The organism is Hydrogenophaga sp. LT287, from assembly GCF_055702805.1.
On sequence record NZ_JBVPZC010000008.1, the window covers coordinates 1 to 55,922 of the forward strand.

52 protein-coding genes (1 of these 52 running past the window's edge) are annotated in these 55,922 nt (G+C 65.2%); 17 read left to right on the forward strand and 35 right to left on the reverse strand.

What is annotated here, in order from left to right; translation table 11 throughout:
* Positions 1–148: 148 nt before the first annotated feature.
* The gene (locus tag AC0GNR_RS08440; RefSeq protein WP_472900628.1) at positions 149–1,111 is read right to left on the reverse strand and encodes an IS5 family transposase; all 963 of its coding nucleotides are present in this window, start codon (positions 1,109–1,111) and stop codon (positions 149–151) included.
* Between the two features lie 313 nt (positions 1,112–1,424).
* On the opposite strand from AC0GNR_RS08440, the gene AC0GNR_RS08445 reads away from it, so the two are divergent.
* Positions 1,425–1,727 (forward strand): hypothetical protein, encoded by a 303-nt coding sequence (locus AC0GNR_RS08445; RefSeq protein ID WP_472900518.1) that lies wholly within the window; start codon positions 1,425–1,427, stop codon positions 1,725–1,727.
* A 126-nt stretch (positions 1,728–1,853) separates the two neighbouring features.
* Here AC0GNR_RS08445 and AC0GNR_RS08450 read toward each other — a convergent pair whose 3' ends face one another.
* Positions 1,854–2,669: a UPF0149 family protein gene (locus AC0GNR_RS08450; protein WP_472900519.1), complete on the reverse strand. Its 816-nt coding sequence runs from the start codon at positions 2,667–2,669 to the stop codon at positions 1,854–1,856.
* A 71-nt stretch (positions 2,670–2,740) separates the two neighbouring features.
* Here AC0GNR_RS08450 and AC0GNR_RS08455 point away from each other — a divergent pair, with 71 nt between their 5' ends.
* Positions 2,741–4,360: an FMN-binding glutamate synthase family protein gene (locus AC0GNR_RS08455; protein ID WP_472900520.1), complete on the forward strand. Its 1,620-nt coding sequence runs from the start codon at positions 2,741–2,743 to the stop codon at positions 4,358–4,360.
* A 45-nt stretch (positions 4,361–4,405) separates the two neighbouring features.
* Positions 4,406–4,657, forward strand: a complete 252-nt coding sequence (locus AC0GNR_RS08460) for a hypothetical protein (protein ID WP_472900521.1) — start codon at positions 4,406–4,408, stop codon at positions 4,655–4,657.
* A 35-nt stretch (positions 4,658–4,692) separates the two neighbouring features.
* Here the strand turns inward: AC0GNR_RS08460 and AC0GNR_RS08465 are convergent, their stop codons facing one another.
* The 11 genes from AC0GNR_RS08465 to AC0GNR_RS08515 all read right to left on the reverse strand — a co-directional run bounded on the left by AC0GNR_RS08465 (position 4,693) and on the right by AC0GNR_RS08515 (position 15,874).
* On the reverse strand, positions 4,693–5,085 hold the full coding sequence (locus tag AC0GNR_RS08465) for a glutaredoxin family protein (RefSeq protein WP_472900522.1): 393 nt from the start codon (positions 5,083–5,085) through the stop codon (positions 4,693–4,695).
* Positions 5,086–5,158: 73 nt separating this feature from the next.
* The gene (locus AC0GNR_RS08470) at positions 5,159–6,313 is read right to left on the reverse strand and encodes a toxin-antitoxin system YwqK family antitoxin (RefSeq protein WP_472900523.1); all 1,155 of its coding nucleotides are present in this window, start codon (positions 6,311–6,313) and stop codon (positions 5,159–5,161) included.
* Positions 6,297–6,803 (reverse strand): putative toxin-antitoxin system toxin component, PIN family, encoded by a 507-nt coding sequence (locus tag AC0GNR_RS08475; protein WP_472900524.1) that lies wholly within the window; start codon positions 6,801–6,803, stop codon positions 6,297–6,299. Before AC0GNR_RS08475 ends, AC0GNR_RS08470 begins: the two co-directional genes overlap by 17 nt.
* A 12-nt stretch (positions 6,804–6,815) precedes the next feature.
* A complete protein-coding gene (locus tag AC0GNR_RS08480; RefSeq protein ID WP_472900525.1) occupies positions 6,816–8,174 on the reverse strand; it encodes a THUMP domain-containing class I SAM-dependent RNA methyltransferase in 1,359 nt (452 codons plus the stop codon).
* A gap of 131 nt (positions 8,175–8,305) precedes the next feature.
* Positions 8,306–9,982, reverse strand: a complete 1,677-nt coding sequence (gene rpoN, locus AC0GNR_RS08485; RefSeq protein ID WP_472900526.1) for an RNA polymerase factor sigma-54 — start codon at positions 9,980–9,982, stop codon at positions 8,306–8,308.
* Between the two features lie 217 nt (positions 9,983–10,199).
* The gene (gene lptB / locus AC0GNR_RS08490) at positions 10,200–10,970 is read right to left on the reverse strand and encodes an LPS export ABC transporter ATP-binding protein (RefSeq protein ID WP_472900527.1); all 771 of its coding nucleotides are present in this window, start codon (positions 10,968–10,970) and stop codon (positions 10,200–10,202) included.
* A gap of 17 nt (positions 10,971–10,987) precedes the next feature.
* Entirely contained in the window at positions 10,988–11,614 is a 627-nt protein-coding gene (lptA, locus tag AC0GNR_RS08495; protein WP_472900629.1) for a lipopolysaccharide transport periplasmic protein LptA, read from the reverse strand.
* Positions 11,615–11,801: 187 nt separating this feature from the next.
* The gene (locus tag AC0GNR_RS08500) at positions 11,802–12,455 is read right to left on the reverse strand and encodes a thiol:disulfide interchange protein DsbA/DsbL (RefSeq protein ID WP_472900528.1); all 654 of its coding nucleotides are present in this window, start codon (positions 12,453–12,455) and stop codon (positions 11,802–11,804) included.
* Positions 12,456–12,536: 81 nt separating this feature from the next.
* On the reverse strand, positions 12,537–13,232 hold the full coding sequence (locus AC0GNR_RS08505) for an SPOR domain-containing protein (protein WP_472900529.1): 696 nt from the start codon (positions 13,230–13,232) through the stop codon (positions 12,537–12,539).
* A gap of 14 nt (positions 13,233–13,246) precedes the next feature.
* Positions 13,247–14,932, reverse strand: coding sequence for an arginine--tRNA ligase (gene argS, locus AC0GNR_RS08510; RefSeq protein WP_472900530.1), 1,686 nt, complete (start codon positions 14,930–14,932; stop codon positions 13,247–13,249).
* Positions 14,933–14,974: 42 nt separating this feature from the next.
* The gene (locus AC0GNR_RS08515; protein WP_472900531.1) at positions 14,975–15,874 is read right to left on the reverse strand and encodes an HTH-type transcriptional regulator ArgP; all 900 of its coding nucleotides are present in this window, start codon (positions 15,872–15,874) and stop codon (positions 14,975–14,977) included.
* A 130-nt stretch (positions 15,875–16,004) separates the two neighbouring features.
* On the opposite strand from AC0GNR_RS08515, the gene AC0GNR_RS08520 reads away from it, so the two are divergent.
* From AC0GNR_RS08520 to AC0GNR_RS08535, 4 genes are all read left to right on the forward strand, one after another.
* Complete coding sequence (locus AC0GNR_RS08520; protein WP_472900532.1) at positions 16,005–16,646, forward strand: LysE/ArgO family amino acid transporter; 642 nt, start codon at positions 16,005–16,007, stop codon at positions 16,644–16,646.
* Positions 16,647–16,650: 4 nt separating this feature from the next.
* On the forward strand, positions 16,651–18,318 hold the full coding sequence (locus AC0GNR_RS08525) for a flavin monoamine oxidase family protein (RefSeq protein ID WP_472900533.1): 1,668 nt from the start codon (positions 16,651–16,653) through the stop codon (positions 18,316–18,318).
* 24 nt (positions 18,319–18,342) lie between these two features.
* Positions 18,343–19,143: a carbon-nitrogen hydrolase family protein gene (locus AC0GNR_RS08530; RefSeq protein ID WP_472900534.1), complete on the forward strand. Its 801-nt coding sequence runs from the start codon at positions 18,343–18,345 to the stop codon at positions 19,141–19,143.
* Positions 19,144–19,240: 97 nt separating this feature from the next.
* Complete coding sequence (locus tag AC0GNR_RS08535) at positions 19,241–19,597, forward strand: rhodanese-like domain-containing protein (protein ID WP_472900535.1); 357 nt, start codon at positions 19,241–19,243, stop codon at positions 19,595–19,597.
* A 22-nt stretch (positions 19,598–19,619) separates the two neighbouring features.
* On the opposite strand, the gene AC0GNR_RS08540 is transcribed toward AC0GNR_RS08535, so the two are convergent.
* The 3 genes from AC0GNR_RS08540 to AC0GNR_RS08550 form a co-directional block, all read right to left on the reverse strand.
* The gene (locus tag AC0GNR_RS08540; RefSeq protein ID WP_472900536.1) at positions 19,620–20,546 is read right to left on the reverse strand and encodes a LysR family transcriptional regulator; all 927 of its coding nucleotides are present in this window, start codon (positions 20,544–20,546) and stop codon (positions 19,620–19,622) included.
* A 239-nt stretch (positions 20,547–20,785) separates the two neighbouring features.
* A complete protein-coding gene (locus AC0GNR_RS08545; RefSeq protein WP_472900537.1) occupies positions 20,786–21,700 on the reverse strand; it encodes a hydroxymethylglutaryl-CoA lyase in 915 nt (304 codons plus the stop codon).
* 5 nt (positions 21,701–21,705) lie between these two features.
* Entirely contained in the window at positions 21,706–22,932 is a 1,227-nt protein-coding gene (locus tag AC0GNR_RS08550; protein ID WP_472900538.1) for a CaiB/BaiF CoA transferase family protein, read from the reverse strand.
* A 236-nt stretch (positions 22,933–23,168) separates the two neighbouring features.
* Here AC0GNR_RS08550 and AC0GNR_RS08555 point away from each other — a divergent pair, with 236 nt between their 5' ends.
* The 3 genes from AC0GNR_RS08555 to AC0GNR_RS08565 all read left to right on the forward strand — a co-directional run bounded on the left by AC0GNR_RS08555 (position 23,169) and on the right by AC0GNR_RS08565 (position 26,548).
* Entirely contained in the window at positions 23,169–23,867 is a 699-nt protein-coding gene (locus AC0GNR_RS08555; RefSeq protein WP_472900539.1) for a haloacid dehalogenase type II, read from the forward strand.
* A gap of 67 nt (positions 23,868–23,934) precedes the next feature.
* Positions 23,935–26,139, forward strand: a complete 2,205-nt coding sequence (locus AC0GNR_RS08560) for a malate synthase G (RefSeq protein ID WP_472900540.1) — start codon at positions 23,935–23,937, stop codon at positions 26,137–26,139.
* Between the two features lie 112 nt (positions 26,140–26,251).
* Positions 26,252–26,548, forward strand: coding sequence for a hypothetical protein (locus tag AC0GNR_RS08565; protein ID WP_472900541.1), 297 nt, complete (start codon positions 26,252–26,254; stop codon positions 26,546–26,548).
* 149 nt (positions 26,549–26,697) lie between these two features.
* Here the strand turns inward: AC0GNR_RS08565 and AC0GNR_RS08570 are convergent, their stop codons facing one another.
* The 8 genes from AC0GNR_RS08570 to AC0GNR_RS08605 form a co-directional block, all read right to left on the reverse strand.
* A complete protein-coding gene (locus AC0GNR_RS08570; RefSeq protein WP_472900542.1) occupies positions 26,698–27,288 on the reverse strand; it encodes a DUF4276 family protein in 591 nt (196 codons plus the stop codon).
* Positions 27,285–28,415 carry an AAA family ATPase gene (locus tag AC0GNR_RS08575; protein WP_472900543.1) on the reverse strand — a complete coding sequence of 377 codons (1,131 nt, stop codon included), beginning with the start codon at positions 28,413–28,415 and terminating at the stop codon, positions 27,285–27,287. The genes AC0GNR_RS08570 and AC0GNR_RS08575 overlap by 4 nt, the downstream gene beginning before the upstream one ends.
* The gene (locus AC0GNR_RS08580; RefSeq protein WP_472900544.1) at positions 28,412–31,930 is read right to left on the reverse strand and encodes an Eco57I restriction-modification methylase domain-containing protein; all 3,519 of its coding nucleotides are present in this window, start codon (positions 31,928–31,930) and stop codon (positions 28,412–28,414) included. The genes AC0GNR_RS08575 and AC0GNR_RS08580 overlap by 4 nt, the downstream gene beginning before the upstream one ends.
* 117 nt (positions 31,931–32,047) lie before the next feature.
* Positions 32,048–33,739, reverse strand: a complete 1,692-nt coding sequence (locus AC0GNR_RS08585; RefSeq protein WP_472900545.1) for an RNA-binding domain-containing protein — start codon at positions 33,737–33,739, stop codon at positions 32,048–32,050.
* Positions 33,736–37,128 (reverse strand): helicase-related protein, encoded by a 3,393-nt coding sequence (locus AC0GNR_RS08590; RefSeq protein WP_472900546.1) that lies wholly within the window; start codon positions 37,126–37,128, stop codon positions 33,736–33,738. The genes AC0GNR_RS08585 and AC0GNR_RS08590 overlap by 4 nt, the downstream gene beginning before the upstream one ends.
* A 76-nt stretch (positions 37,129–37,204) precedes the next feature.
* Entirely contained in the window at positions 37,205–38,032 is an 828-nt protein-coding gene (locus AC0GNR_RS08595) for a crotonase/enoyl-CoA hydratase family protein (RefSeq protein WP_472900630.1), read from the reverse strand.
* A 37-nt stretch (positions 38,033–38,069) separates the two neighbouring features.
* Positions 38,070–39,374, reverse strand: coding sequence for a c-type cytochrome (locus tag AC0GNR_RS08600; RefSeq protein ID WP_472900547.1), 1,305 nt, complete (start codon positions 39,372–39,374; stop codon positions 38,070–38,072).
* Between the two features lie 77 nt (positions 39,375–39,451).
* Entirely contained in the window at positions 39,452–40,180 is a 729-nt protein-coding gene (locus tag AC0GNR_RS08605; protein ID WP_472900548.1) for a c-type cytochrome, read from the reverse strand.
* A 92-nt stretch (positions 40,181–40,272) separates the two neighbouring features.
* On the opposite strand from AC0GNR_RS08605, the gene AC0GNR_RS08610 reads away from it, so the two are divergent.
* The 5 genes from AC0GNR_RS08610 to AC0GNR_RS08630 all read left to right on the forward strand — a co-directional run bounded on the left by AC0GNR_RS08610 (position 40,273) and on the right by AC0GNR_RS08630 (position 43,431).
* Complete coding sequence (locus tag AC0GNR_RS08610; RefSeq protein ID WP_472900549.1) at positions 40,273–40,503, forward strand: cysteine-rich CWC family protein; 231 nt, start codon at positions 40,273–40,275, stop codon at positions 40,501–40,503.
* Positions 40,500–40,733 (forward strand): hypothetical protein, encoded by a 234-nt coding sequence (locus AC0GNR_RS08615; RefSeq protein ID WP_472900550.1) that lies wholly within the window; start codon positions 40,500–40,502, stop codon positions 40,731–40,733. The genes AC0GNR_RS08610 and AC0GNR_RS08615 overlap by 4 nt, the downstream gene beginning before the upstream one ends.
* Positions 40,734–40,812: 79 nt before the next feature.
* Positions 40,813–42,315 carry a DHA2 family efflux MFS transporter permease subunit gene (locus tag AC0GNR_RS08620; RefSeq protein ID WP_472900551.1) on the forward strand — a complete coding sequence of 501 codons (1,503 nt, stop codon included), beginning with the start codon at positions 40,813–40,815 and terminating at the stop codon, positions 42,313–42,315.
* Positions 42,316–42,319: 4 nt separating this feature from the next.
* Positions 42,320–43,102 carry a class II glutamine amidotransferase gene (locus AC0GNR_RS08625; protein WP_472900552.1) on the forward strand — a complete coding sequence of 261 codons (783 nt, stop codon included), beginning with the start codon at positions 42,320–42,322 and terminating at the stop codon, positions 43,100–43,102.
* The gene (locus AC0GNR_RS08630) at positions 43,099–43,431 is read left to right on the forward strand and encodes an SMR family transporter (RefSeq protein WP_472900553.1); all 333 of its coding nucleotides are present in this window, start codon (positions 43,099–43,101) and stop codon (positions 43,429–43,431) included. The genes AC0GNR_RS08625 and AC0GNR_RS08630 overlap by 4 nt, the downstream gene beginning before the upstream one ends.
* Positions 43,432–43,466: 35 nt before the next feature.
* On the opposite strand, the gene AC0GNR_RS08635 is transcribed toward AC0GNR_RS08630, so the two are convergent.
* The 6 genes from AC0GNR_RS08635 to AC0GNR_RS08660 form a co-directional block, all read right to left on the reverse strand.
* Positions 43,467–44,033, reverse strand: coding sequence for a hypothetical protein (locus AC0GNR_RS08635; protein WP_472900554.1), 567 nt, complete (start codon positions 44,031–44,033; stop codon positions 43,467–43,469).
* Between the two features lie 267 nt (positions 44,034–44,300).
* A complete protein-coding gene (locus AC0GNR_RS08640; RefSeq protein WP_472900555.1) occupies positions 44,301–44,678 on the reverse strand; it encodes a VF530 family protein in 378 nt (125 codons plus the stop codon).
* On the reverse strand, positions 44,675–45,628 hold the full coding sequence (gshB, locus tag AC0GNR_RS08645) for a glutathione synthase (RefSeq protein WP_472900556.1): 954 nt from the start codon (positions 45,626–45,628) through the stop codon (positions 44,675–44,677). Before gshB ends, AC0GNR_RS08640 begins: the two co-directional genes overlap by 4 nt.
* Positions 45,629–45,635: 7 nt before the next feature.
* Positions 45,636–46,820 (reverse strand): benzoate/H(+) symporter BenE family transporter, encoded by a 1,185-nt coding sequence (locus AC0GNR_RS08650; protein WP_472900557.1) that lies wholly within the window; start codon positions 46,818–46,820, stop codon positions 45,636–45,638.
* 152 nt (positions 46,821–46,972) lie between these two features.
* Positions 46,973–48,265, reverse strand: coding sequence for a glutamate--cysteine ligase (gshA, locus tag AC0GNR_RS08655; RefSeq protein WP_472900558.1), 1,293 nt, complete (start codon positions 48,263–48,265; stop codon positions 46,973–46,975).
* A 221-nt stretch (positions 48,266–48,486) separates the two neighbouring features.
* Complete coding sequence (locus tag AC0GNR_RS08660; RefSeq protein WP_472900559.1) at positions 48,487–49,767, reverse strand: glutamate-5-semialdehyde dehydrogenase; 1,281 nt, start codon at positions 49,765–49,767, stop codon at positions 48,487–48,489.
* A 136-nt stretch (positions 49,768–49,903) separates the two neighbouring features.
* On the opposite strand from AC0GNR_RS08660, the gene AC0GNR_RS08665 reads away from it, so the two are divergent.
* Positions 49,904–50,842, forward strand: a complete 939-nt coding sequence (locus tag AC0GNR_RS08665; protein ID WP_472900560.1) for an MBL fold metallo-hydrolase — start codon at positions 49,904–49,906, stop codon at positions 50,840–50,842.
* Between the two features lie 70 nt (positions 50,843–50,912).
* Entirely contained in the window at positions 50,913–51,293 is a 381-nt protein-coding gene (locus AC0GNR_RS08670) for a rhodanese-like domain-containing protein (RefSeq protein WP_472900561.1), read from the forward strand.
* Between the two features lie 28 nt (positions 51,294–51,321).
* Here the strand turns inward: AC0GNR_RS08670 and AC0GNR_RS08675 are convergent, their stop codons facing one another.
* The 5 genes from AC0GNR_RS08675 to AC0GNR_RS08695 form a co-directional block, all read right to left on the reverse strand.
* Positions 51,322–52,776 carry an aldehyde dehydrogenase gene (locus tag AC0GNR_RS08675; RefSeq protein ID WP_472900562.1) on the reverse strand — a complete coding sequence of 485 codons (1,455 nt, stop codon included), beginning with the start codon at positions 52,774–52,776 and terminating at the stop codon, positions 51,322–51,324.
* Positions 52,777–52,995: 219 nt separating this feature from the next.
* Complete coding sequence (locus AC0GNR_RS08680; protein ID WP_472900563.1) at positions 52,996–53,814, reverse strand: ABC transporter ATP-binding protein; 819 nt, start codon at positions 53,812–53,814, stop codon at positions 52,996–52,998.
* Positions 53,811–54,599 (reverse strand): ABC transporter ATP-binding protein, encoded by a 789-nt coding sequence (locus AC0GNR_RS08685; protein ID WP_472900564.1) that lies wholly within the window; start codon positions 54,597–54,599, stop codon positions 53,811–53,813. Before AC0GNR_RS08685 ends, AC0GNR_RS08680 begins: the two co-directional genes overlap by 4 nt.
* 123 nt (positions 54,600–54,722) lie before the next feature.
* Entirely contained in the window at positions 54,723–55,751 is a 1,029-nt protein-coding gene (locus AC0GNR_RS08690) for a branched-chain amino acid ABC transporter permease (protein WP_472900565.1), read from the reverse strand.
* A protein-coding gene (locus tag AC0GNR_RS08695) for a branched-chain amino acid ABC transporter permease (RefSeq protein WP_304749072.1) crosses the window boundary here: on the reverse strand, positions 55,748–55,922 show its final stretch. 728 nt of this gene lie beyond the right edge of the window; only the last 175 of its 903 coding nucleotides appear in the window; its start codon lies beyond the right edge, outside the window — the gene reads right to left on this strand; it ends in the stop codon at positions 55,748–55,750. Before AC0GNR_RS08695 ends, AC0GNR_RS08690 begins: the two co-directional genes overlap by 4 nt.

Below are 55,922 nucleotides of genomic sequence, written 5' to 3' on the forward strand. Positions count from 1 at the left end.
TAAGGCAACGCTGAACAAGCGGTCGATCCAGCGACCCGTTGCCTCCTGATTGCGCCATGCGAGAAGCAAGGTCAAATCAAGTGGATTTCGTACCGTTTCAGGGCCATTTCGACCTTGTGCACGCGTTTGGCGTGCGCTGCAGACGCACTCATCCCATGAGGCGCTGACGCGCCAGGTAGATGTTGGCCAATCCCAGCGCCACGAACGAGCGCGTGGCGTTCTTGGCCAGCCCCCGGTAGCGCACCTTGGCAAAGCCCCACAGCCGCTTGACCACTGCAAAGACGTGTTCGACCCGCGCCCGGATTCTGGACTTGTTGCGGTTCTTCGAGCGTTCGGCTTCATCGACTTCACCGCCCTTGCGCACGCGCTGGTTGGTGAAGTCTTTGGCCTTGGGCGCCCTGGAAGCGATCAGCGTCTTCTGGCTAGCGTAGGCGCTGTCGCCGTACACGCGCTGCTCGTTGCCGTGCAGCAAATCGGGCAGCGGGTGTTTGTCGTGCATGTTGGCCGCTGTCACCACGGCGCTGTGCGCCAGCCCGCTGCGACTGTCCACGCCGATGTGCATCTTCATCCCGAAATACCACTGCTGACCCTTCTTGGTCTGGTGCATCTCGGGGTCACGTTGCTTGTCTGCGTTTTTGGTCGAGCTCGGTGCGCCGATGATGGTGGCGTCCACGATGGTGCCGGTACCGACCTTCATGCCCTGCGCCTGCAGCACCTCTCCCACTTTGGCAAACAAGGCCTCGCCCAGTTGGTGCGTCTCCAGCAAGCGGCGAAACTTCAGCAGCGTGGTCGCATCGGGCACGCGCTCGCGCCCGAGGTCTATGCCGACAAAGCGCCGCAGCGCGGTGCTGTCGAGTAGCGCATCCTCGCAGGCCTCATCGGCCAGGTTGAACCAGTGCTGCACGAAGTACATGCGCAGCATACGCTCGAGCCCGATCGGTGGACGCCCGTTGCCGGCCTTGGGGTAGTGAGGCTCGATCACCGCGCACAACGCCTGCCAGGGCACGATCTGCTGCATCGTGGCCAGGAAGGTATCGCGCCTGGTCGGCCTGCGGTAAGGCTCAAAACCTTCAGCTTGATCGGCGGCCATGGCAAGGGTTTGCTGTTTCATCTTCATCTGCCTGTTCGTCTGTACTGCAACGGTACAGGTAAACACCACGCTCGAGCAGTACTTAATCAGCGTTGCCCTAAGCTCTCGCAACCGCCATACGGGTGGGGGCATGGCTGTCGTTGGCCATACGCATGCGTGACAAAAATGAATCTTTTAAAACTGTTTCAGCGCTTTCAAAAAAAAACGCCCTGAAGCGTCGGCATCCAGCGGCCACGGCGATCTGGCCACGACACAGGCCACACCGCACCCGCCCGGCCTGGTCATTGACCGCCTGGACATCCAGCGCGCCATCATCTTGCACCTGGAATGGTGCGTGGTGTTCAACGACCACCTGGGCGCAGACAGCAGCCTGCACCAAGCCACCGAACCGCTGCCCGACGCCCCGAGCAGCGGCCTCGGTCAATGGCTGGCCCAGACGCGCCACCGCCCGCTGGGGCAACACCCCCTGTTTGCCGAGCTGGAGCAGGCACACCTGCAATTTCACGGCACGGCCGACCGGGCTCTGGCGCTCACCCGCAACGGCCACATGAGCCAGGCCAGCACCCTGCTGAACACCGACTTCGAACGCAGCCGCTCCCGCGTGCTCGACATCTTGCGCAGCCTGCAGAAAACCTAACGCCGCTGCGCCCCTGCGCTGCGTCCACCAGAGGCGCCCCACACAAGCTGGATCATCGGCTTGCGCTGGGTACGCAAGGCGGGTTCGAAGCGCCGCCTCACACCTTGTCGTCCAAGGTGGCTCCCGTCACGCCCCGTGGCACTTTTTGTATTTTTTGCCGCTGCCGCAGGGGCACAGGTCGTTGCGGCCGGGGGTTTCGGCTTTGCGCACCGACTCCACCCTCGGGCCCATGCTCTGCCACAGCTGGCGCAGGTCGTACACCGCCCAGATGGCGGCGCCAAATTCGTTCAAGCGGGTGTCGCTCACGCTGGGTGGGCCGTCGTCGCTGTGCATGCACACCGTGGGCGTGTCGGTGTCGTCTTCGGTCAACGCCACGATCGCGTCCAGCGCGTCGTTGAGCATGGCGGCGGCTTCCTTGTCGCGCGGGGCGGCCCATTCTTCGGCCCAGTTTTCCACCACAAACATGAAGCCCAGCGCCCACACCTGGCCAAACGCTGGCAACTCCTGGTCGCCAATTTCGGCGCGGGCTTCTTCGGGCAGGCTGGCCACTGCGCCGCGCACATCCATCACCTCGGGGTGGTAGCTGCGCTCGTCGTCCAGCGCTTGCACATCGCTGTTCAGCGCCGCGGCCACTTCGTTCCAGCGCCGCGTCCACAGCGTCATGAACTGGGCCAACTGCGCCTCGTCGGCAAAGTAGGTGTCTTCCTCATCGCTGCCGGCCACACCGGGCGTGCTGTCGCCCGTGCCCAGCAGCACCGGGAAAAACTCGCCCGGCATGATCAGGCGGCGTGTGCACAGCAGCGCAGCCATCGCGCCTTCACAAAACTCCCATTGCGGCACGTCCTCACCGCGCGTGCGCAGGTCGTCCAGAATCGCGTCCAGCGCATCAAAATCGTCGTGGTCCATCGGCTCGGTGGACAGGTTCAGGGCTTCGGTCGTCATGGCGGTCAAAAAAAAGGGTCGGGTTTTAAGATACTGGCCAGTGTAGCCTTGCTGCCCACCTGAAAGACACCATGCTCGACCGACTCAACACCCTCTACCCCGTGCGCTACACGGCCCTTGCCCTGTGCGTGCTGGCGGCGCTGCTGAGCCTGTTCACGCTGGTGGGGTTTGGGGTGGGCTTGCTCTCGCTGCTGGTGTTCGGCGGGCTTTCGGTGCTGGGCTGGCGAGACCTGCGCCAAACCAAAAGCTCGGTGCTGCGCAACTACCCGGTCATCGGACATTTCCGCTTCATGCTGGAAAAAATACGGCCCGAGATTCGGCAGTATTTTCTGGAAAGCGACAACGAAGCCACGCCGTTTTCACGCAGCCAGCGCAGCCTGGCCTATGCCCGCGCCAAAGGCGAAACCGACAAGCGCCCCTTTGGCACCCAGCGCGACGTGAAGGCCGTGGGCCACGAATGGCTCAACCACTCGCTCGCGCCCAGCCAGGTGGCCTCGCACGACTTTCGCCTCACCATCGGCGGCCCGCACTGCACCCAGCCCTACGAGGCCAGCGTGTTCAACATTTCGGCCATGAGCTTTGGCGCCCTGTCGGCCAACGCCATCCAGGCGCTCAACGCCGGTGCCCAGCGCGGCCGCTTTGCGCACGACACCGGCGAAGGCTCCATATCGGCCTGGCACCGCCTCAACGGCGGCGATCTGATCTGGGAAATTGGCTCCGGCTACTTTGGTTGCCGCGACGACGCGGGCCACTTCAACGAAGAAAAGTTCAAGGCCAACGCGCTGGACGCCCAGGTCAAGATGATCGAGCTCAAGCTCAGCCAGGGCGCCAAGCCGGGCCACGGTGGCGTGCTGCCCGGCCCCAAGGTCACGCCCGAAATTGCCGCTGCGCGCGGCGTGCCGGCGGGGCAAGATTGCGTCAGCCCCGCCGCGCACAGCGCGTTTTCCAACCCCACGGAGCTGATGCACTTCATCGCCCGGCTGCGTGAGCTCTCAGGCGGCAAGCCCACCGGCTTCAAGCTCTGCATTGGCCACCCCTGGGAATGGTTTGCCATGGTCAAAGCCATGCTGGAAACCGGTATCACGCCCGACTTCATTGTGGTGGACGGCGCCGAAGGCGGCACCGGCTCCGCCCCGCTGGAATTTACCGACCACGTGGGCGCGCCGCTGCAAGAAGGCTTGCGCCTGGTGCACAACACGCTGGTGGGCGTGAACCTGCGCGACCGCATCAAGATCGGCGCCTCCGGAAAAATCGTCAGCGCTTTTGACATCGCCCGGGCCATGGCCACCGGCGCCGACTGGTGCAACAGCGCGCGCGGCTTCATGTTTGCGCTGGGCTGCATCCAGGCGCAGACCTGCCACACCGGCCAGTGCCCCACCGGCGTTTCAACGCAAGACCCGTTGCGCCAGCAAGCGCTGGTGGTGCCCGACAAAGCCGTGCGCGTGTTCAACTTTCACCAGCAGACCCTGCACGCCCTGCAAGAACTGGTGCAAGCCGCCGGGCTGCAACATCCCGGTGAAATCACTGCCCACCACATCGTGCGCCGCGTGAACGACAACGACGTGCGCCTGCTCGCCAACCTGCTGCCGTCGACCCTGCCCGGCGCCCTGTTGGGTGACTTGCAGGGACAACACCCCGTGTTCACCACCTACTGGGCACAGTCCAAGGCGACACACTTTGCGCTGGGTTGACCGCCCAGCAGCCGCAGCACGAGCACAGGCACAAGGCACCACAGCATGACCCCCCTCCAACACCCGCCCGGTTTGTCGTTGCGCCCCGTGAACGACGCGGTGTGCGCCGTGTTCGACGCGCAAGGCCTGCTCGTGGGCAACCTGAAACACATTGGCGCTGCGTGGAAGTTCAAGGCGGTGGGCCACACCGCATCGGGCGAGTTGGAGCCGGGTGGTGGGCCGCTCACGCACCGACACAACACGGTGTTTGAGCGGCTGGATGCGGCCGAGGTAAGCGTCCGTTTGCTGGCCGACTGAGCGACCTTGCAAGCGGTCGCCCAGGCCCAAAACCCTCAGACCTTGGCGAAGCGACCGCGCAAATACGCAATGATCGCGGCCGAGTCGTAGAGCCACTGGCTCTGGCCTGCGGCGTCGGTGATCTTCAGGCACGGCACCTTGATGGCGCCGCCGCCTTGCTGCAATTCAGCGCGGTGGGTGGCATCGTGCTGGGCGTCGCGCTGCTCGATGGGCAGCGACAGGCGCCGCATTTCTTGCCGCACTTTGATGCAAAACGGGCAGGTGTTGAACTGGTACAGCGCGAGGTTTTTGCACTGCAGGTTGACCGTGGTTTGCGCAGAGGGCTCGCGCACCATGCCACGTGGCTGGGTGAGGCGCTCTTTGAGCAGCATGAACGGGCCCAGCACGGTGCGCAGGGTTCTGAAGAAGGCGCGGATGACGGTTTTCATAGAGGTGGAAACGTTGCAAAGCCTTGCGGCGAAAAAATAAAAGAGGGTGCGTCAGGCGCACTGGCGGGTGGTTTCAGATGCGTGAGCCGTCTTCCAGAAACCGCTCTTCGCGCTCCAGTGAGCCTTGTGCATTGAAATGCTTGCGGCGCAGCAACACGCCACGCTCGCCGTGCTCGTCTTCGTGCCGCAGCAGGCCGGCCTCGTTGAAGTAGCGTTGCCAGCCCCAGAGACGGCCGTTGCGTTCCACATTCATGGCCGAAGGCTTGCCGTTGTCCCAAAAGCTTTCGGTGGTGCGCAGCTCAACCCTGCCTTCACGGGCGATGTTTTGCCGCAGCTTGGGCTGGCCGTTCAAGTACCACTGCTGAATGCTGCGCTCAAGGCCCTGGGCCCAGCGGGTTTCCTGCGTGAGCTGGCCGCTCTCGGCCCACTCGCGGCCCACACCTTCGCGCCCGGTGGGCTTGGCCGTGGGCTCAGGCTCCAGCAGGTCGGTTTCAGAGCGGAGCTGACCCGAGGGGTAATACACGCGCTTGATGCGCCGCACCGGTTGCCCGGCTTCCCGGTGCAGCGCTTCACTGCGCACCAACGCGCCTTGCGGGTTCAACACGGTGAGGCTTTGCAGCGCGCCCGCAAGGTAGCTCACGGTGCCCGAAGGCTGGCCCGGCACACGGTACAGGGTGACGTTGCTGGCGCGGCCCCGGTGCCCGCACACGGCCTGGTCTTGCGGCAGCAGCGACACCGGGGCGCAGCGCAGTTCGCTCAGGCTGCCATCGGCCAGGGTGCTGAGGCTGACGGCTGTGCGCCGGTCAACCACGTAGTCGAGCCGCTGCAAGTGGCCGGCTTCGGCAAAGGTTTTTTGCGGGCCCACGGGCTGGCCGTCGTCCAGGTTTTCTTCACGGCGCAGCGTGCCACGGGCATCCCATTCGCGGGCCAGGCCGTGGCGGTTGCCGCGGGCGTTGGTGCTGTGTTCTTTGCGCGACCCATCGCGGTACACCCAGCGCGCCGGGCCCTCCAAGCGCCCGTCTTGAAGCGTCTGTTCGCGCAGGCGTACGGGGCCGTCAGCGTCGGTGCAGCGCATGAGGCCGCTTTTGCCGGCGGTGGTGAAGCCGTTGGCCGGGTTCACGGGCTCGCCCGCCAGCTCGCACTGGGGTACGGCATGCGACGCGCCGGCCAGCAAGAGCCCCAGCAGCGCAGCCAGTGCGGCGCGCCAGCGTTCAGTGGGCTGCGCCAAGTGCCACATGGGATGGGTGGGCCACAACAACGCCGCCAGCAACACCGGCCAGGGCAGGCACCCACTGGCGGCTCACCACCACACCCAGCCGCGCGAGCCGCCGGGCCATGGACAGCACATGCGCGTCTTTGCTGACCAGCGCTGCGCGGTGGGCCACAGCAAGGTCAATGAACTTCTGGTCGTCCGGGTCTTTGCAGGTGTAGGCCGCTTTGGGCGCGGTGGGCACGATGCAGACGCGTTGGTCAAACGCGTCCAGCACGGCGGCTGCGGACTGGCCGTGGCCGCTCAGGCGCTTCACGATTTGCGGGTAGGCCAGCACGCGAGCCAGCTCTTCGCGCATGGCCTCGGTGGCCAGCCAGCCGTGGGCATCGCCGTCAATGGCGGCGCGCAGCGCTGCCGTGGCGGGGTCGCCAAACACAAACAGGTCCAGCGCGATATTGGTGTCGAGCACCAGCAGCAGAGACAGCGGTTGGAACGTGTGTTGCGACATGGGTTTGGGGCGTCAACCCTGCTGCGGCCGGCCCTCTTCGGGCTTGGGTTCGGTGCGGCGCGCGGTGAGGTCAAAGCGGAACAGGCGGCACTCAATGGGCCCGTTCCACATGGGGACGCGGCGCGATTCTTTGAAGCGCATTTTGCCGGGCAGCTTGAGGTCGGGCGTGAGCAGCCAGGCGCTCCAGCCGGCGTAGTGGGTTTTCCAGTGGGCGGCGAGTTGCTGAAAGAACTCGCCGCCGTCGCCACCATCGGCCATTTGCGCACTCTCGCGCCCCAGGCCGGGCGGGGGTGGCGCGGCCTTGCCCACCGTGAAAGTGCGCGGGGTGCGAGGCTCCATGCGCTGGGCACGGGCGCTGGCACGGTCTTCAGAGCTTTGGCCCGCCACACCGGCGGCCGCAATGCGCTCGCCATAGGGCGGGTTGAGCAGCATCAGGCCCGGCCGTTCGGTGGGGGGCAGGCGCTGCAGCGCGTCGCCACCGCGCAGCTCAATGGCGTGGGCCACGCCCGCGCGCTCGGCGTTGCGCTGGGCAAAGTCGACCATGCGGAACGACACGTCGCTGCCAAACACGATGGGCGGGTGGCCTTCGGGCCAGGGGCGGATGTCGCGCTCGGCTTCGTCCTGGATGGCGGTCCACACGTGGGGCTGAAAGGGCACCATCTTCTCGAACGCAAAACGGCGCAGCAGGCCCGGCGCGATGTTGAGCGCGATTTGAGCGGCCTCAATCACCACGGTGCCGCTGCCACAGCAAGGGTCGTACAGCGGGGTGATGGCGTCCAGCGACTCGGCCTCGCCGCCGTTCCAGCCAGTGGCGGCGATCATGGCGGCGGCCAGGGTTTCTTTCAGCGGGGCGTCGCCCTTGTCTTCGCGCCAGCCGCGCTTGAACAGCGGCTCGCCCGAGGTGTCGATGTAAAGCGTGAGCTCTTCGGTGGTGAGGTGGGCGTAGATGCGCACGTCGGGCCAGGTGGTGTCCACGCTGGGGCGTTCGCCGCGCTTGGCGCGAAAGCGGTCGCAGATCGCGTCTTTGATCTTCAAGGCGGCGAAATTGAGCGAGGTCAGCGGACTGTGCTGCGCGGTGATCTCGACCTTGATGGTCTGCGCCGGGCTGAACCAGATTTCCCAGGCAATCTCGCCGGCCGCGTTGTACAGGTCTTGCTCGCTACGGTAACCGCCGTGCCAGAGCTGCACCAATACCCGTTGAGAGAGTCGGCTGTGCAGGTTCAGCCGCATGGCGTCGCGCCACGAGGCCTGCACGCCCACACCGCCACGCGCCTTGAAGGCCAGCGGCTCGCCGGTGATGCGCTGCACCTCTGCGGCCAGGTAATCCTCTACGCCAGCGGCGCAAGGGAGAAAAAGTTTGAGTTGGTTCATAACAAGTTACTTCGGCAATGGCTACAGAGCATCTGGTGCGTTGACCCCTTCCAGCATGCCCCACGGAACCGCCCTTCGACAAGCTCAGGACGGGCCGCTGGGGTGGCGGTGACGCGAAGCGGCGCGGGGGGTTACAAGCTCTTTCGCAGGTTCGCGGGCGCAATGCGCAGCGCCTCGCGGTACTTGGCCACGGTGCGCCGCGCGCATTCGATGCCCTGCTCTTTGAGCAGGTCGGAGAGCTGGTTGTCAGACAGCGGTTTGGCCGGTTCTTCGGCCGCAATGAACTGCTTGAGCAGCGCACGCACCGCAGTGCTCGACGCGTTGCCACCGGTTTCGGTGCCCAGCGACGAGCCAAAGAAATACTTGAGTTCGTAAGTGCCAAACGGCGTGGCCATGTATTTGGCGGTGGTCACGCGGCTGATGGTGGATTCGTGCAGGCCCAGCTCGTCGGCAATTTCGCGCAGCACCAGCGGGCGCATGGCGAGTTCGCCGTGCATAAAGAAGTTGCGCTGGCGCTCCACAATGGCGCTGCTCACACGCAAGATGGTGTCAAAGCGCTGCTGGATGTTTTTGATGAACCAGCGCGCTTCTTGCAGGCGCTGCTGCATGGCGGCGTGGCCGGCTTCGCCGCTGGCGCCACCGTCGCGCCCACCGCGGTTGCCGCGCATGGCGTTGGCGTACACGTCGTGCACGCGCAGGCGCGGCATCACCTCGGCGTTGAGCTGCACTTTGAAGCCCCGCCCAGCGCGGGTCACGAGCACATCGGGCACCACCACGTTGCGCTCCACGTCGACAAAACGGCGGCCGGGCTTGGGCTCCAGCCGCGCGATAAGGCCCAGCGCGGCGCGGGCGGTTTCGTCGTCAATGCCACACAACGCACACAAGCGCTTCACGTCGCGCTTGGCCATGAGCTCCAGCGGCTGCTTGCAAATGGCCAGGGCAGCGCGGGCCTCAGGGCTGTTGCGCATTTCCTCGATCTGCAGGCGCAGGCATTCGCCCAGGTCGCGGGCGCCCACGCCAGCCGGCTCCATGTGCTGCAGCAAATGCAGGGCCATGGTGAGGCGCTGTTCGAGGGCTTCGCGGGCCTCCAGCTGTTCCGGGTCTTCCCCGGTTTCCGGGTCGGCCGTCAGCACACCGGGGTTGGACAGGCTGAGCCAGGCGGTGGCCAGGTCGGCCAGCGTGTCTTCCAGGTAACCGTCGTCGTTGAGCGACTCGATCAGGAAATAGAGCGCGGCGCGGTCTTCGTCGCTCAGGCGCAGGCAGCGCGCCTGGTCGTGCAGGTGGTCTTGCAGGCTGACGGGCACGCGCGCCAGGTCGGCCGCAGTGGCGGTTTCGTCGTCGTCGCCCGAGCCGCTGTTGCGGGGCGGTGCGTCACCACCCCACTCGCTGTCGTCGGGCGCCATTTCCACGGTGCCGTCGCCTTCCCAGCTTTCTTCCACCGGGGTGGCACCGTCCAGGCGGCCTTCCAGCTCATCGCTTTGCGCGCTGTCGGTGGTGCTGTCGCTGGAGGACACGCGCTCAGACACCAGGCCGTCGTATTCGGGCGCGGACGCCACCGCCTCGGCCCCAGCCTGTGTGGCGTCGGTGATCTGCTCACCCGCGCTCACCGGTGCGTCGGTCTGCTCCAGGCCAAACGCTTCGCGGTCGGCGATCTCGTCGGTGCGCTCCAGAAACGGGTTTTCGTCCAGCATCTGCTCGACTTCCTGCGCCATTTCCAAGGTGGACAGTTGCAGCAAACGGATGGACTGCTGCAACTGCGGCGTGAGCGCCAGGTGCTGCGAGACGCGGAGGGACAGGCCTTGTTTCACAGGCCGCCCCCCCGCCGCGCTGCGCGCGTCCCCCCCAGGGGGGCGCACCCTGGGACCGGCAAAGCCGGATCCGCGGGTGCCCTGAATAGCGGCGCCTCACTCGCCCACCGTGGCGTGGGCGAAGTGGCCGGGTCAGCCGCCGGGCCGCCCCAAGGCAGGCCCAGCCCCCTTGGGGGGCAGCGACCCGCGCAGCGGAGGAGCGTGGGGGCTTGTTTCATCACATCCGGAAATGTTCGCCGAGGTACACCCGGCGCACATCGGCGTTTTCAACGATCTCGGCGGGCGTGCCGCTGGTGAGCACGTGCCCCTCGTTGATGATGTAGGCACGGTCGCAAATGCCCAGGGTTTCGCGCACGTTGTGGTCGGTGATCAGCACCCCGATGCCGCGCGATTTCAGGAACCCGATGATGCGCTGGATCTCGATCACGGCGATCGGGTCGATGCCGGCAAAGGGCTCGTCGAGCAAGATGAAACGCGGGTTGGTCGCCAGGGCGCGGGCAATCTCTACACGGCGCCGCTCGCCGCCCGAGAGCGCGGGCGCGGGCGAATCGCGCAGGTGGTCCACGTGCAGGTCTTTGAGCAAGGCATCCAGCCGCTCTTCAATGGCGGCGGGCTTGAGCGGTTTTCCCGCGTCGTCCAGCTGCAGTTCCAGCACGGCGCGCACGTTGTCGGCCACCGAGAGCTTGCGAAAGATGGACGCTTCTTGCGGCAGGTAGCCCAGGCCCAGGCGGGCGCGCCGGTGAATGGGCTGGCGCTCGATGGACTGGCCATCCAGCAGAATCTGGCCCGCGTCGGAGCGCAGCAGGCCCACGATCATGTAAAACGAGGTGGTTTTGCCGGCTCCGTTGGGGCCGAGCAAACCCACCACCTCCCCCTTGTCGACGGCCAGCGACACGTCCTTGACCACGAGGCGGCTGCCGTAAGCCTTCTTCAGCCCGCGCACTTCCAGGCGGCTGGTGGAGAGGAGGGAGTCGGGTTGGGCCGCCATTGCCGTGGCGGGCGCCGTCACCGCGTGCCCTCGCCAACCTGCCCGCTGGGACGCAGCGGCACGGGCGAGGCTGCGGGGGCCGTCGGCGCGTCTTCCTTGGGCACGGGCGTGAGCATGGCCCTCACGCGCCCCGACGGATTGCCTGGCGTGCGGTTGGCGACCCCACCGTCCACCGAAAACATGTCGTTGCTGCTGTTGTAGGTGATCACGCTGCCGGATGTTTCGTCGTTGACCTGCGCACCTTTGTAACGCCGCAGCACGGCGCTGCCGACAAAGCGCACCGTCTCGGACTTGCTGTCGTATTCAATGCGCAGGGCCTCGCCCTCGATGAACTCGTTGGCCACGTCGCGTTTCTGGCGGAAAAAAGCCGGGCTGCCGGTCACGGTTCCAAACTGGTTGCCCTGGGCATCCTGACGCACCTCCACACGCCCCCCCCGGATGATGATGGTGCCTTTGGTGATCACCACATTGCCGGTGAACACGCTGGTCTGGTTGGCGTCGTCGTAACGCAGCGCGTCGGCCTCGGCGTTCATGGGCTTGTTGCGGTCGGCCCGTTCGGCATGGGCGGCACCCACACACAACAGACCGATCACCAGCGCAGCGGCCAGCGGTCGAGAGGAGCGAAACAGGTGGAAGGTGGGCATGGCAATGTAGGGCACGAAACTTGCATTCATTGTAGCGGCGCGAGCCGGCGTTTGCGGCTGGCGGACGAGAGACTTTGCCGGCCCGAGCCTGCACGGCATCGCACGGCGGGGCAGACCCGTCGCCCACCCGAAAACGCACAAAGCCCGCGGGCAGCGGGCTTTGTGTGCGGCAAGTGTCCGGCCAGGCTCAGGCTTTTCGCAAGTCGGCGATCAGCGCGTTGGCCACCACCAGCGTTCGCGGACCTTGGCCCGTGACGTAATAGCGGCCCCCCACACCCAGTGATGGGGTGCCTTCCACCTGGTAGGCGTCCTGCAACTGGGTGGCGCGCTTCGCCTTGCCCGCCACTGCAAACGAATTGAAGAAACCGGTGAATTTCTCGCGATCCACCCCTTGCGCGGTCACCCAGGCGGTGATGGCTTCCGCCGTGTTCAGGCGCTGCTTGTCCACATGGATGGCGCGGAACACTTTTTCATGCAGCGCATCAACCTGGCCCATGGCCTCCAGCGCGTAGTACAGGCGCTGCAGGGGCACAAAGGCGTCGTTGAAAGCCACCGGCGTGCGGCGCACCACCACATGGGCGGGGGTCTTCTTCATCCAGTCGTTGAGCAAGGGCTCAAAGTTGTAGCAATGGATGCAGGTGTAGGCAAAAAACTCGACCACCTCAATCTTGTCTGCCGGGCTGTCGACCGGGGCCGGGCGCCCCAGGCGGACAAAATCAGCGCCTTCTTTCAGACTCGTGAGCTGGGCGTGCGCGGGGACAAGGGTCAGGGCTGCCGTGGCACCCAGGGCGGTGGTGGCGCCGGCCGCCAGCAGGGAACGGGAAAATTCGCGACGTTGCATGGATTCAAACTCCTGGTTGGGTCATTTGGGGGCTGCGGACTGGGGAAAAGTTCCCGCGCCCGCACCGCACTTGGGCGGATTTCAACGCTGAACGCGCACCAGAGCGGCTTCCACGCCGTTGACTTCGAGTTGCTCGCGCGTCACGTCAGCCAGGGATTTCTGGTTGAACGGACCGACCCGAACACGGAACACGGTGCGCCCAGACTGCTCGCGTTCGGTCACCTGGGCATCAATGCCGAGCATGGCCAGCTTGGCGCGCTGGGCCTCGGCGTCGTCGGACGTGCGGAAGGCGCCCGCCTGCACAAAATAGGCAAAGGGATCGGCACCGGGTGCGGCGGCTGCAGCCGTCGTGGCCGGTGCAGGCGTGGGCTGCCCCAGGCGGGACTGCACCAGATCACCCAGCGGATCGCCGGCGGGTGCCGGCTTCGCCGGAACCGGAGCTTGAGCGGCCGGCTGAGCCACCGGCGCAGGCAGCGCCTGCCCATCGGCCGGCGGCACCACGATGGCGCCACCCTCCGGGCTGGCGGGCACCGGCGGCACCGCCGACGCATCCTTGCTGCCCAGCGCGGCGTTCGGGTTCCAGCCCCTGTTGCGCTCGGCTTCTTCCACGTCCTGCGCGGGCTTGCGCGACACGCCACGGTCCACAAAGGGGACGGGCACGCGGGTCACATAAATGGCCACCGACAGGGCCGCGCCCAGGCCCACCAGCAGGCCCACCACAAAGCCCACCAGGGTGCCGCCGCGCTGCTGCCGGGCCGGCAAAGAGAGTTGTTTCATAAAGGATTCCAGGCTCACATTTTTTGCGGGGCGCTCACGCCCAGCACCGCCAGCCCATTGTGCAACACCTGTGCGGTGGCTTTCACCAGCGCCAGGCGGGCCAGCTTCACCGCTTCGTCGTCCACCAAAATGCGTTCGGCGTCGTAGTAGCTGTGGTAGCAGGCGGCCAGCTCACGCAGGTAAAACGTGACGTCGTGCGGCGCAAAGTCCTGCGCGGCCGACGCCAGCATGGCCGGGTATTTGGCCAGCTGCAACATGAGCGCCTGCGCGGGGGGGCTATGCAGGGCGGCCAGGTTCACGTCTTTCAGCGTGGCGGGGTCGCCGCCGTCCTTGTCTTGCCAGGCCGCCAGCACCGAACAAATGCGCGCATGGGCGTATTGCACGTAATACACCGGGTTGTCGTTGTTCTTCTGCACCGCCAGGTCCACGTCAAACGTGTATTCGGTGTCGGGCTTGCGGCTGAGCAGGAAGAAGCGCACGGCGTCTTTGCTGGTCCATTCGATCAGGTCGCGCAGCGTCACGTAGCTGCCGGCGCGCTTGCTGATCTTCACCTCTTCACCGCCTTTGACCACGCGCACCATGGTGTGCAGCACGTAGTCGGGGTAGCCCTGGGGAATGCCCACGTTGGCCGCCTGCAGGCCGGCGCGCACGCGGGCGATGGTGCCGTGGTGGTCGGTGCCCTGGATGTTGATCACCTTGGTGAAACCGCGCTCCCACTTGCTGATGTGGTAGGCCACGTCGGGCACGAAGTAGGTGTAGCTGCCGTCGCCTTTGCGCATGACACGGTCTTTGTCGTCGCCGTAGTCGGTGGACTTGAGCCACAGCGCGCCGTCGTGCTCGTAGGTCTTGCCGGCGTCGCGCAGTTTTTGCACGGCTGCGTCCACCTTGCCGCTGGTGTACAGGCTGGACTCCAGGTAGTAGTTGTCGAACTTCACCGCAAAGGCCTGCAGGTCCAGGTCCTGCTCGTGGCGCAGGTAGGCCACAGCAAACAGCCGGATGTCGTCGAGCGCGTCCACGTCGCCGCTGGCGGTGAATGCGCGGTCGTCGGAATGCACCGTCTTCTTGGCCAGGTAATCGTTGGCAATGTCCTGGATGTAGTCGCCGTTGTAGGCGGCTTCGGGCCACTCGGGGTCGCCCGGCTTGAAGCCTTTGGCCCGCAGCTGGGTGCTGTTGGCCAGGGTGCCAATCTGCACGCCGGCGTCGTTGTAATAAAACTCGCGGTAGACGTCCCAGCCCTGGGTTTCAAACAGGCTGCAAATGGCGTCGCCCAGCGCAGCCTGGCGGCCGTGGCCCACGTGCAGCGGGCCAGTGGGATTGGCGGACACAAACTCCACCATCAGGCGCTGGCCGTTGGGTGGGGCCATGCCAAAGCGCTCGCCGGCCTGCAGCACCTCATGCACGATCTGCTGCTTGGCCTCAGGCTTCAGGCGGATGTTCAGGAAGCCGGGGCCGGCGATGTCGATGTCGGCCACCCAGCGTTCGTAGGCGGGCAACACCAGCAGCGCTGCGCGCAGGGTTTCGCCCAGCTGGCGCGGGTTCAGCTTGAGCGGCTTGGCCAGTTGCATGGCGGCGGTGCAGGCAAAGTCGCCATGCGCGGCCACCTTGGGCGACTCGAACGCGGCGCGGGCACCCGCGCCGGGGGACAGTTTTTCCAGCTCGATGGCCAGGCCGGTGAGCAGTTCTTGTTTGATCTTGAGCATGCGGCGATTTTAGGGCGCGGCCGTGCGACAGCCACAGAACGGTCAATCCACTCGCAGGTGCTGGGCGGCGGCGGCCTTCACCGCTTGCGTCAGGCGCTGCGCCGACGGGGCCTCGCGGGCCCAGTGCTGCCAGTACAGCGCCACGTCCACCGTGGCGCCGGGCAGCACCTCTTGCAGGCTGGGGCGGCTGGCCAGGTGCTGTTCGGGCACCATGCCCCAGCCCAGGCCGAGTTCAATGGCGGTTTCAAACGCCTCCACCGCCGGGGCAAAGTGGCGCGGGTAATTGGGCTGTTTCAAGCCAAAGTGCTGTGCCAAAAAAGCGTCTTGCAGCGCGTCTTTGCGGTTGAAGATGATGGCCGGGTGCGACAGCAGCTTATGCGGCGACACCGCGCCAGCGGGCGTGCGGCAGCGCTGGGCCACGGCGGGTGCAGCCACGCAGCGGTAGCGCATGACGCCCAGCGGCTCGGCCACGCAGCCGCGCATGGGCTCGGCCAGCGTGGTCACGCAGCCAATCACGTCGCCGCTTTTCAGCGCATCGTGCGTGTGGTCCTGGTCGTCAATCAAGATTTCCAGCAACAAGCGGTGGCGCTGCAGCACCGGAGCCACGCCGGGCAAAAACCAGCTGGCCACCGAATCGGCGTTGATCGCCACGCTCAGGCTCTGCCAGCGCACGCCGCCACGCGCCTCGCTGCCCTGCAGGCCACCCAGCAGGTCGGCCTCCATCAGGCGCACCTGCTTCACATGGGCCAGCAGCGCCTGCCCGGCTGGGGTGGCGCGCACCTGCTTGCCGCGCACCAGCAGGCGCTGGCCCAGGGCGTCTTCCAGCGCCTTGATGCGCAGCGACACCGCCGCCAGCGTGAGCGACAAGGCCTGCGCGGCCGGGCCAAAGCCACGGTGTTCCACCACGGCGGCCAGGGCTTCGAGTTGGCGGGCATCCAGCATATTTTGGTTAAATATTTATTGAGTGATAAGAGTTTAATTTACCTAGATTTAAATTAAGTGGAATCTGGAACACACTGCCGGTCATTCGAGCCCGACTCGACCCCCAACAGCCCCGCTCCCGGAGATTTCCATGGTCCTGACCTTCCCCACCTTCACCGCCGGCATGGTGCTCAGCATCTCGCTGATCATGGCGATTGGCCCGCAAAACGCGCATGTGCTGCGCATGGGCCTGCAGCGCCAGCACCTGTGGCTCACGGTGGCGGTGTGTGCCCTGGCCGACGTGGTGCTGATTGGTCTGGGCGTGTTCGGCCTGGCGCAGCTGGGCGGCCTGAGCGACAAGCTGCTGGGCGCGCTCATTGGCGCGGGTGTGCTGTTTCTCGGCGTGTACGGCTGGCAGGCGTTTCAGCGTTTTCTGAAGCCGCAGGCGCTGGCGCTGATGAACGACGACACCGGCAAACCCCAACTGGCCGCAGCGCCGGTAACCCAGCGCCAGGCCATCCTGTCAGCGCTCGCTTTTTCCTGGCTCAACCCGCACGCCTGGCTCGACACCGCCGTGCTGATCGGCACCGCCTCGCTGGCCTACGGGCAAGGCAGCACCTCGTTTGGCCTGGGCGCGGCCACGGGTTCGCTGGTGTGGTTTGTGGTGCTGGGCACGGCGGCGTTCTGGCTGGGTCGCCGGCTCAATTCGCTGCACATCTGGCGCGTGCTGGACGGCGCCGTGGCCCTCATGATGTGGGGCACCGCCGCTTGGCTCCTATCTTCATTGGTGTGATCCCATGACCACCACCCGCCCCAGCACCGCCCCGGTCACCGTTTTCGGCCCGGACTTCCCGTTTGCCTTTGACGACTGGCTGAAGCACCCTCAGGGCCTGGCCACCCTGCCCGCCATCGCGCACGGCACCGAAGTGGCCATTGTGGGCGCAGGCATTGCCGGCCTGGTGGCGGCCTACGAGCTGATGAAACTCGGCCTGAAGCCCGTCGTGTATGAGGCCTCGCGCATGGGCGGGCGGCTGCGCTCGCAGCCGTTTGAAGGTGGGCAAGGTGTCATCGCTGAGCTGGGCGGCATGCGCTTTCCGGCCTCGGGCACGGCCTTCTACCACTACGTGCATTTGCTCGGCCTGCCCACCCAGCCATTCCCCAACCCGCTCACGACCGCCGCCGGCAGCACGGTGGTGGATCTGGAGGGCCAGACGCAATACGCCCGCTCGCTGGCCGATTTGCCGCCGCTGTTTAACGAGGTAGCCGAGGCCTGGAGCGCCGCGCTGGCCGAGCTCGGCTTTGGCGATCTGCAGCGGGCGCTGCGCGAGCGCGATGTACCGTGCCTGAAAGCCCTGTGGGACCGGCTGGTGCCGCTGTGGGACGACCGCACGTTTTACGACTTCATCGCGCAATCGGAAGCGTTCTCGGCCCTTTCGTTTCGCCACCGCGAGGTGTTTGGCCAGGTGGGTTTTGGCACCGGCGGCTGGGACTCGGACTTTCCCAACACCATGCTGGAAATCTTGCGCGTGGTGCTCACCGGCTGCGACGAAGACCAGCACCTCATCACCGGCGGCGTGCAGCAGGTGCCGCTGGGCCTGTGGGCCCACGCGCCCGAGCACATCACGCACTGGCCGCAGGGCACCAGCCTCGCCAGCCTGCACGGCGGCGCCACGCGCCCGGGCGTGACGGCCATCGCCCGCGCGCCCAGCGGCCAAATCGCCGTGACCGACACCTGGGGCACCGCGCGCGAATACCCGGCCGTGCTGGTGACCTGCCAGAGCTGGCTGCTGACGACGCAGATCGCGGTCGAAGAATCGCTCTTCTCGCAGAAGCTGTGGATGGCGCTGGACCGCACGCGCTACATGCAGTCGAGCAAAACCTTTGTGATGGTGGACCGCCCGTTCTGGAAAGACCTGGACCCCGCCACCGGCCGCGAAACCATGAGCATGACGCTCACCGACCGGCTCACGCGCGGCACCTATCTGTTTGACAACGGGCCCGACAAACCCGCCGTGATCTGCCTGAGCTACGCCTGGATGAGCGACGCGCTGAAGATGCTGCCGCACCCGCCGTACAAGCGCGTGCAGTTGGCGCTGGACGCGCTGAAAAAAATCTACCCGACCGTGGACATTGCCAGCCACATCGTGGGCGACCCGATCACGATTTCGTGGGAAGCCGACCCGTATTTTCTGGGCGCCTTCAAAGGCGCCCTGCCCGGCCACTACCGCTACAACCAGCGCATGTACGGTCACTTCATGCAGGAAAACCTGCCGCCCGCCGAGCGCGGCATTTTCCTGGCCGGCGACGACGTGTCGTTCACACCCGCCTGGGTGGAAGGCGCGGTACAAACCTCGCTGAACGCGGTGTGGGGCATCGTGCACCAGCTGGGCGGCCAGTGCCCGACCGACAACCCGGGGCCGGGTGAGCTGTTCCCAGCCATCGGTCCGGTGGTGTTGCCCGACTGAAGTTTTTGGGCACAAGATCGCAGCATGCAAGACCTTGCCCTGGCCCTCTGGCAGACCCCGCACCCGGCCAACGCCGCCGAGGCATTGCCGCGCCTGGACGCAGCTTGCGCACAAGCCCGTGCACAGGGGGCTGGGTTGCTGATCACGCCGGAGATGTTTTGCACCGGCTACGCCATCGGAGCCGACCGTGTGGCAGCGCTGGCCGAACCGGCCGACGGTCCGCTGGCGAAAGCCGTGGCCGACATCGCGCAACGCCACGGCATCGCCATCGTTTACGGCTACCCCGAACACAACCCGGCGGCCAAACCCTTCAACGCGGCGCAGGCCATCGCCCCCGACGGCACCCGGCTCGCCAATTACCGCAAGACCCATTTGTTTGGCGACCTGGACCGTGCGCAATTCAGCGCGGGCGCCACCGCATCGCAGGTGTTCAACTGGCGCGGCTGGTGCCTGGGCCTGCTGATCTGCTACGACGTGGAGTTCCCCGAAGCCGTGCGCGGGCTCGCGCTGCAGGGGGTGGATGCGGTGCTGGTGCCCACAGCCAACATGACGGGTTTTGACGAAGTGCAAAACCTGCTGGTGCCGGCCCGCGCCTGCGAAAACCGGGTGTTTGTGGCCTATGCCAACGCCTGCGGCAGCGAGGGCCACACGCATTACGGCGGGCTCAGCACCGTGGCCGGCCCGCACGGCGCGGCCCTGGCCCGCGCTGACCGCGACCCCGACCTGTGGCTGGCCACGCTGGACTACGCAGCGCTGCAACCAGCGCGGCAAAACAGCTATCTGAACGACCGGCGCACCGACTTGTATGGGCCGCTGGTGGACTGAAACGCGCTGAAGACCGCGCGTTGTTCACCGCCCGATGCCGATCGGTCTTTGCTGCGAGAATCGTCATTTCTCGATACTCCCCCCACTAAGGAACAGCATGGACATTCAAGGCTTTTTGGCGAACTACTGGCCCCTCCTGGCCTTGGCGCTGTGGTTTGGCTACAAGTGGTGGAACGCACGCCGCGTGGTGGCGCTGCTGCCAGCGCTCAAAGCGCAAGGCGCCGTGTGGGTGGATGTGCGTTCGGCCAGCGAATTTGCCACAGCCAGCGCACCCGGAACGGTGAACATTCCCCTGGGCGAGCTGGGCCAGCGCCTCGGCGAAATCCCCCAGTCGGCCCCCGTGGTGTTGTGCTGCGCCAGCGGCACACGCAGCGGCATGGCCAAGCTGATGCTGAAGAAAAACGGCTACCGCAACGTGTACAACATCGGCAGCTGGACGAAGTTGCAGACCTGATCGGCTTGCCGCGCCGACAGACTCAGCGCCCCGCCCAAAAGTCTGCCTGCCCGTAGTGGTGTTTTAAAAAGTCGATCCACAACCGCACCCGCAGCGCCAAATGTTTGCGCTGCGGAAACAGGGCGTAAATGCCGTTGGGTGGGGCGGCGTAGTCGTCCAACACCGTCACCAGGCGGCCCGCAGCAATGTCGGACTCCACTTCCCAGGTGCTGCGCCAGGCAATGCCGTAGCCGGCCACACACCAGGCGTGCAGCACCTGACCGTCTGAGCAGTCGAGCGGGCCACCGGGGCGCAGGTGCACCAGCTCGCTGGCGCCGCCTTCGGCGGCCGGCATGGCAAACGCCCAGCCGCGCGTTTGCGAGGCGTCGCTGCTGAGCGTGAGGCAGTCAAAGCGCGACAGGTCGGACGGGGTTTGTGGCCGCCCGTGGTGCTGCAGATAGCGCGGTGCCGCCACGCACAGGCGGCGGTTGTCGGCCAGACGCACGCTCACCAGCGACGAGTCGGGCAGGTCGCCCACGCGCACGGCGCAGTCGTAGGCTTCACCGGCCACATCCACCACGCGGTCGCTCAGGTTCAGCGAAATCGTCACCTCGGGGTGCAGCTCGCGAAAGCGCGGCACCAGCGGCGCCACGTGGCGGCGGCCAAAGCCGGCGGGCGCGGTCAGGCGCAGGTGGCCGCAGGCCTTCACGCCGCCCGCGCTCACGCTGGCTTCGGCGTTGGCCAGGTCGGCCAGCAGGCGCTGGCAGTCTTCCAGAAACGCACTGCCTTCGTGCGTGAGCGTGATGCGCCGGGTGGTGCGCACCATGAGCTTGACGCCCAGACGCGATTCGAGCGCGTCGAGCCGCCGACCGATGATGGCCGGCGCCACACCTTCGGCCCGGGCGGCGGCGGTGAGGCTGCCGCGGGTGGCCACGGAAGCAAAGGTTTCGAGCTGTTTGAGCTTGTCCATGGCGGGCAGATTACCCCAGCTGTGGTCTCAAATCAACCACGCGAATCCGCATATTCACAACCGCAGCAGTTGCAATAAGGCAGCGCGCTGCGCGTCCAAATGGCGTTCCCGGCGCGCTTGCCCAATACCAAGGCACCCGTGGAACGGGCTCCGCCCGGCCACAGGGTGCGTCCCCCTCCGAGCGCCGCAGGCGCGTCAGAGAGGGGGAAGCCGCGCAGCGGCGCAGGGGGTGTCTCGCCTCACCAGCCTTTGGGCAGGCCGGCTTCGGGCGTCATGCCGTACACCGGCTCGCCGGGCAAGCCGGCCATGAGCGGCGCGCGCGCTGCCATGAGCTTGTGAAGGTCGAGCCCGGTGGGCACACCCATGGCTTCGAACATGAACACCAGGTCTTCGGTGACCACATTACCGCTGGCGCCGGGCGCGTAGGGGCAGCCGCCCAGGCCGCCGAGCGAGCTGTCAAAACTGCGCACGCCCACGTCAAACGCGGCCAGGCAGTTGGCCAGGCCCAGGCCGCGCGTGTTGTGCATGTGGGCCGCGCCCGCGCGCTCGCCCAGCTCGGCGCGCAGGCGGGTGAACAGGCGGCGCACCTGCGCGGGGTTGGCCATGCCGGTGGTGTCGGACAAGCCCACTTCGTCCACCCCCGCCTGCACGCAGGCCGCGGCCAGCGCGATCACCTCGTCTTCCGGCACGGCGCCTTGCAGCGTGCAGCCAAAGGCGGTGGACAGGCCCACCTCCACCGGCGCGCCGGGCGCCACCTCGTTGCGCAGCGCGATCACTTCGCGCAGTTCCGCCACCATCTGATCGCGGGTCTTGCGCACGTTGGCCAGCGAATGCGCTTCGCTGGCCGACACGGGCAGGGTGAGCTTGTGCACACCGGCGGCCAGCGCGGCCTGTGCGCCGCGCCGGTTGGGCACCAGCGCCATCACCGTCAAGCCGGGCAGGGTGAGCGCGTGGCGCACCACGTCGGCCACGTCGGCCATTTGCGGCAGCAACTGCGCGGGCACAAACGAGCCGACCTCGATCTCGCGCAAACCGGCCGCTGCTAGCGCGCTGATCCAGCGGCACTTGTCGGCCGTGGGCATGGTGGCTTTGACGGACTGCAGCCCGTCGCGCGGGCCGACTTCGCTGATGTGGATGTGGGAACGGGAAGCCATGGCGTTCATGCAACGGCGGTGATGGCGCGCAGGCGTTCGATCTCGGCGTCGGCATACCCCAGCCCCTGCAGCAGCTCGGCCGTGTGCTGGCCCCGGGTGGGCGGCTGCAGGCGCACGCCCAGGCGGTGGCCGTCCATGGTGAACGGAAACAGCGTGGTCTTGGCGGTCTGGCCGGCGCGGGCACCGTCGGGCAGGGTGATGTCGGCCAGGCCGCCGGTGGCCAACAGGTGTTCGTCGTCAAACAGCTCTTCGGGCTTGCGAATGGGCGCAAACGGCAGACCCACCTTTTCAAACAGCGCAGCCAGATCGGATGCCCGCCACTGGGCCAGCCGCTCGCGCAGCACCGGCAGCAACTGCGCACGCAGGGCCACGCGGGCGTTGTTGTCGGGGTAACGCGGGTCGGCCTTGAGGTCGGCAAAGCCCAGCGCGTCGCAAAAGGTGGCCCACTGCGCGTCGCTCACCGCCGCCAGAAAAATCTGCTCACCGTCTTTCACGGTGAACACGTCGTACACCGCCCAGGCCGAAATGCGCTCGGGCATGGGCGCAGCGGCCTGGCCGGTGATGGCGTACTGCAGCATGTGCTGGCCCACGAGGAACACGTTGTTTTCAAACAGCGCGCTCTGCACCTCCTGCCCTTGGCCGGTGATGCCGCGCTGGATCAGCGCGCCCAGCGCGCCGATGGCGCCAAACATGCCGCCCATGATGTCGTTGACGCTGGTGCCTGCGCGCAGCGGATCGCCAGGGCGCCCGGTCATGTAGGCCAGGCCGCCCATCATCTGCACCACCTCGTCGAGCGCGGTGCGGTGGTCGTAGGGGCCGGGCAAAAAGCCTTTGTGGCTCACATAAATGCAGCGCGGGTTCACCTGGCTCAGGGCTTCGTAGTCGAGCCCGTATTTCTTCATGGTGCCGGGCTTGAAGTTCTCGGCCACCACGTCGGCACTGGCCGCCAGCTTGCGCGCCACCTCGGCGCCCTCGGGCGTGTGCAGGTTGATCGCGATGCTCTTTTTGTTGCGGTTGAACATGGGAAAAAAGCCCGCGCCCGAGCCCAGCAGGTGGCGCGTGCGGTCGCCCTCAATGGGCTCGACCTTGATCACCTCGGCCCCCATGTCGGCCAGCACCATGCCGCAAGTAGGCCCCATGACCATGTGGGTGAACTCAACCACGCGCAGGCCTTTGAGCGGCTGCGGAGCGGTGGGCGGGGTTTCGCTGAATGGCGTGGCTTGGGTGTTCATGGTGTCGTTCGTCAAATGGCCCGGCATGCACCCGCCAGCGGCGCTGATGGCGAGCGGCCAGAAAGCAGGGGCTGGCCAGCCGCGCACTGTAAACCTTGGCGCGTCCGGTGGCCCCGGCACGGCATGCGGCGCGCACCCTGGTGCCGAGACCGCTGCAACATTAGCCACATAAAAGTCACAGATAAATGACTTTCAAGCGAATCAATACCGTATCTGGTATCGAATAAAGTTCAACCATGGAAAAACCCCGCGCTGTGTTGTTTGACGCCTATGGCACGCTGTTCGATGTGTACAGCGTGGCGCTGCTGGCAGAACAGCTGTTCCCCGGCCAGGGGCAGCGCCTGAGCACGCTGTGGCGCGACAAACAGATTGAATACACCCGCCTGGTGACCACCAGCAACCACGGCGCGCACTACCAGCCGTTTTGGGCACTCACGCAAAGCGCGCTGGCGTATGCCATCAAGGTGGTGGTACCGGCCGCGCGGCAAGACTGGGCCGCCTTTGAAGCCCGCGCCGCCCAGCTGCTGAACCAGTACCGCAGCCTGAGCGCGTTCCCGGAAAACCGCGAGGTGCTGCAAGCGCTGCGCGCACGCGGCCTGCCCACCGGCATTTTGAGCAACGGCGACCCCGACATGCTGGGCATTGCCGTGCGCAGTGCCGGGCTGGACGGCCTGCTCGACCACGTCATCAGCGCCGACCCGGTGCGCCTGTTCAAAACCCACCCCGCCGCCTACGCCCTGGGCGAGCAAGCCCTGGGGTTGCCGGCCAGCCAGATCGTGTTTGTCAGCAGCAACGCCTGGGACGCGCTGGCCGCCACCTGGTACGGCTACCAGACGCTGTGGGTGAACCGCCAGAATATGCCGTTTGAAGAGCTGGGCACGCAGCCCACGCGCACCGCACAGAACCTGCGCGACGTGCTCGCTTTCTTTGACTGAACCTGTTTCTTTTTTCAACACCGTTTCGGGCTGAGCCTGTCGAAGCCTTTTTTCCTGGAGCCATCTGATGACACAACGCACAACGATCCACGGCCTGCAAGTCGCCACCGAACTGTTTGACTTCATCAACAGCCGCGTGCTGCCCGGCACCGGCGTGAGCAGCGACACCTTCTGGCAAGGCTTTGACGCCATCGTGGCCGACCTGGCCCCGAAAAATGCCGCCCTGCTGGCCGAGCGCGACCGCCTGCAGACCGAGCTGGACACCTGGCACAAGGCCAACCCCGGCCCCATCACCGACATGGCCGGCTACCGCAAATTCCTGGAAACCATTGGCTACCTGGTGCCGGTGCCGGCTGACGCCAAGGCCACCACCGCCAACGTGGACGCCGAGCTGGCCATCCAGGCCGGCCCGCAGCTGGTGGTGCCGATCTTGAACGCCCGCTACGCCCTGAACGCCGCCAACGCGCGCTGGGGCAGCCTGTACGACGCGCTGTACGGCACCGACGCGATTTCGGAAGCCGACGGCTGCGAAAAAGGCCCGGGTTACAACGAAAAGCGCGGCGCCAAAGTGATCGCCTTCGCCCGCAAATTCCTCGACGAATCGGCCCCGCTGGCCAGCGGCTCGCATGCCGATTCCACCGGCTACGCCGTGGTGGGCGGCCAGTTGCAAGTGACGCTCAAGGGCGGCGCCACCACCGGCCTGAAAGACGCCGCGCAGCTGGTGGGCTACCAAGGCGCCGCAGCCGCACCGTCTTCCGTACTGATGCTGCACAACGGCCTGCACTTCGACCTGATCATCAACCGCGCCACCCCGATTGGCCAGACGGACCCCGCCGGCGTGAGCGACCTGGTGATGGAAGCCGCGCTGTCCACCATTCTGGACCTGGAAGATTCCGTGGCCGCCGTGGACGCACAAGACAAGGTGCTGGCCTACAGCAACTGGCTGGGCATCTTGAAGGGCGACCTGACCGAAGACGTGGCCAAAGGCGGCAAGACCTTCAAGCGCGGCCTGAACGCCGACCGCGTTTACACCAGCCCCCAGGGCGACGCCGAAGTGCGCCTGCACGGCCGCAGCCTGCTGTTCTTGCGCAACGTGGGCCACCTGATGACCAACCCGGCCATCTTGTGGGGCGCCCAAGGCCAGGAGATTCCTGAAGGCATCATGGACGCGGTGGTCACCACCACCATTGCCCTGCACGACCTGCAAGGCCACGGCCAGCTGGCCAGCGGCCCGATCCGCAACAGCCGCACCGGCTCGGTCTACATCGTCAAGCCCAAAATGCACGGCCCCAAAGAAGTGGGCTTTGCCGCCGAGCTGTTTGGCTGCGTGGAACAACTGCTGGGCCTGCCCGAGAGCACGGTCAAGCTGGGCATCATGGACGAAGAGCGCCGCACCAGCGTCAACCTGAAGGCCTGCATTGCCGCCGCCGCCAGCCGCGTGGCGTTCATCAACACCGGCTTCCTGGACCGCACCGGCGACGAAATGCACACCGCCATGCAGGCCGGCCCCATGGTGCGCAAGGGCGACATGAAAGCCAGCGCCTGGATCCAGGCCTATGAACGCAACAACGTGCTGGTGGGCCTGAGCTGCGGCCTGCGCGGCAAGGCGCAAATTGGCAAGGGCATGTGGGCCATGCCCGACCTGATGGCCGCCATGCTGGAACAAAAAATTGCCCACCCCAAAGCCGGTGCCAACACCGCCTGGGTGCCCAGCCCCACCGGCGCCACCCTGCACGCCCTGCACTACCACCAGGTGCTGGTGAGCGACGTGCAGAAAGAACTGGAAAAAATCGACGCCAACGCCGAGCGCGACAACCTGCTCACCGGCCTGCTGACCATTCCTGTGACCAGCAACCCGAACTGGACCGACGCCGAGAAACAGCAAGAGCTGGACAACAACGCGCAGGGCATCCTGGGCTACGTGGTGCGCTGGGTCGACCAGGGCGTGGGCTGTTCCAAGGTGCCCGACATCCACAACGTGGGCCTGATGGAAGACCGCGCCACGCTGCGCATTTCCAGCCAGCACATGGCCAACTGGCTGCACCACGGCGTGGTAACCGAAGCACAGATCAAGGAAACCTTTGAGCGCATGGCCGCCGTGGTGGACGCCCAAAACGCCGGCGACCCGCTGTACCAGCCCATGGCCGGCCACTTCGACACCAGCATGGCCTACCAGGCCGCCTGCGACCTGGTGTTCAAAGGCCTGGCCCAGCCGAGTGGCTACACCGAGCCGCTGCTGCACGCCTGGCGCCTGAAGGTGAAAGCGAGCTGAAGTCCCCGACCTGCCCCCTCTCCCTCGGGGAGAGGGCGGGGGTGAGGGCTCCCCCTTCCCCTTCACAGCGGCGCCCTCGGGCGCCGTTTTGCATGGCGCACACAATCACCCCATGACACTGGACTACCTGATCTTTGACGCCAGCGACGATGGCGAGGGCACCGGCACCTGGGACGCGATGGCCAGCGTGCGCGCGGCCGATGTGCCCGCCGTGATGGCCGAAGTGCAAGCGGTGCTGGCATGGGCCGAACGCCACAGCCCCGGCCCGCGCGGCCCGCTGGACGAAGGCGGTGCCTGGGACGCCGACGAGCAGGTGCAGACCGACGGCGACTGGACCACGGTGACGCTGACGCTCACCGGGCCCTGGGAATGGGGTGAGGCACTGGTGGCACGGTTTTCGGCGGGCTGAACTGGCACGACGATCTCGGCTCACAACACCACCCAGGTTGCTTAAAATTTAAGCGAAAAGATAATGATTGATCGCGTAAGCGGTTGTTTTAAAAAGGTTTTTCTGATTTTTTTAATTCATTATCTTGAGCAAAAGATAATGAAACCTGGTCACAGCTTGGCTTCAAAGCGAGCAAAGCTATCAGAGCGCCGCAACCGCCTCCAATCCACGGCAGCGGCCTTCAGCACCTTGACGGCGTGAACATAGTCTTCATACCTTGTACCTCTGGCGGCCTGGAAATGGTTGTTCATCACGGCCTTGGGGTTGGGCACCCGATCAGGTTTTTTGACCGGTTTCGCTTTGTAGGCCCGCGCCGCGGTCGAAAGGAACGCGCTGATGGCTTGGTCGCTGGCCAACAGCCAGCTTTCCAGCTCCTGCTCCACACAGACCAAAAAAACGGGGGCGTTTTGCAGCCCCTCTTTCGCCAGCCCATCCAGCAAGGTCTGGCGCTCTTTGGCGCGGCAAGGCTTTTCTTTCTTGTCTGGCCAAGCAGGGCGCAAATCCCACACGATCAAAACCCGCTCACAGCCTTCATCCAGCAGCTTCTTCACCACGCTGGGCGCCTCTTCAAGCAACCTGAGCTTGTTGTCCAAGGTACGAGAGATGAAGTTCTCGCCCGGCTTCAGCTGGCCGGCCAGGTATTCACAGACCAGCTTGTCAGCGCCCTGCGGCCCGCACTCAAAAACAAAACCGATGGTCATGCGGACAACCCCGTCAAGCTGCCCATGGTGTAGAGCTTGCCGGGTGCGAACTCCTCTGCCCACTTGCGCAGGTTGTCGTGATCCGCTGGCCGGGTGAAACGCGGGTGGCCTTGCGCATCTCGCTCCACCACCACCAAGTGCTCCAATGTCAACAAGTCCAGCAAGTACGGTGAATGGGTGGTGATGACCACTTGCGTCGTGCCCGACAGCACGGCACTGCGGATTTCTTCCACGATCAGGTGGATGCTGCGCGGATCGAGCCCGTTCTCGATCTCTTCGACAACGATCAAGGGCGGCGGTGTCGGGTGCCGAAGTAGGGCCAACAAAGCCAGCATGCGCAGCGTACCGGTGGACAACAACCAGCCAGGCACCTTGTACGTGTCTTCGCTCAACTGCAGCCAGGCCTTGCGCTCAATTTCAGACGACGACAGAGTGGGTTGAATGTCTTTGGCGTAGGGCAGCACATAGGACATGGTTTCGACGATGCCGTCGAACGCATTCGGGCTCTGGCGGCGCAGATCCAGCAGAAAGTCCGCCACGTTCGATCCGTCACTGGCCAAACGGACCGCGCCCTGGGTGCGTTGCTGCGGTACGGGCAGCCCCATGCGCTCCGGGCTCAGGGTCAAAAACTGCCAGTCCAACACCTCCATGGCCAGCACGGTGTGGACCATGGTCGCAGATGTGCCCAGGATCGAGCGCCCCGCGCCATAGGACATCAACGCACCGCCCTCGTCGCGCTCCGTGAAGTCCCCGGCCAGGTCGGTTATGCGCTCCGACGCAATGAACATGCGGTTGGCCGCCGGATCGTTGTTCACCGTCATGGCCAGGCGCTGCACCTTGCGCGGGCTGGTCCCCAGCGCCATCTCCCATGAAATGGGGTTGAGCACTTCGCCCAGGCGTTCTTTGGCTTCCTGCCCCTTGTGCCGCACATGCTCGATACCCAGCCAGCGCTGCATGGCCAGGTCCAGCCCGTCGCGCACGATGGCCTGGTAGGTTTCCAGTGCTTCGATCAGGCTGGACTTACCGGCACCGTTGTTACCGATGAAGGCGGTGAGCGGCCCCAGCTTGACGACCTTGCTGTCCACCACCGCTTTGAAGTTACGCACGCGTACGCTTTGCAGGCTCATGAAATCAACCCTTTCTGCACATCGCGCCAGGCGTTGAGCGCAGCCACTTTGGCTGGCTCAGGAACCAGCGGGAAAGTCTTGAGAATATGGGCGAATTCGTCTTCGTCCAACCCGTACAAGTGGGCGACCAGACCGTCGAGTTCGGCGCGGAGCTTGGCGCGTTCAGCAGGATAAGCGACTCCTTCCTCGTGTCCTTTCAGGCCTACATCACGCGCCAAACCGTCGTAGACCGCGTCGGTACAGATCAGCTTGGCCGCCCGCTTTGCAATGCTGATGCAGCGTGCGTCGACTGAAGGCAAACGTGGGACTGGAAGCTGATACAGGTAAAACATGTTCAGCGTGGTGGTGATGCTTTGCCGCAGCAGCCAGTCCAACACAAAGCTGTTGGCCACGGCGCACCAGTAGCACTGCTCCACGGCATTGATGCCGCTGTCGATGACCTTTAGCGTCGTGCTGTTGACCTCGGTGAATACCATCGGCGGCGCGATGGTTGAAATGAGCGTTCGTGTGTCGGTGGAGCGCGCGATGCGACGGTGCAACCAGCGGTAGCTTTGATAGTCCATCCGCTGTCCGGTATCAGGCGTCTTGCCCAGGAGGACCTTTCGGCCATCCGCCTCAGCAATCCAAATTCCAGAATGCTCCGCAGTGTTCTCAAATTGATTGAACATACGACCAGTGAACAACGGCAACCGCTCTGGCCCCGCCGCGCCTCTAGCGATTTCTCGACCAACACTCGTAATCTCAAACTCGCGTGTGAGTTTCAAGTTCCATGCTCCGTCCATCTCTAGCCCAAGAGCTGGAAAGGCGAGCATCTTCTCCACGATAGAGACATCTGTGGGACTACGAAACTCCAACACCGACCGCGTTTCCGCGTTCATCGAACCTATCAACTGCGCAGACAACTCAATGAAGTTGTCTTCGTTTTCCACGAACGCAGCAAAGTCTTCCGCCTTGATGGCTTCGCGCGGGTTGATGCGGAATGTGGCGCGCAGTTTCTCGGTGGTGCCACCTTTGGTGAAGTTCAAGAACAGCAATCCAAACGAGTGGTGCACTTCTTCAAAGATGAACTTCTCGTTGGAGAGGGAAATCAGCGAATCCACCCGCGTATGGTCAAACAGCATGTTGCGCAGACCGGTCGCGCCCAAGTCCTTGTAGATGCCATTGGGAATGACGATGCCGCAATGGCCACCCTCGCGCAGCAAGGCAAAGCAGCGCTCCGTGAACAACTTGTAGAGGTTGATGTCGGAGCCGGTTTTTTTGCCCGCCACCACGGCCGACTGGTACCGATAGTCCGCTGCGCTGCGGAAGTAAGCGCTCATGTGCGGGAAACGGCTCTGGTAGTCGAGCCAGCCTTTTCGGATGTCCTTGTCTTTCAGGAGGCGGGTCTGCTCAGCCTCGAACTCCTTGATGGACATGTTCTTCTTGCTGATCGTCTCGGAGAACGGCGCGAAGTACTCCTTGGCTTGTGGCTTGAAGCCTTCCCACGGGGGGTTGGCCAGGATCACGTCGAAGCCGCCGCGCCGCTGCACGATGTCGTCAAACACATAGCCCCAATGGAAAGGGGTTTGGGCGTCGATGTCCTCCCGCTTCATGGCGCGCTTCTTGGGCTTGCCAAGGTCGTTGGTTGCAGCGTCCCAGGTGGCCTCTTCGTACTTGATGTTCAGGCCAGCAAACTGGTCGTGCACCAGCTCGTTCAAAACGCCGTTGGCCTCGCGCATGGCGGCGTCGATGTCGTCTCTCAAGACGCGCAGGTCGGTGTCGCGCCCCACGGCATCAGCGGCGTGACGGTAGGTATCGAGCTTGCGGTTCTTTTCTTCCACCAGTTCGCGGAAGCTCTTGCGGAACATGTCGCCGTGGCGGTACTTGGCGTCGAACTCGTGTTCATCCACCCGCATAAAGCCCACCAAGGAATTGCCCGGCAAGATGTTGAAGTCGATGTTGGGCAGGGGCTCCAGGTCTTGCACCCTGCGCACACTGGACACCATGGACAGGAAGAGGCGCAGCTTGGCGATTTCGCAGGCCTCTTCCATGATGTCCACACCGTGCAGGTTGTCGGTGACGATGCGGCGCTTGATGTAGTAGCCCACGCTCGGGTGGTCTTTCTGGATGCCGGCCAACCAGTTCTTCAGCTCGGTGCTGGCGCCCATTTCGGCGCGGCCGACCACGGCGTAGTACACATTGATGAGGCACTTGAGCGCGGCCACCAGAAAGGCGCCCGAGCCCACGGCCGGGTCGAGGATGGTGATGCTGGGCAGCACCTCGCCCACCAGCTTCAAGGCGGTGCGCGCGTCCATCTTGGCGAGCAGATCGGGAACGCTCTCGAACTTCACCTCTTTCAGGCCCAGCTCGGGCATGGCCGGCTCAAAGATGCGCTCCAGGATCAGCTTGTGGATGCTGCGTTCGGCCAGGTAGCCGGTGATTTCGGGCCGGGTGTAGTAGGCGCCAAAGGCTTTCTGGTTGATGTACTTCTCGAAGATGTAGCCCAGCACGTCGGGGTTGATCTCGTCGGCGTTGCCGCCGGGCGTGTCGTCCAGGTGCCAGGAGAAGCTCGCGAACAGGTTGAACACGCCTTCAAACGCAGCATCGGCCACGCGCAGGGTGGTGCCCACGCGCGGGGCGTGGTTGGCGTCCAGCTCCAGCTTGTGGTGCAGGAACAGGCCGCCGTTCAGGTAAGGCACCTGGCCGGTGAGGGCTTTGGCTGTAGTGCTGCGGTCGACCTCGGGTTTGGCGAAGGCTTCAAAAAACAGGGCGTTGAGGAACTCGCCAAAGAAGCGGTTTTGGCCGCGCTGCTGGCTTTCAGCCAGCTTGGTGCGCAGGTAGTCGGCGTTGCCGCCGTCCAGGAAGAACTTCTTCTGCATAAACCAGACGAACATGAGCCGGTTGAGCAGCACGCTGGCGTACCAGCGTTTGTCGCGTTCGTTGTCAATGCCCTGGATGTGGCTGAGCAGCTCCAGGTGCTGCTGCTGGTAGGCGTTGAAGAACTTCTTGGTGGTTTTGTCCACGTCCAGCGCGGCCTGAATGCGGCGCGCGGCTTCCAACACCGGCAGACGGCCCGCGGTGTCCAGCTCGGACAGTTCGACCACCATGGCCTGCAACTTGGAGGCGAACAGATCGACCGGCTGGCCTTTGAAGTAGTCGTGCCGGCGCGAGGTGAGGCGGGGTTTGCCGGTCTCGGGGTGTTTGTCGCGTTTGACCCAGTACCACTGGCTCTGGCTGGCGTTGGTCTGCTGGTTGGTGAAGATGAGCAGGTTTTCGGCGTGGCTGTGGGCCACGTGTTTCCACACCTTCAGGCGCTGGGCTTCGTCGGGCCAGCCACCGTCCACCACCACCTGGATGGCGACCACGCCTCCCAGCTCGGCCACGGTGCGGTGGCTGTAGACGGTATCGCTGGCCCGGTCGGGCTGCCAGTCGCGCTCAGTGCTGGCCACGTTCCAGCCCAGCACATCCACAAACAGGCGCTGAAAGTCGAAGGCCTTGAGGTGCGTTTCAAAGGCGGGGAAGTTGAGTTGGGCCATGGGTCTAATGTCGATATCTGGCGCAAATTTTTGTTCTAAACGCCATCAATCCTTTTGAAATCAATAACTTAGAAAACTCCAGCGTGTCGATAAGTGTTGATAAGTGCTGGTTGTTGTTTACTTGCGCGGCCTCGGCGAGGAGGGTGACGGTTCTGTCAGTGTGTAGTAGCTGCCTCGAGTCTGGCCGTGGCGTTGCAAGATGCCGGTCTCGACCATGTGGTCCAGGCGGTGTTTGGCTTGGCGCGGGCTCAGGCGACACAGGGCCACCACATCTTCGCGTTTGATGCGCTGCTGTTGGCGAACCAGGTTACGGATCAGCTCCACTTGCTGAAGCTCATCAAAGGCAGCCTGGCGGGCGTACTCCACGCCTTGTCCCAACTGCTTGTAGACCTGCGGGCTCAAGGTGTACTGGCGGCCCCTGCCTGTACCGTGGGGTTGAACCAACCCACTTTCGACCAAGGGCTCCAGCAGTTTGGCCGTTTGCGCAGGGGTGCATTGCAACGGGGTTGCCAGGTCGGCGACGCTCAGGCGCCGGGCCTCACGCAGGGTCGTGAGGATCATCAATGTTTCCACGGGCAAGGCGCTGTTCTGCCGAGCCTCCTCCTGCAAAACCATGCGCACAAAGGCCAGGTCGGCCGGCTCGGTGCTGATGCTGAGCTTGACCATGTCGAGCATGGACTGTGAGTAATCGGGCGCGGGGCGCCCAAAGCGCAGCATGCCGCTGTATATGAGGTCCACACCACGGCCTGTGCGGTCCACCAGCCCGAGACGCTTGAAGGCGTCAGCTAGCGCAGGGTTACGGGGCCGGGGCTCGGTGGTGAGTAAGTTGTCCAGCCCCACACCTTCCACAAATCCACCAGGGTTGCTGATGATCAGATCGTGCTGTTGCCAGCACACGCGCACTGGGCCACGGCGCGCGTAGTCGCGGTGGACCAACGCGTTGTTGATGGCTTCGCGCAGGGCGTTCACATCCACGCGGGCGATGCCTATGCGGAAAAGACCTTCGTTGAACTCTTGCTCGGTGTTGACTCCACGGGAGAGCAGGTCCAGCCATTCAACGATTTCGATCAGCGCGGCACGCGAGCCCTCATTGACCTTGACTTGGGTGCCTTGCAAAACTTGGAAAAGCACCTCGTGTGTGGGCACCTGAAGTCGCAGGCTGTCGGTGCGGCCAATCAACAGCAGACCGAGCAGGGTGGGTCTGCGCTCGCCGTTGCGCGAAACGGTGAGAGAGAGCGCTCCGTCCAACTGCTCGTCGCTCAGGCCCACAAGCGACTTGTCGCTGCGCGGGTTGTTGGCGATGACAGAACGGAGGCGTTCGCGCTGCAAGGGGTCAAAGTCGGCCAGAGTGGCATCGGCCAAGGGCTCGGCCGACATGTCAATCAACCGAAAGTCGGCGCGACGGCTAGGGTACTCGTGCGGCAGAAACGGCACGCACTCGGGCTGCCCGTTGCCGCCGATGCGGCGGCGCTTTACCAAGCCGTCGGTGCGTGCGATGACTTCGGGACTGCGTGGCACGGACACGACTGCCACACGCATGCCCTGATACAGAAGAACCTCGACATGGACACCGAGACTGGGCGCTGTTCGGTTGGCGACCATAGCGGAAAGACCGCTCACCTGCTGGGGTCTGCTGCTGTGCAGGCCAGTCACAGAGCCATCGTTTTCAACACCAAGGTACAAGCTACCACCCTGCGCATTGGCTAGACAGATCAGCGCCTCGACCAGATCGTCATCGTTGAGCGGATCCCGGTCGCTCTTGAACTCGACCTCCAGCGTTTCTTTCTCCGGAAAGGTGCTTTGTCTCATGCACTGGCCCCCGCGATCAATCCCATGGAGCACACCACGCGCGGCTCCCTCAATGACGCGTCGTCTTCGGCGTAGGTCAGGCGCCCTTCTTCGCGCAGCGACTTCACGGCCTCGGCCAGTTCGGTATCGTTCACGCCGCTGCGCATGAGGCGGTTGAGCAGATCGGCCGAGGTTTCGAGCAGCGGGCGCTGGTACATGTCGTCCAGAGCGCGCTCCAGCTCGTCGTCGCGGAACAGGGTTTGCATCTGTTCAGTGGCGTAAGGCTTCAGTCGTTCGTAGGCCCGGCGGCGCGGGCTGCTGGGGCGACCCAGGCCGCCGCCCACGGCTTTGTCCTGGCTAACGGCGAGTTGCAGGCCTTGGGCCACCAGATTGTGGTGGTTTTCCAGCCGGGCCACCGCAGGGGTGTCGGGCTCGCACTCGGCGGCGCGCAGTACCGTGAACTGCGATTCGGTGACCGTCTTGCCGTTGGCGCCCACCCAGGCCAGATGGTCGTTGCCCTCGGGGGACTTCACGTACACCAAGGCACCGCCTTTGGCCGCGTCTGCCCCCAGCAGCGGGAAGCGGCTCTCGACCAGCGCAAAGGCTTTGGCCGAATACACCACGGGTGGGAGCGATTCGACGGCGCGAGCCAGGTCGGGGTTGTCTTGCGTGGCTTGTTTCCAAATTTGCCAGGCATACGAGGCAAGGTCCACCTCGTCGTCGTTGTCGTCGAGCACGCCTTGTTTTTCGGTGTACAGGTCGCGGATGGTGGTGGCGTCGTCGTCTTCAAAAAACGCTTCGTCGGTGCCCACCACTTCAGCGTTTTCCTGCAGGCGTTGGCGGATGCGCGAGCGCAGCTGGATGAGCTGTTCCACACCATCGGCTGGCAAGAATGAGTAGCAGTGGATTTCTTCGGCCCGCTGGCCAATGCGGTCTACCCGACCTGCGCGCTGGATGAGCCGGATGATGGCCCAGGGCAGGTCGAAGTTGACCACCACGTTGCTGTCTTGCAGGTTCTGGCCTTCGGAGAGTACGTCGGTACAGATGAGCACGCGCACCTCGTCGGCCTTGCTCACGGTCTTGTTGTTGGACTTGGGGCTGAAGCGGCAGGCCAGCGCATAGGGGTCGGCGCTGGCGCCGGTGGCCACGGCGACGTGGGTGATACCCGCTTTGCGTGCCTCGCGTTCAAGGTAGCGTGCGGTGTCGGCAAACTGGGTGAAGACGAGCACCTTGTCTTTGCCATGCGTCTGCGTGAGCATGCGGCGCAGGGCTTGCCATTTGTGGTCATTCTCAGCAGCCCAAGCGCCCTGGGTGTTCAGCAGTTCGGTCAGGGTCTGTGTGTCTTGCGCCAGGTGTTCGGCCAACGAAGCCTTGAAAAGGCTGGGACGAATCCACTTGAAGCGGCGCTTGAAGTCCTTGGCAAAACGGTTGTATGCGGCCTTGGCGCGCACCATGTCGGCTGGCAAACCATCTTCTTCTGCCACGGCATCCACCAGCCCGTCCAGCAGGTCTTCGGGGTCGCCTTCAACACCTTCGGCGTCTTCGTCCATGCGGTCCAGGTCCAGCAGCCCCGCGTCCAGCACGCCCATGGGTAGGTCCAGCCCGTTTTCAATAGCGTAGAGGTAAATCTGGTTGCGCAACACGTGCCGGTCGATCGACTGGAGGAACGAGAAACCGTTGGACTCCAGCCGCTTGAACAGGTTGGTGCGGCAGAACCCCATGAGGCGCTTGCCGGCGCGGCCCAGGTTGTCGATCAGCTTGCGCTCAGCGGGTGTGGCCTGCTTTTCCTCAACCGGGTTGACGTACAGGCCCAAACCGTAGCGCGGCACGTGCAGCGCATTGATCTCATCCACTACCGCAGTGGAATACAGGCGCGCGTAGCGGTCTGCCGGATCGGTCTCGTCCACCGGGAAGGCGACCGACAAGGGTTTGCGAAGCGGGAAGTAGCGCTTCTCGCCATCTTGCCCTGCGATGTAGCGGCGGCCGTGTTTGTCGGCCTCGGTGTAGTGCTGGATGATGAAGCTGCGGGTGCGGCGCACCATGTACAGGCGGATCAGTTCGCGCCAGTCGTCAAACTCGTCGCTCTTTTCTATGGCCAGGATGGAGTTCACCCGGCACTGGTTCTTGCGCTCAAACTCGGCTTCGCTGATGCCGTACTTGCGCATGTGCCGCTCGGGGCGGATGCCAATGTTGGCCTTTTCGTCAATGAACAGGCGCAGCTGTGCCGAGAGGTCGTGCTTGGTTTTGTTGTAGGGCGTGGCGGTGAGCAAGATTACCTTGGCATCGCAGCTCTTGATGTAATCCGCAATGGCCTTGTAGCGACGGCCTTCGCGGTTGCGCAGGTTATGGCTCTCGTCAATGAGCACCAGGCGGTAGCGCTTGAGGTCCGGCAGCTTCTTGGTGACCTGCGACACCGGCAACACCATACCGCGCAGGCCGTATTCGGTTCGGTAGCGCTCCCACATAGGCTCCAGGTTTTTGGGGCAGATGATGAGCGTTTCGTAGCCCAGGTCGTCTTCAAACATGCGGGCCAACGCGGTGGCCATCATGGTCTTGCCCAGGCCCACCACGTCACCAATCATCACGCCGCCACGGCGGTGCAGGTGCCGCGCAGCGATCTTGACGGCACTCTTCTGGAACTCGAAAAGCTCCTGCTCAAACCGGGGCGGCAGACGGAACTGGCTCAGCCCGGCTCGCGCCTCTGTGCTGAGGTGGTACGCGATGTTCAGGTAGATGTGGTGTGGCGGTATGGCCTCTTCCCGCGCCCAACTGCTCTCGATGATGGCGGCCAGATCGGCCGACACGTCCAAGGCCCAGCGGTCTCCCCAGCGGTCGGTGAACCAGCTGGCGAGCTTTTCGGTGCCCAAGTGGTCGAGCACATCGACGTTCAGCTCGCCGTGTTTGGAAAGCCCGGCCAGCGTGAGGTTGCTGCTGCCGACAAACCCGGTGATGGGGTTGTTCACGTCATCACGAAACAGCAAGTACAGCTTCGCATGCAGCGGATAGGGCAGGAACAGTTTGACCACCACTTGGCCAGCTCGCAACTGGCGCGCCAGGCGGCGCAGACCTGCTTCGTCTTGCCCAGTGGGAATGCCCAGCGCAATTTGCTCGCGCAGGTGGGCCGCAAACTGGGCCTTGAGGCGGCTGGCCGTGGCGTTGTCGATCAGGCCCTCTTCGCTGGACTGGCGGTATAGCTCACGGATTTCTTCGTGCGGTGGGCGCTGCATGCCCACCAGCACGCGGCACACCTGACCGTGTGCGGGGTTCCAGCTGCCGATCAAATCGTCGATGGCCTGCCAGCCCCGGAGATTGAGATACCCGATGCAAAAGTCTGCCCGCTTGGATACTTCGAGTGTGGCGCGCAGCGCCTCTAGAAGTGATTGTTGGATGTTGTCGAAGATGCGGGACATGGGCGATTTTTTTGGGTCTTGTTCCTCTGCGGCACATTGTGCCCTTTCCAAAACACCGCACAGGTCGAGAACAGGCTCAGCGCCCCACAAACACCGCCGCCCGCTTCGCCACAAACGACGCCACGCCTTCTTTGGCGTCTTCGCTGTTCGCCAGCCGCTGCTGCACCGTGTCGAACTCGGCCAGGGCGGCCAGCGGGCCTTGCTCCACCGCTTTGAGCGCGTTGAGCCGGGTGGCGATGACCGCCAGCGGCGCCTGCTGGGCAATGCGCTCGGCGATGCGCAGGGCTTCATCCAGCTCGCTGCCGGTGGGCACCACGCGCTGCACGAAGTTCAGCCGCAGGGCTTCGGCGCTGTCGAACCCGTCGCCGGTGAGCAAATACAACAAGGCGTTGCCCAGGCCGGCGCGCTCGGCCATGCGCAGTGTGGCGCCGCCGGTGGCCATGATGCCGCGCTGGACTTCGAGTTGCGAGAAACGGCAGTTGTCTGCCGCGACCACGATGTCGGCGGCGAGCATGAGTTCGATGCCGAGCGTGTAGGTGATGCCTTTGACGGCCACGACCATGGGCTTGGTGCGGCGGCGCCAGCCGGCGTCACCCAGGTTGAGCGGGTCCACCAGGCCGTGGGGCACGGCGTATTCACCGCGCTGCATGAGCGGGGCGAAGCTGGGCAGGTCGAGCCCGGCGGTGAAATGCTCGCCGTGGGCGTGCAGCACGCCCACCCGCAGGGCGGGGTCGTCGTCGAGCCGGGTGTAGGCCTCGGCCAGGGCGCACAGCATGGCGGGGGTGAAGCCGTTGCGTTTGGCGGGGCGGTCAATGCCGATGCGCAGCACATGGCCCTGTGTTTCACAGGTGATGCGGCCCTCAGCTGGGCTGGTGTGTGGGGGAGATGGCGTCATGGCCACCATGGTAGGCAGGCCCGGGCCACCCGCGGTCACGCAGGCGTCAGCGCACGCGCTGCACGTCCAGCGCGGTGACGGCACCGGCCTGGTTGCCCCAGCTCTGGCGAATGAAGCTGGCCACGGCGGCCACTTCGGTGTCGGTCAGCAGGGTGCGGTAGGGCGGCATGCCGTAGGGCTGGGGGTTGCCGGCGGTGGCAGGGGCGAAGCCACCGCTCAAAATGGCTTGCACCGGGTTGACGTGTGAAGCCAGGGTGACGGCGCGGTTGCCGGCCAGCGCCGGGTAGGCGGCGGCAGCGCCTTGGCCGCTGGCGCCGTGGCAGTCGACGCAGTGCTGCTGGTACACCTGGTCGCCCAGCGCCAGCTGCGCGGTGGTGGCGCGCGGCTCGGGCGCGGCGGCAACTTCAACGGGTGGCAGCGCTCGCAGGTAGGCGGCCATGGCGCGCAGGTCGGCGGCGTTCAGGTATTGGGTGCTCTGGAAAACAACCTCGGCCATGGGGCCCATGGCGGTGGCGCCCTCGCTGTGGCGGGCGCCGTGCACCACGCCGTTTTTCAACAGATCAACCACCTGCTGTTCGCTCCAGTGGGCCACGCCCGCTTCGCTGCGCGCGTGCAGCGAGGGCGCGTACCAGCCCTGCCCGGACATCAGGCCACCACTGAGGGCTTTGGCCTGCTGGATGCCACCCAGCGCATCGCGCGGGGAATGGCAGGCGGCGCAATGACCGAGGCCGCGCACCAGGTAGGCGCCCTGGTTCCAGTCGGCGGGGCGGGCCGCATCGGGCGTAAACGTGGCGGGCTCAAAGTACAGCTCGCGCCACACCGCCAGCGCGGCCTGGGTGTTGTAGGGAAAGCGCAGGCCGTGGGGCCGGTTGGGCTGGGCCACCGGCGGCAGGCTCTGCAAAAAGGCGTAGAGCGCGTCGCTGTCTTCGCGGCTGATGAGGGTGAAGTTCTCAAAGGGGAACACGGGGTTGAGCAAGCGGCCGTCGCGCGACTGGCCGTGGTGCATGGCGCGCCAGAAGGCATCGGCGCTCCAGGTGCCCAGGCCATGTGCCGGGTCGGGCGTGAGGTTGCCGGCGTACACGGGGCCAAACGGGGTGTTGATGGCGTGCCCGCCAGCATAGGGCTCGCCACCGCGCGCGGTGTGGCAGGCGGCGCAGTTGCCAGCGCGCGCCAGGTAGGCACCGCGCTGCACCTGCTCAGCCGACGCGGCCGGCGCTTGCGCCATGGGTGGCAAGGCGGCCACATTCAACTGGCGCACGAGCAAGACCACCACGGCCAGGGACAGCACCAACGCCGCGGCCAGCGCCGCCCACAACAAACGCCGAACCACCGGCGAAGACGAAACAGACATGGGCAACCAGACTTAGAACGTGGGGTAGCGCAGGCAGCGGCGCACCGGGGAAAGATTCAACGCGGGCTTGGGGGTGGTCATTGCGCGGTCTCAGGGGCTGAGCCACAGCGCAGCGGCAGGGGGCTGGTGGCGGGCGCAGCGGCATGGGTGTTGGCGGGCAGTGCCTGGGCGGCCAGCCAGCTGGACACGGCGCTCACGTCGGCGGCGGTCATGGCCTTGGCAATTTGCGCCATGCAGTCGGGCGCGTGGGCATGGCGCAGCCCGGTTTGCCAGGCACCGAGCTGGCCAATAAGGTAGTCGCGCGGCAAGCCCAGCAAGCCGGGAATGGCCGGCTGCACCCCAGTGAGCGCCTGGCCATGGCAGGCCACGCAGGCGGGCAGCTTGCGCTGGGCGTCGCCGTGCAACACCAGCGCCTGCCCGCGGGCCAGCTCGGCGGGCGCGGCGGTGCTGGCCGGGGGCGGCGGGTACGGGAGATCGAGGCTGGCGAAATGCTCGGCGATGTCGCGCAGGTAGGCGTCGCTCAGCGGGTCGAGCAGCGCGGTCATGCCGGCGTTTTGGCGCCGGCCTTCGCGAAAGTGCAACAGCTGGTGGTAGAGGTAGCCCGCAGGTTTGCCCGCAATGCGCGGGAAATAGCCGCTGTTGGTGGCACGCCCTTCTTTGCCATGGCACAGGGTGCAGGCCTGCATGCGCTGGGCCATGGTGTCGGGCACGGTGTGGGTAGCAGCCGGGGGCTCGGCGGCATGCAAAGCCCCCGCACACCACGCAGCCACCAGCAAGGGCAACACGGCGCGGGCGCGGCGTTGCATTCGGATAAGTAAGGTTGTCAGCACCGTTTGAAAATACCATAGCAACACACGACCGATACACTGAGGGGTACCAGAAACCCCCAGCACCGCCGATGAACACCAACGCCCCCCCGCTCGATGCCACCCGCTGCCCGCTGTGTGGCGGCGACAACCGCTGCGCCATGGAAATCGAACGCGCCACCGGCCAGAAGCAAGGCCCATGCTGGTGCGTGTCGCAAACCTTCAGCGCCGAGCTGCTGGCCCGCCTGCCCGACAATGCGCAGGGCAAGGCCTGCATTTGCGCCAGCTGCCTGAGCGCTTTCAACACCCAGGAGACACCATGATGGGCTGGCTCGACCGTTTCCCGCTGGTGTGGCTGGTGGTGATTGCGCTGTATCTGGCGGTGGCACCCATCGTGCCCGAGCCGCACCTGGTGGAAAAACTGCGCATGCTCAGCCAGGGCACGCTGGTGAAGCCCATCGATATTTTTGACCTGCTGATGCACAGCGTGCCGCTGGTGTTGCTGGCGGTGCGGTTGTGGCGCGACCTGCAGCGGCGCCGCGCCGGCCGCTGAAGACAAGGTCGGGCCCAAAAACGGCCGGCTGAATTGCCTATGATCGGCCAACAGGTGCCCGCGCGCACCGCGGAACACCATGGCCCAACCACCCGACCACTCCATCGCCACCCTGAAGGCCCGCTACGGCGAGCGCTACCGCTGGCTGCTGCTGCTCTCGGTCATGGTCGGCACCATGGCGTCCATCATGTCGTCCACCATCATCAACGTGGCGATTCCCGACATGAGCCAGCACTTCACCATTGGCCAGGCGCGGGCGCAGTGGGTCACCTCGGGCTTCATGGCGGCCATGACGGTGTCCATGCTCACCACGCCGTGGCTGCTCTCGCGCTACGGCTACCGCCGCACCTATTCGGGCTGCATGTGGCTGCTGCTGGTGGGCGGTGTGGCGGGTGGTTTTGCCAACGACTTTGCCCTGGTGCTGGCCGCCCGCGTGGCCGAAGGCCTGGCGGCGGGCGTGGTGCAGCCCATTCCCGCCATCATCATCCTGCGCGCCTTTGAACCGCACGAACAGGGCCGGGCCAGCGGCATTTTTGGCATGGGCGTGGTGCTGGCCCCGGCGCTGGGTCCGAGCCTGGGTGGCCTGCTGGTGGACGGTTTTGGCTGGCGCTCCATCTTCTTCATGGTGGTGCCGTTCTGCATCGCCTCGCTCTGGATGGCGCAGCGCTTTGTGCCGGGCTCTGCGCCAGGCGGCGGGGCCGCCAACCCGCAAGGCGCTGCGCTGGACTGGCGCGGCCTGCTGCTGGCCACAGCGGGCACGCTGTGCCTGCTCAACGGGCTGGTCGAGCTGCAAACCGGTACCACCGCCAGCGCCAGCGCGCTGCTGGGCGGCGCGGCCCTGATTCTGGTGGGCTTTGTGGCGCTGCAGCGGCACACGCTGAAGGCACGCCAGCGCCATCCTGAGCGGGGGACGGACCCGCTGATGAACCTCTCGCTGTTTGCCGACCGGCGCTTTGCCATGGGCAGCATCGTGGCGTTCATCTACGGCATTGCGCTGTTCGGCTCCACCTATTTGCTGCCGGTTTACATGCAAATGGGGCTGGGCCTTTCTCCCTCGTATGTGGGCACCATCTTGCTGCCGGCGGGCGTGGTGCTGGCCGTCACCATCGCCATGGTGGGCCGCCTGGCCGACCGGCAGCCCACCCATGTGCTGGTGAGCATCGGACTGGTGCTGTTGGCGGTGTCGTTCGCCATGATGTTCACCATCGATGTGCGTCGCCCCACCCAGATCGTGCCCTTGCTGGTGGTGTGGGCCGTGCTGGGGCGCATCGGGCTGGGCTTCATCTTGCCCTCGCTCAACATCGGGGCCATGCGCGGGCTGGGCCATGCCCACATTCCCCAGGGCGCCAGCGTGATCAACTTCTTGCGCATGCTTGGCGGCGCGGCCGGGGTGAGCCTGTGCGGCATCGTGCTGGAATGGCGCGTGGCCGCCCACGGCTTCCGGCTGGACACCGCCAGCACCAGCCCCGAGCGCCTGGCTGCGTTTGACGAAACCTTCTTCATGCTCGCTGCCGTGTGCGCGGTGGCATTGGTCGCAGCCCTGAAATTGAAAGCGACCCCACCCACGCAGGGTTCAAAATAACGCCATGTGCCAACTGCTCGGCCTTAACTGCGCCACCCCCACCGACGCCTCGTTCAGCTTCACCGGCTTTTGCCAGCGCGGTGGCGCCACCGACCACCACGCCGACGGCTGGGGCATCGCGTTTTTTGAAGGCCGCGGCTTGCGCCTGTTTGTGGACCACGAATGCGCCGCCGAATCGCGCATGGCCGAGTTCCTCCGCAGTTACCCGCTGAAGAGCCGCAACATCATTGCCCACGTGCGCAAGGCCACGGTGGGCGAGGTGATGCTGGAAAATGCCCACCCCTTCACCCGCGAGCTGTGGGGCCGGCACTGGGTGTTTGCGCACAACGGCGACCTGAAGGACTACCAGCCCCGGCTGCACAGCCAGTTTCAACCCGTGGGCACCACCGACAGCGAGCGCGCGTTTTGCTGGCTCATGCAAGAGCTGGCCAAGTCGCATGCAGCGCTGCCCAGCACCGAAGAACTGACGCTGACCCTGCGCGAACTCGTGCCGCAGGTGCGCCGCTTTGGCACCTTCAACTTCTTGCTCTCCAACGGCGATGCGCTGTGGGCGCACTGCAGCACCAAACTGCACTACCTGGTGCGCCAGCACCCGTTTGCCCAGGCCACCCTGATGGACCAGGACTGGACGGTGAACTTCGCCGACCTCAACAAACCTGGCGACCGCGCCGCCGTGATCGTCACCACCCCGCTCACGCGCAACGAACACTGGACCGCCTTCGAGCCCAACGAGCTGAAAGTGTTTGTGGACGGGCTGCCGCTGCCCACCGAGGCGCCCCACCCATGAACGCCTGGCTGCTGCTGGGCACAGCCATCGTGGCCGAGGTCATTGGCACCAGCGCACTCAAAGCCAGCGAGGGCTTCACCCGGCTGCTGCCCTCGGTGGTGGTGGTGCTGGGCTACGCGGTCGCCTTTTACTGCCTGTCGCTGGTGCTCAAAACAGTGCCCGTGGGTATTGCCTACGCCGTCTGGTCGGGCCTGGGCATCGTGCTCATCACCCTGGTGGCGTTTGTGGTGTACGGGCAAAAAATCGACCTGCCCGGGCTCATCGGCATGGGGTTGATCGTGGCCGGCGTGGTGGTACTCAACGTGTTTTCAAAAGCAGCGGTGCACTGACCGAAGCCGCAAGTGCGCGCACCGCCCGCGCCAGCTCACAGCACCTTGAACAGCTTTTCGCGCAACTCGGGCAGACGCTTGGAACCCATGCCGTGGCCGGCCATGCTGGCTGCCCAGGCGTGGTACACGGTGCGCAGCGCCTCGGTTGAACCGGCATGAAAAATGTCGTGGATCAGCGAAACGCGCATCTGCTGACCAATGATCGAGTTGATCGAATTGATCATGAAATTGCGCGCCATGTCGTTGTCTTTGGCGGTGCGCGTTTCAGCGGCCGGCAAGCCCAACAGGGCGTCTGCGGCGGGCGCAGCCGTTTCAGATGCGGCGCTGGCGGCAGGCGCGGCGGCCTTGGCAGCGGGCACCGCCGCCTTGCTTGGCACTTCGGCCGCCACACAACCTTGCGACAGCAGCGCGCCCAGAATCTGCTCAATGTCGTCGCTGCCCGAGACAAAGGCCGACAGATCGCGTCCACTGCGCTTGCCGTCAACCAGCACCAGAATGCGCCGAACCAGCGGCGCCAGGCCCAGCGCGCGGGACTGTATTTCCTGCTGTCCAGCGGGGGTCTTGGAAAAAATCGCGGCAGTTAAATCAAGCGTTTCGGTCATGCTGCGTCACGGTGATTGTTATGGTTTCTCTCAACCGGCCCGTTGTACTGCACACGCACGCACTCAACAACCCGGGTATGCCATGACACGGGCTACAAACAATTCTTTTGAATTACAAAACCCCGGCCGACAAAGGCGCTGCGAGCGCACGGCGTGGTGCCCTTGCGACACCGTGAGAACACCCATCCAAAACCGTCGCGCCCATCACGCCGCGCACAGGCGCGTAGGTCACAAAACGACCTGCGACGAACGGCCCGCAAGACCCGATCAGCGGTGGCCCCGATGGGGCGACTGAGCGCTGTTGGCGCGGCGCTCTTCGCGCAGCATGAAGAGGTACAAACCTTCCACCTTTTCGCGCGCCCACGGTGTTTTGCGCAAAAACCGCAGACTCGAACCCACGCTGGGGTCCACATTGAAACAGCGCACCGGAATGCGCTGGCCCAGCTCTTCCCAGCCGTAGTGGTCGGCCAGCGCGGTCACGATGGCTTCGAGCGTGAGGCCGTGCAGCGGGTTGCGCGCCTGGGGCGCGGGTGGCTTGGGGGCCTCTTCGGCTGACGGGGCGACGGGTTCGCCGTTCACGGGTGTACCTTCGCTCGGCAGGCTGCGGTGCGAGCTGGCTTGGGAGCGGCCCGGCGCTGCGCTCATACAGGCCCCTTCATGGCAGCTTCGAGCGCGTCCACAAACATGGCCGGCACATCAAAACCGGTCTGGTCGGTGATTTCCTGAAAGCAGGTTGGGCTGGTCACGTTGATTTCGGTGACCTTGTTGCCGATCATGTCCAGGCCCACCAGCAGCAGGCCGCGCTGGGCCAGCGTGGGCGCGATGGCCTCGGCCACGGCGCGGTCAGCGTCGGTCAGCGGCTGCGCCACGCCCTTGCCGCCGGCCGCGAGGTTGCCGCGCACCTCGTTGCCCTGCGGAATGCGCGCCAGCACAAACGGCGCCACCTGGCCACCGATCAACAACAAGCGCTTGTCGCCCAGCGCAATCTCGGGCAGATAGGCCTGCGCCATCACGCTCGTGGCACCGCCCTGGTTCAGGGTTTCGATGATGGAACCCAGGTTCATGCCGTCGGCGCTGACGCGAAAAATGCCGGTGCCACCCATGCCGTCGAGCGGTTTCAAAATGATGTCGCGGTGTTCGGCGTGGAAGGCTTTCAGCTCGTTGGCGTTGCGCGTCACCAGGGTGGGCGGTGCGAAGGCGGCGAACTCCATGAGCGCCAGTTTTTCCGGGTGGTCGCGCAGCGCACGTGGGCTGTTGAACACGCGCGCGCCTTCGCGCTCGGCCTGCTCCAGCAAGTGCGTGGTGTAGAAAAACTCGCTGTCAAACGGTGGGTCTTTGCGCATCAGCACGGCGTCAAAGGCGTGCACCGGCTCCATGGTTTCGCTGGTCACGGTGAACCAGTCGTCGGCATGGCCGGTGAGCTGCAGGTGGCGCACCTGCGCAGTCACCGGCTGGCCACTGCGCCAGCTCATGAACCGCGGCTCGGTGCTGGCCACGCGGTGGCCGCGCTTTTGCAGCTCGCGCATCATGGAAAAAGTGGTGTCCTTGTAAATCTTGAAGGACTCAATGGGATCGGCGACGAAAAGAATGTTCATGTTGCGTTCAAGAGGCATTGCGGGCAGCCCCGTACTGTTGCACAAACAGCGCCAGCGCGCCGGCGACCACGCCCCAGAAGGCGGAGCCGATGCCGGCAAGGACCACGCCGCTGAGCGTGACGAGGAAGGTGATGAGGGCGGCTTCGCGGTGGGCATCGTCGCGCAGCGCTGCGTGCAGGCCGCTGCCAATGCTGCCCAGCAACGCCAGCCCGGCAATGGCCAGCACCAGTTCTTTGGGAAACGCCAGCAGCAGCCCGGTGACGGCTGCGCCAAAAAGGCCGATCACCACATACAGGGCGCCGCAGGCCACCGCGGCGGTGTAGCGCTTTTTGGGGTCGGTGTGGGCTTCGGGGCCCATGCAAATGGCGGCCGTGATGGCGCTGAGGTTGAGCGCAAAGGCGCCAAACGGCGCCAGCATCAGCGTGGCCAAGCCGGTGAGGGTGATGATGCGCGAAATGGGCATGGTGTAACCCGCTGCGCGAATGGCCGCCACCCCCGGCAAATTTTGCGAAGCCATGGTGACCACAAACAGCGGCAGCGCCAGGCTCACCAGCGCGGCCAGCGTGAATTCGGGCATGGTGAACACCGGGCGCGCCAGCGCAAACGACACCGAACCACCGTTGAACTGCCCCCGAGCCGCCACATAAGCCACCGCCACGGCCAGCGTGAGCGGCACCGCATAGCGCGCCAGCCATCGCCGGCCCACCAAGTAGGCCAGCAGCATCAGCACCACCAGCGGCAGCGCCGTTTGCGCGGCAGCAAAGGCTTGCAGGCCAAAGCGCGCCAGCACGCCCGCGAGCAAGGCCGAAGCCAGCGCCACGGGAATGCGGTTCATGACGCGTTCAAACCAGCCCGTCACCCCCACCAGCACGATCAGCGCCGCACACGCCATGAACGCCCCCACCGCCTGCGGCATGGTGAAGCCGCCAGCCAGCCCAGCCGTGGCCAGCACGGCCGCCCCCGGCGTGCTCCAGGCCACCATGACCGGTTGCTTGAGCACCAGCGAAGGAATGGCCGAACACAAACCCATGCCCAGCCCCAGCGCCCACATCCACGACGTGATGAGCTCGGGCGTGGCGCCAAACGCCAGCGCCGCCTGAAAAACAATGGCCACCGAACTGGTGAACCCCACCAGCACCGCCACAAAACCGGCCGTGGCGGCCGACAGGTTCAGGTCACGAAAAAATTGCATCGCGCGATTGTGCCGCTGGAACCAAGCCATGCCTGGCGCTAGGCCCTCACCGGCGCGAGGGCCTCACCCAAGAACACCGCGGAACTGGCTTTGCCAGGCCGCAGGTGTTGCCCCCTGAAAGGGGGTGACGCGCCGCAGGCGGGGCGCGGGGGTCACTCGTAGATTTCTGCGTCCGGGTCGGTCGCTTCCAGCTCGTAGCTGGCAGCCAGCATGGCCAGGCGGCCGATCACGCCGTACATGTAAAAACGGTTGGGCACGCTGGCGCCGGGCTTCACGCCGGGCTGGGGCAGTTGCGCGCTTTGCTCAAACGCCAGGGGCACAAAACGCGAGCCGGGCGCGTTGAGGTTTTCGTCCACACCGCGTTCGGCGTGCACACGGTAAAAACCGCCCACCACGTAGCGGTCCATCATGTAGACCACCGGCTCGGCCACAGCCGCGTTGATGCGCTCGTTGGTCAGCACGCCCTCCTGAATGATCACTTCGGTCACCGGCTGGCCGCCCTGGGCCGAGGCCATGCGCTCGCGCGCCTGCGGGCTCAGCGCGTCAATGTCTTTGGCGTCGCGCAGCGTCATGATGCCCATGCCACCCGTGCCGTTGTCGGCCTTGACCACCACAAACGGCTTCTCGTTGATGCCGTATTCCTTGTACTTGCGGCGAATCTTGCCCAGCAGCGCGTCGGTGTTGCTGCGCAGGCATTCCAGGCCATGCGCTTCGGCAAAGTTGACTTCACCGCATTGGTTGAACAAGGGGTTGATGAGCCAGTGGTCCATGCCCAGCAACTTGCCGAAGCGTTTGGACACCTCTTCGTAGGCCTTGAAATGGTGGCTCTTGCGACGCGTACCCCAGCCGGCGTGCAGCGGCGGCAGCAGGTACTGCTCGTGCAGGTCTTCCAGAATGCCGGGCACACCCGCGCTCAGGTCGTTGTTGAGCAAAATGGTGCAGGGGTCAAAATGCTTCAGGCCCAGGCGGCGCTTGCTGCGAATGAGCGGCTCCAGCGTCACCGACTCGCCACCGGGCAGCTCAATGGTGGTGGGCTCCTTGATGTCGTTGGACAGCGAGCCCAGGCGCACATTCAGCCCGGCCTGGTAAAAAATGCGCTGCAACTGGCGCAGGTTGCTCAGGTAAAAAATGTCGGTGGTGCTCTCGGGCACCAACAGCAGGTTTTTGGCCTCGGGGCAAATCTTCTCAATGGCGGCCATGGCGGCTTGCACCGCCAGCGGCATCATTTCAGGGGTGAGGTGGTTCCAGCCCGCGGGATACAGGTTGGTGTCCACCGGCGCAAGCTTGAAGCCCGCGTTGCGCACGTCCACCGACGAATAAAACGGCGGCGTGTGCTCCATCCACTCCAGACGAAACCAGCGCTCGATCACCGGCGTGGACTCCAGAATGCGCTGTTCCAGTTCGTTGATGGGGCCGGTCAGGGCGGTGACGAGATGCGGAACCATAGGGGCCTTTGCAGAAGATGGGAGTCGGTGGGCCCATTGTAGAGAGCGGCCGTTGCCGTCGAAAGGCAAAAATGGGGGCGAATGTGGAGCCTACAAGGCCGCGCCCGGCGCAAAGCACGGGCTTCCCAGCTCCGCTGCGGTGGCATGCACGACTCTTCGCAGCACCGCCGCTGCACAGGCCCGCTCAGACGGCGGGTGTAGGCCAAAGGGGCCGCGTGGGGTCAGCCCCTGACCTCACCCTCACCCAGCACCACGTACTTGAGCGAGGTCAGCCCCTCCACACCCACTGGCCCGCGGGCGTGAAACTTGTCGGTGGAAATACCGATTTCAGCCCCCAGCCCGTACTCGAAACCGTCCGCGAAGCGGGTACTCGTATTCACCATGACGCTCGACGAATCGACCTCGCGCAAGAAACGCTGGGCGTGCATGTGGTCGCGGGTGATGATGGCTTCGGTGTGGTGGCTGCTGTAGCGGTTGATGTGGGCAATGGCTTCGTCCAGGCCGCTCACCACCTTCACGCTGATGACAGGCGCCAGGTATTCCTCGCTCCAGTCTTGTTCGGTGGCGTCTTTCAGCTGCGCACCGGCCACCGTGCTCAACACGGCCCGGGCCTCGGGGCAACAGCGCATTTCAACGCCCTTGGCGGCGTAAATGGCGCCAATTTGCGGCAAAAATTCGGCCGCCACACCCCGCGCCACCAGCAGGCTTTCGGTGGCGTTGCAGGGGCTGTATTTCTGGGTTTTGGCGTTGTCGGCCACCCTCACCGCCATGGCCATGTCGCAAGGCTCGTCCACATAGGTGTGGCAGTTGCCGTCCAGGTGCTTGATGACCGGCACCTTGGCCTCGGCGCTGATGCGCTCAATGAGCCCCTTGCCGCCACGCGGGATGATCACGTCCACATACTGCGGCATGGTGATGAGCTGGCCCACGGCGGCGCGGTCGGTGGTGGGCACCAGCTGCACCGCGTCCAGCGGCAAGCCGGCTTCCGTCAGCGCCTGCTGCACCAGCGCGGCCAGGGCGCGGTTGGAATCAATCGCCTCGGAGCCACCGCGCAAGATGGCGGCGTTGCCGCTTTTGATGGACAGGCTGGCCGCTTCAATCGTCACGTTGGGCCGGCTCTCGTAGATCATGCCGAACACGCCAATGGGCACGCGCATCTGGCCCACGCGGATGCCGCTGGGCATTTGCTTCAAGCCCGAAATTTCGCCAATGATGTCGGGCATGGCGGCCAACTGCTCGCAGCCCTGGGCACAGGTTTCGATCACCTGGGGCGTGAGCTTCAGGCGGTCCACCATGGGTTCGGCCAGCCCGGCGGCGCGGGCGCGCTCCAGGTCTTTGGCATTTTCAAGCTGCAGCGGCGCCACGTTGGCGCGCAGCAAAGCCGCCAGACCGCGCAGGGCCTTGAGCTTGGTGGCGGCGCTGGCCTTGGCCATCAGGGCCGAGGCGGCTTTGGCTTGGCTGCCCAAGGTGTTCATGAGTTCAGTGGTGTTGGTCGCGTTCATGCCGCTGATTTTCGCACCGCCAAGGGAAAGCCGCGCGACACCCGCACACCACTTGCATACTGAGGGGTGTATATTTACACGCCCTAAACGGGTGTTCCGCAGGCACCCGACACCCACCACCGCACTGGAGACCCCGATGAAACACCCGCTGCTGAAAACCGCCCTGCTGATCGGCAGCGGCTGGCTCGCCACCCTGGCGGGCCTGGCCCACGCGGTGGAGGTGAAGTTTGAAGCGGTGTCTCCCGGCGTTTATGCCTTCGTCGGCGAAACCGGCGGGCGCACCTATGCCAATGAGGGGCTCAACGCCAACATAGGCTTGGTGGTGACGCCCGCCGGCGCCTTGCTGGTGGACAGCGGCGCCAGCTTGCAAGGCGCCCGGCAAATTCATGAAGCGGTGAAGCGGGTCACCACGCAGCCGGTCAAATGGGTCATCAACACCGGCGGGCAAGACCACCGCTGGCTGGGCAATGGCTACTTTCAGGCCCAAGGCGCCGAAGTCATGGCGCACGCCAACGCGCGCGCCGACATGCTCAACCGGGGCAACGACCACCTGCAGGCGCTCAAAGGCGAGCTGAAAGAAAAGCTCGACGGCACCGTGCCCAGCCTGCCCACCCGCTTTTTAAGCGGCAACGACGAATCCCTGAACCTGGGCGGCCTGACCGTGGAGGTGAAGCACCGGGGCGGCGCCCACACCCCCGGCGACGTGATGGTGTGGCTGCCGCAGCAGCGTGTGGTGTTCAGCGGTGATGTGGTCTATGTGGACCGCATGCTGGGTGTGATTCCGGTCAGCCACACCGGGCGCTGGCTGGACAGCTTCGCCGCGCTGGAAGCGCTGCAGCCGGCGCGCATTGTGCCCGGCCACGGCCAGGTGAGCGAACTGGCGCGCGCCCAGTCCGACACGCGCAACTACCTGCAGGCGCTGCGCACCCACATGAAAAAGGCGGTGGAAGACGGCACCGACATCGGCGCGGCCATCCGGTCGTTTGACGCCGCGCCTTTCATGCGCCTGCTCAACGCAGCCGAACTGCACCCCGGCAACGCCAGCCGCACTTACCTGGAGCTGGAGCGGGAGTAACGCCAGACACGCCACCGCCTGAGGCCAAAATGCCTTCTGCAACACCCACCCACTACACAAGGAACCGACCATGAAAACCGCCCTCGACCTCGTAGCCGCTGCCAAAGCCCGTGTAAGCGAAATTCCTGTGAGCGAGGCCGAAGCGGCCATTCGCGATGCGGATGTGTTGCTGGATGTGCGCGAAGGCGACGAATTTGCCAACGGCCACCTGCCCGGCGCCGTGCACGCCTCGCGCGGCATGCTCGAATTCAAACTCAGCAGTACCCCGGCGCTCACCGCGCGCGACCTGAAGGTGGTGCTGTACTGCAAGACCAGCGGCCGGGCCGCCCTGGCCGCCGCCGCCATGCAAGAGATGGGCTACCTCAACGTGAAGTCCATCGCCGGGGGTTTTGACGCCTGGGTAGCCGCCGGCAAACCGGTGGTGAAGCCCGAGCTGCCGTCGTTCGGCTGATCGCGCTCACCGCCGGCCTGGCCCCCACTCAAAACGGGTAGTGCCGTGGGGTGGTCTGCACGGTGATCCAGCGCAGTTCGGTGAACTCGGCAATGCCGGCCTTGCCACCGAAGCGCCCAATGCCCGAGCCCTTCACACCGCCGAACGGCATTTGCGCTTCGTCGTGCACGGTGGGGCCGTTCACATGGCAGATGCCGCTGTCGATCTTGCGTGCTACGTTGAAGGCGCGGGCGATGTCGCCGCCGAACACGGCGGCTGACAGGCCGTACTCGTTGTCGTTGGCGCAGGCAATCGCTTCTTCCACGCCGTTCACGCGCACCACGCATTTCACCGGGCCGAAGGTCTCTTCGTGGTAGATGCGCATGGCAGGCGTCACATGGTCGAGCACGGTGGCGGGCATGAGCGTGGTGTCAGACTTGCCGCCGCAGGCGAGCTTGGCGCCTTTGGCCAGGGCGTCGTCAATCAGTTCGTTGCAGTGGTTGACCGTGCCCATGCCAATCACCGAGCCCAGCACCACCGGCTCGGGTTTGCGCGGGTCGCCCAGCGGCAAGTTTTTGGCCTTGTCGCTGAACTTCTTGACGAAGGCGTCGGCGATCTTGTTGTCCACGATGATGCGTTCGGTGCTCATGCAGATCTGGCCGCTGTTGGCAAACGCACCAAAGGCCGCGCCATTGACGGCGTCGTCCAGGTTGGCGTCGTCCAGCACCACCAGCGGCGCCTTGCCGCCCAGCTCCAGCACCACGGGCTTGAGGTATTTGGCGCAGGTGGCCGCGATGATCTTGCCGACCTTGGTGGAACCGGTGAAGTTCACGCGGCGCACCGCCGGGTGCGCCACCATGGCTTCCACCACGGCACCGGCGTCGGCTGGCGCGTTGGTGATGTAGTTCACCACGCCGGGCGGAAAGCCCGCGTCCTGAAACGCTTCAATGATCAGCTGGTGCGTGCGCGGGCAGTTCTCGCTGCCTTTCAAAATAACGGTGTTGCCGCACGCCAGCGGCACGCAGATGGCGCGCACGGCCAGGATGATGGGCGCGTTCCACGGCGCAATGCCGAGCACCACGCCAGCCGGCTGGCGGATGCCCATGGCGAGCGATCCGGGCACGTCCGACGGGATCACCTCGCCCGACACCTGGGTGGTGAGCGCGGCGGCTTCGCGGATCATGCCGGCGGCCAGCATCACGTTGAAGCCGCCCCACATGCCGGTGGCACCGGTCTCGGCCGACACGGCTTCGATGAAGGCAGGCGTCTTGGCTTCGAGCGCATCGGCCGCTTTCAGCAGCAGCGCGCGGCGCGCGCTCGGGCCGGTTTCGCTCCAGGTTTTGAAGGCTTCGGCGGCGGCTTCCACCGCCATCACGGCGTCGGCCGGTGACGCGGCGGGCGCACGCGTGGCCACGCTGCCGTCAAGCGGGTTGCGGCGCTCAAAGGTGGCGCCTTTTTCGGCGGTGACCTTCAGGCCGTTGATGAGCATGGACATGTCGGACATGGGGTTCTCCTTTAAATCAGAAATGAAACCGGTAGGACTGAAAAAAACTCCACTGAGCTTGGCAATGTCCCGTTCGGACTGAGCCTGCCCTTCGACAAGCTCAGGATGAGCGAAACAACACCGTTCGGGCTGAGCCTGTCGAAGCCTTCACGCCACCTTGTGTATGAGCCCTTCGACAGGCTCAGGGCGAACGGGGTGTTGGCTCAGCACAAATAGACGCTAGTTGGTTGTCGCGATGGCCTTCTTTCGCTGCACGGCATCGGCCGCGCTGGTGGTGCCGGTGGCGGGGTCTTTGTCGGCGCCCAGATACGCCTCACGGATCACGGTGGAACGCGCGAGCAGCTTGGCCGGGCCGCTGGCCACCAGCGTGCCGCGTTCCATCACGTAGCCCCGGTCGGCCACGGCCAGCGCCTTCTTCACGTTCTGCTCGACCATCAGCACGGTGGTGCCCGCGTCCGCAATGCGGCGCACGATGGTGAGCAGCTCGTCCACCATCTTGGGCGCCAGGCCGAGCGAGGGTTCGTCGAGCATGAGCAGGCGCGGCGCACACATCATGGCGCGCGCCACGGCCACCATCTGCTGCTCGCCGCCGCTCATGGTGCCGGCCAGTTGCGTGGCGCGTTCCTTGAGCTTGGGAAAGTCCACAAAGGCCTGCGCCAGGCGCTCGCCGCGTAGCGCCTTGGGCACCAGCCAGCCACCGAGCTCCAGGTTTTCGGACACGGTGAGTTGCGGAAACAGCTGGCGGCCTTCGGGCACCAGGGCCACGCCAGCCTGCACGATCTCGTGCGTCTTTTCGGGCATCTCGGTGCCGTCGAGCAGCACCGAGCCGCCGCGCGGAATCAAACCGTTGAGCGCCTTAAGCAGCGTGGTCTTGCCGGCGCCGTTGGGGCCGAGCACCACGGTCAGGCCGGGCTGGATGTCGAGCTTCAGGTCGCGCAATACCAGGAAGGCGCCGTAGCCGGCCGAAAGGCCGTCGACCTTGAGGCGCGCACGCCCTCCGCCGCCAAGTTTAAAGGGGTTGGGTCGGTACCACATCATGCGGTGGCCTCCTCGGTCTCGTTCATTTCGTCGCCCAGGTAGGCCTCGATCACCTCGGCATTGCGCACCACTTCGGCGGGTGTGCCGTCGGCAATCTTTTTGCCCTGGTGCAGCACGATCACGCGCTCCACATGGCGCAGCAGCGTGGTCACGGCGTGCTCAATCCAGACCACCGTCAGGTCGAGCTCGTCGCGCAGGCGTCGTATCAGCTGCGCCATTTCCTCCACCTCGTTTTCGGTGAGGCCAGCGGCCACTTCGTCCAGCAGCAGCATGCGCGGGCGCGTGGCCAGCGCCATGCCAATTTCGAGCAGGCGCTGCTGCGAGGGCGTGATGGCGGCAGCAGGCAAGTCGGCCTGTGCGCTCAGACCGATGAGGCCCAGGATGCTCTCGGGCGTGCGCAGCACCCAGGGCACCGTGGTCTCTTCGCCCCACCAGATGTATTTGCGCGGCCGGCGCCCGGCGAACTTGAGGCCGAAGGCGATGTTGTCGCGCACCCGCATGTCGGGGAAGGTGCGAGGCGTCTGGAAGGTGCGTGCCAAGCCGCTGGCGGCAAAGCGGTGCGGGCCCTGGCCGCTCAACTCGCGCCCTTGCATCAGCAGCTTGCCGCTGGTGGCGGGGGTCACGCCCGAGATGGCGTTGAAAAACGTGGTCTTGCCCGCGCCGTTGGGGCCGATGATGCCGACGAGCTCACCGGGCATGAAGCGTGCGCTGACCGCGTCCACCGCGGTGAGGCCGCCGAAACGCACGGTGATGTCGCGGGCGTCGAGCAGGGGTTGTGGGTTCATGGCCGACCTCTTCCAGCGCCATTCACCACAAACCCCCGTTCGCCCTGAGCCTGTCGAAGGGCTCTTGCGATGTGTGCCTGGAGGGGCTTCGACAAGCTCAGCCAGAACGGAGCTTGCTTCACTTCAAAACACATCGCGGCGCTCCCTCAGGCTTTTTTCGAGTTGCTTGCGGCGTTTCGTCTCGCCGCTCAAGTCGTCGCGCGTCTCTTGCCACCAAAGCTTGGCGCCATCGCGCCAGCCGCGGAAGGTCTCGGCGCGCAGCGAAGCCAAGCCACCGGGCAAGTACAGCACCGACAGAATGAGCAGCAAACCCAACGACATCATGTAGATCTGCGGCACCTGCAGGCGCAGCGTTTCGGCCAACACGCTGAAAACGATGGCCGCAATCAGCGGGCCCCACAGCGTGGCGGCGCCGCCGATGAGCGCGATCAGCACGGTCTGGAAACCGATGAAGGGGTTGAACACGGTGTGCGGGTCGATGTAGGTCCAGCGCACCGACATGGCCGCGCCCACAGCGCCCGCCACGGCGGCGGTGAGCGCAAAGCCCGCCACCTTCACCCAGCGCGTGTTCACGCCCAGCGTCTGGGCACGCTGTTCGTCAGCGCCGATGCCCAGCATGGCCAGACCAAAGCGCGTGCGCCGGATGGTGATGGACAGCGCCACCGTGATCACGGCGAGCGCGAGCACGGTGAGGTAGATGGTGTCGCGCTCGGGCACCACCATGAGCACACGGCCCACGGTGCCAGTCACACTCTTCTCGAAGTAGCTGATGGCATGGCGAATCAGTTCGGTCATGCCGAAAGTGAGCACCGCGAAGTAGGTGCCGCGCAGGTGCAACACGGCCGCACCCATCACCACCGCCACCGCAGCCGCGATCAACGATCCCATGGCGATGGCCTGGACCCACGACAGCTGCTCCAGCAGGATGGCGCTGGTGTATGCACCGATGCCGAAGAAGGCCGATGTGGCCAGCGACAGGTACCGCGTGGTGCCGCAGAACAGCGCCCAGCTCGACGAGAGCGCGATGTACATCAGGCAGGTGAGCGCCATGGACACGGCGAACTCGCTGGCGAAGCTGGGCAGCGCCAGCGCCCAGCCGGTGAGGCCGAAAAGGACCAGCAGGTCGCGGATGAGGAATTGTCTTGAATTCATGCTTTTCTTGATTTCCGCGAGAACAGTCCTTCGGGGCGCAAGAGCAGCACACTGATGAAGACGACGTAGCTCAACAAAGCCTTGAGCGAAGGGTTGGTGAAATGCATGCCCAGGGCTTCGATCACACCGAGCAGCAGACCACCGGCGAGCGCGCCGCCCATGCTGCCGAAG

Coding starts and splice junctions, on each gene's coding strand:
- AC0GNR_RS08440 (WP_472900628.1), bottom strand. CDS start 1,111: ATGAAACAGCAAACCCTTGCCATGGCCGCCGATCAAGCTGAAGGTTTT.
- AC0GNR_RS08450 (WP_472900519.1), bottom strand. CDS start 2,669: ATGACGACCGAAGCCCTGAACCTGTCCACCGAGCCGATGGACCACGAC.
- AC0GNR_RS08455 (WP_472900520.1), top strand. CDS start 2,741: ATGCTCGACCGACTCAACACCCTCTACCCCGTGCGCTACACGGCCCTT.
- AC0GNR_RS08460 (WP_472900521.1), top strand. CDS start 4,406: ATGACCCCCCTCCAACACCCGCCCGGTTTGTCGTTGCGCCCCGTGAAC.
- AC0GNR_RS08465 (WP_472900522.1), bottom strand. CDS start 5,085: ATGAAAACCGTCATCCGCGCCTTCTTCAGAACCCTGCGCACCGTGCTG.
- AC0GNR_RS08475 (WP_472900524.1), bottom strand. CDS start 6,803: ATGTCGCAACACACGTTCCAACCGCTGTCTCTGCTGCTGGTGCTCGAC.
- AC0GNR_RS08480 (WP_472900525.1), bottom strand. CDS start 8,174: ATGAACCAACTCAAACTTTTTCTCCCTTGCGCCGCTGGCGTAGAGGAT.
- lptB (WP_472900527.1), bottom strand. CDS start 10,970: ATGGCGGCCCAACCCGACTCCCTCCTCTCCACCAGCCGCCTGGAAGTG.
- lptA (WP_472900629.1), bottom strand. CDS start 11,614: ATGCCCACCTTCCACCTGTTTCGCTCCTCTCGACCGCTGGCCGCTGCG.
- AC0GNR_RS08500 (WP_472900528.1), bottom strand. CDS start 12,455: ATGCAACGTCGCGAATTTTCCCGTTCCCTGCTGGCGGCCGGCGCCACC.
- AC0GNR_RS08505 (WP_472900529.1), bottom strand. CDS start 13,232: ATGAAACAACTCTCTTTGCCGGCCCGGCAGCAGCGCGGCGGCACCCTG.
- argS (WP_472900530.1), bottom strand. CDS start 14,932: ATGCTCAAGATCAAACAAGAACTGCTCACCGGCCTGGCCATCGAGCTG.
- AC0GNR_RS08515 (WP_472900531.1), bottom strand. CDS start 15,874: ATGCTGGATGCCCGCCAACTCGAAGCCCTGGCCGCCGTGGTGGAACAC.
- AC0GNR_RS08520 (WP_472900532.1), top strand. CDS start 16,005: ATGGTCCTGACCTTCCCCACCTTCACCGCCGGCATGGTGCTCAGCATC.
- AC0GNR_RS08525 (WP_472900533.1), top strand. CDS start 16,651: ATGACCACCACCCGCCCCAGCACCGCCCCGGTCACCGTTTTCGGCCCG.
- AC0GNR_RS08530 (WP_472900534.1), top strand. CDS start 18,343: ATGCAAGACCTTGCCCTGGCCCTCTGGCAGACCCCGCACCCGGCCAAC.
- AC0GNR_RS08535 (WP_472900535.1), top strand. CDS start 19,241: ATGGACATTCAAGGCTTTTTGGCGAACTACTGGCCCCTCCTGGCCTTG.
- AC0GNR_RS08540 (WP_472900536.1), bottom strand. CDS start 20,546: ATGGACAAGCTCAAACAGCTCGAAACCTTTGCTTCCGTGGCCACCCGC.
- AC0GNR_RS08545 (WP_472900537.1), bottom strand. CDS start 21,700: ATGGCTTCCCGTTCCCACATCCACATCAGCGAAGTCGGCCCGCGCGAC.
- AC0GNR_RS08550 (WP_472900538.1), bottom strand. CDS start 22,932: ATGAACACCCAAGCCACGCCATTCAGCGAAACCCCGCCCACCGCTCCG.
- AC0GNR_RS08555 (WP_472900539.1), top strand. CDS start 23,169: ATGGAAAAACCCCGCGCTGTGTTGTTTGACGCCTATGGCACGCTGTTC.
- AC0GNR_RS08560 (WP_472900540.1), top strand. CDS start 23,935: ATGACACAACGCACAACGATCCACGGCCTGCAAGTCGCCACCGAACTG.
- AC0GNR_RS08565 (WP_472900541.1), top strand. CDS start 26,252: ATGACACTGGACTACCTGATCTTTGACGCCAGCGACGATGGCGAGGGC.
- AC0GNR_RS08570 (WP_472900542.1), bottom strand. CDS start 27,288: ATGACCATCGGTTTTGTTTTTGAGTGCGGGCCGCAGGGCGCTGACAAG.
- AC0GNR_RS08575 (WP_472900543.1), bottom strand. CDS start 28,415: ATGAGCCTGCAAAGCGTACGCGTGCGTAACTTCAAAGCGGTGGTGGAC.
- AC0GNR_RS08580 (WP_472900544.1), bottom strand. CDS start 31,930: ATGGCCCAACTCAACTTCCCCGCCTTTGAAACGCACCTCAAGGCCTTC.
- AC0GNR_RS08585 (WP_472900545.1), bottom strand. CDS start 33,739: ATGAGACAAAGCACCTTTCCGGAGAAAGAAACGCTGGAGGTCGAGTTC.
- AC0GNR_RS08590 (WP_472900546.1), bottom strand. CDS start 37,128: ATGTCCCGCATCTTCGACAACATCCAACAATCACTTCTAGAGGCGCTG.
- AC0GNR_RS08595 (WP_472900630.1), bottom strand. CDS start 38,032: ATGGTGGCCATGACGCCATCTCCCCCACACACCAGCCCAGCTGAGGGC.
- AC0GNR_RS08600 (WP_472900547.1), bottom strand. CDS start 39,374: ATGTCTGTTTCGTCTTCGCCGGTGGTTCGGCGTTTGTTGTGGGCGGCG.
- AC0GNR_RS08605 (WP_472900548.1), bottom strand. CDS start 40,180: ATGCAACGCCGCGCCCGCGCCGTGTTGCCCTTGCTGGTGGCTGCGTGG.
- AC0GNR_RS08610 (WP_472900549.1), top strand. CDS start 40,273: ATGAACACCAACGCCCCCCCGCTCGATGCCACCCGCTGCCCGCTGTGT.
- AC0GNR_RS08615 (WP_472900550.1), top strand. CDS start 40,500: ATGATGGGCTGGCTCGACCGTTTCCCGCTGGTGTGGCTGGTGGTGATT.
- AC0GNR_RS08620 (WP_472900551.1), top strand. CDS start 40,813: ATGGCCCAACCACCCGACCACTCCATCGCCACCCTGAAGGCCCGCTAC.
- AC0GNR_RS08625 (WP_472900552.1), top strand. CDS start 42,320: ATGTGCCAACTGCTCGGCCTTAACTGCGCCACCCCCACCGACGCCTCG.
- AC0GNR_RS08630 (WP_472900553.1), top strand. CDS start 43,099: ATGAACGCCTGGCTGCTGCTGGGCACAGCCATCGTGGCCGAGGTCATT.
- AC0GNR_RS08635 (WP_472900554.1), bottom strand. CDS start 44,033: ATGACCGAAACGCTTGATTTAACTGCCGCGATTTTTTCCAAGACCCCC.
- AC0GNR_RS08640 (WP_472900555.1), bottom strand. CDS start 44,678: ATGAGCGCAGCGCCGGGCCGCTCCCAAGCCAGCTCGCACCGCAGCCTG.
- gshB (WP_472900556.1), bottom strand. CDS start 45,628: ATGAACATTCTTTTCGTCGCCGATCCCATTGAGTCCTTCAAGATTTAC.
- AC0GNR_RS08650 (WP_472900557.1), bottom strand. CDS start 46,820: ATGCAATTTTTTCGTGACCTGAACCTGTCGGCCGCCACGGCCGGTTTT.
- gshA (WP_472900558.1), bottom strand. CDS start 48,265: ATGGTTCCGCATCTCGTCACCGCCCTGACCGGCCCCATCAACGAACTG.
- AC0GNR_RS08660 (WP_472900559.1), bottom strand. CDS start 49,767: ATGAACGCGACCAACACCACTGAACTCATGAACACCTTGGGCAGCCAA.
- AC0GNR_RS08665 (WP_472900560.1), top strand. CDS start 49,904: ATGAAACACCCGCTGCTGAAAACCGCCCTGCTGATCGGCAGCGGCTGG.
- AC0GNR_RS08670 (WP_472900561.1), top strand. CDS start 50,913: ATGAAAACCGCCCTCGACCTCGTAGCCGCTGCCAAAGCCCGTGTAAGC.
- AC0GNR_RS08675 (WP_472900562.1), bottom strand. CDS start 52,776: ATGTCCGACATGTCCATGCTCATCAACGGCCTGAAGGTCACCGCCGAA.
- AC0GNR_RS08680 (WP_472900563.1), bottom strand. CDS start 53,814: ATGATGTGGTACCGACCCAACCCCTTTAAACTTGGCGGCGGAGGGCGT.
- AC0GNR_RS08685 (WP_472900564.1), bottom strand. CDS start 54,599: ATGAACCCACAACCCCTGCTCGACGCCCGCGACATCACCGTGCGTTTC.
- AC0GNR_RS08690 (WP_472900565.1), bottom strand. CDS start 55,751: ATGAATTCAAGACAATTCCTCATCCGCGACCTGCTGGTCCTTTTCGGC.